We start from the raw sequence: 56,476 nt of genomic DNA on the forward strand, positions 1-56,476 counted from the left end.
AGCAGTGCGTCCCGGCCGCACAGCACCTCCGGGGCCGGGGGCAGCTGCCGCGGAACCGGCTCCGCCCGTCGCGGCTCCGCCCGCGGACCCTCCGACGGGGCTCCTCCCCCCCGGCGCCCGGGCCGGGGGAACCGCGGTCCGGGGCCGCCGGGCCGACGGGAGCGGCCCCCGCGGCCCCGGCTCCCGCGGCGGCCGGGGCCGGGGGTGCGGGGTGCGGTGCAGCCCGCACCACGGTGTCCCCGCCCGGTCCGCCCGGCACCGGGCCCTGCAGCGCACCCCGCATCGAGCCCGGCACCGGGACCGGCGCCCCCTCGAGGATCCTCCGGTGCAGTTCCCGCAGGTGCGCGCCGGGCCCGACTCCGAGGTCCTCCTTCAGCCTGCGGTAGGCCTGCCGGTAGCCGGCGAGCGCCTCGGCGCGCCGGTCCAGCGCGGCGAGGGCGGTCATCTGCCGGCGGTAGAGGTCCTCGCGGTGCGGCTGCCGCTCCAGCCACGGACCCACCTCCTCGAGCACCTGCTCGTAGCGGCCCAGGGCCAGCCGCGCGTCGAGCAGCGCCTCGACCGTTCGCAGCCGCTCCTCCTCCAGCGCCTGTCGGGCCGCCGCGGCGAACGGCTCCGGGCAGCCGCTGAGCGCCGCACCGCGCCAGTGCCCGACGGCGGCGGAGAACAGTTCGGCCGCGCGGCCGAACTCGGCCCTCTCCGCGGCGCCGCGGCCCCGGGCGGTCGCCTCCCGGAAGTCGCCGAGGTCGGTCGCGTGCTCCCCGGGGTCGAACAGGTAACCGCCGTCGGCGGTCACCAGCAGCCCGTCCGGCCGCTCCTCCCGCAGCCGCCGCCGCAACCGGCTCACCAGGTTGTACACCTGCGCGCGGGCACTGTCCGGCGGGTCCTGCCACAACAGGTCGACGATGCGGTCGTGGGGGAGCAGTCGGCGGGGGTTGAGGACGAACAGGGCCAGCAGCGACCGCTCGCGCCCGGCCCGCAGATCCAGCCGTTCGCCGTCGCGCCGGATCTCCACCGGGCCCAGAATCCCGAACCGCATCCCATCCGCCCCTTCCCGGCCCGCGGGCCGGGCACCGCCCGCGGGCGGCGTCCGGCGCCGGCCCGGCCGCACTCCGCCGGGCCCCCGGCATCGCGGGAACACGGTCCCGGGCCCCGCGGACCGACCGGTGCCGGCGGCAGCGTCGAGCACCCTACTGGCCGTGGGGCCGGCACACGGTGAATCCGCAACATTTCACCGACCGTTGCTCCGGGGCGCCGCGCCGTCAATGCCCCGTGGCGCCGTCGATCCGCTCGCGCAGCAGGTCGGCATGGCCGTTGTGCCGGGCGTACTCGGCGGTCATGTGCACCAGGATGCGTCGCAGCGACACCGGCTTCCCGCTCGCGGCGTGCACACCGGTCAGGTCCAGTGAGGGCGCGTCCGCGACGATCCGGCGGGAGCGGTCGCACTCCGCGCGCCACACCGCGAAGGCCTGCTCGACGTCGCCGTCCAGGGACTCGAAGTCCTGGTCCGGGTCGTCGTCGGAGTAGTACAGCAGGGGCACGTCCTCGCCGGCGAACTGGATGCGGAACCACCACCGCTCCGCGCCGGCCAGGTGGCGCAGGAGGCCGTGCAGGCTCAGTCCGGACGGCGGGACCCCCTTGTCGGAGAGCCGTTCCGCCGGGACGCCCGAGCACTTGAGTTCGAACGTGCGGCGCTGCCATTCGAGGAAGGACGTCAGGACCTCGCGCTCGTCACCGACGAGGGGGAGCGGGTCCCTGTCGCCGGAGTCCCAGGACGGCGCGTAGTTCTCGGCCGGGATCTCTGTTTTCTCCGTCACGGCCCGAGTGTGTCAGAGGCCGCTGACACGCCGTCACGGCCCGGTCCCGCGCTGCCACCGTGACCCGCCCGGGCGAGCGGAGGCGTCCCCTGCGGCGGTCGCCTTTGCGGAGGCACTCGTTCCCGGCAACCCTGCCCGGGGGTCGGGAGTCCCAGTACGAGCAAAGGGGTTGTCCCACCCGGAACACCGGGTCCGGGCCCCGGGAGCGGCGGGAGGACGAGGTCGATGGGAACCACGGCGAGAACCACGGCGAGGAGCGCGACAAGGAGCACGGCGGGAAACGCCGCGGCCTGCCTGATCGGCGTCGGGATGCTCGCCGCGAACCTCGCGGCAGCCCCGGCCGCGTCGGCAGCCCAGGCAGCCCAGGCAGCCCAGGCAGCCCCGGCAGCCCCGGCAGCCCCGGCGGCCCCGGGCACCGGCGCGGCCGACCGGCTCCGGGCAGGGGACCGCACTCCGGTCAGGACGGCCGAGAAGGGCTACGCCCTGTTCTGCACGGGGCGCTCCGGGGACGTCTCGGTCGTCGTGGACCTCTACCAGAACTCGGCTTTCGGTACGCACGCGAGCCTGTCCGTCGAGACCCCGGACGGCGAGTACGGCGGTGGCTACGGCCCGGAGGAGACCGCGGTGTTCGACGGGGGCGCGGTCTCGGCCTCCGTCCCGGTCCGGCGCCTGGACGGCAGCGGCGAACCGGCCGGCAGCGCGACCGTCACCGGCACCTACGAGGAGGCGGGCAGGCCGGAACGGGTGCGCGAGGTGATCGAGGACCCGGCGGGCCGCTTCGTGATCACCCGGGGCACGAACACGCCGCTCGACGCGACGGCCTCCGTCGAGGTCCTCGGCAGGACCGTTCCCCTGACCTGCCCGACCGCCTTCGCCTTCGACCTCACGGTGCTGCGCGTCAGCACGACGGGAGGCTGACCGGACCCGCGTCCCGGCCCGGCCCCGCCCGGGGAACCGGGCGGGACCCGGCGGAGGGCCCGGTCGGGGGACGAGGGCTCGCTCGGGAGATGTCGGCCGGGGGTTCAGTCGGGGGGTTCCTTCGGGATGGGGGACTCCTCGGGCTCGGAGTCCCCGGCGGCCGCCTCCTGCTCCTCCTGTTCCTTGCGCGACGTGCGCGGCACCTCGATGTCGGGGGCCTCGGGGACGTGGGCGGGCAGGGGCGGGTCGGGGGTGACGGGCTGTTCGTCGTGGTCGCTCATACCGGCGCCCTACCCGGGCCCGGCCGATCGACGCCCCCGGCGTGCCGGGCCCGCAGGAGACGGGCGTCGGGTTCGGGGAGCCAGGTGCCGGCGGGCCTGGCCAGCCAGCGCCCGTCGGCGGTCAGCCGGTCCACGGCGGTGTGCAGCGCGTCGAGGCCGGGGTGGCGCAGGCCGCGCCGCCACACCATGGACACCGGGCTGAGGGGGACCGGGTCGGTGATCGGCAGCCGCACGGTGCCGGGCATGTCGGGGAAGTCGACGGAGGCCAGCACCGGGTTGCCGTACCGCCGCATGACGCGCACGAACTCCTCGACCCCGACGGCCAGGGGCGCGGGCGGGACGATGCCGATGCCGCGGCCCTCGAACAGAAGCCGTGCGTAGTCGGTCCACTCCGGCGTCTCCGGGTTGCCCGCCCCCGCGTAGACGGTCTCGCCGGCGAGCTCGTCCAGGGGGACGGCCGTGCGCCCGGCGAGCCGGTGGTCCTCGCGCAGGATCACGGCCAGCGGCTCGTGGCGGACCGGGCGGTGCTCCAGCTGGGCGAGGAGCGACGGGGCGAGGCCGGCGACCCGGCCGAAGGAGACGTCGAACCGCCCGGCCAGGATCTCCGCGGCGGCCCCGGTCAGTCCGCTGTGGAAGCGTGCCACCAGGTCGAGTTCGGGTGCGGCCCGGCGGGCCTCGTCCAGGACCCGGCCCGAGGTGAGACCGGGGCCGAGCACGTCGACGATCAGCGGGCGGTGCGCGGTCGGCCCGCCACGCACCTCCGCCAGGGCCGCGGCCAGTTCGTCGTGGGCCCGCAGCACCCGGCGCGCGTGGGGCAGCAGCCGCTCGCCCGCCGCGGTCAGCTCGACCCGGCGGGTGGTGCGCAGGAACAGCTCGGCGCCCACCCGCTCCTCCAGACGCCGGACGTCGCGGCTGAGGGCCTGCTGGGCGACGTACGTGCGGGCGGCGGCCCGGGTGAAGTGCAGCTCCTCGGCGACGGCGGCGAAGGCCCGCAGCAGGCGCGGCTCGATGTCGTGCGGCATCCGCCGATTCAACAACACAACTGCGTCAATCGCCGCCGAACAGGTGTTGGACCGGGGGCGGGGCGGCCGGTGAGGGTGGAGCGGTGATCTCCTACCGACGACTGTTCTCCGCACCGGGAAGCGCCGCGTTCACCGTCGGCAGCGTGACGGCACGCCTGCCGATGTCGATGGCGGGCGTCTCGGTGGTCCTCATGGTCTCCTCCTCGCACGGGTCCTACGCACTGGCGGGGGCGGTGTCCGCCACCGGGCTGGCCGCCGTCGTCGTGCTCGCCCCGCGGATCGCCCGCCTGGTCGACCGCCGCGGGCAGGCGCGGGTGGCTGTGCCCGCAGCCGTCGTCTGCGCGGCCTGGTGGGTCGTCCTGGCGCTGTGCACCCGGTACGGGGCGCCGCCGTGGGCGCTGTTCGCCGCGTACGCCGCGGCCGGGTGCGGGCCGAACGCCGGGGGCATGGCGCGGGCCCGGTGGGCGCACCTGTACCGCGACGACGCCGCGGCCCGGCACGCGGCGAACTCCTTCGAGCAGGTCGCCGACGAGGCGTGCTTCGTGCTCGGACCGGTCCTGGCCGTCTTCCTGGCCACGGCCGTGGCGCCGGAGGCGGCCCTGCTCGTCGCGGCCGCGCTCCTGGTGGCAGGGACGCTCGTCCTCGCCGGGCAGCGGCGCACCGAGCCCCCGCCCGCACCACGGACCGCCGGGCGCCCCGTCCCGCTGCTGCGCTCCGCGCGGCTGCGCGCCGTCATGGCCGTCTTCGCCTGCACCGGGCTGGTCTTCGGATCCATGGAGGTCGTCACCATCGCCTGGTCCGACGCCGCGGGCCACCGGTCCGCCGCCGGTGTCCTGCTCGCCCTGAACGCGGCGGGGTCCGCCGTCGCGGGCCTGGCCTTCGGACTGTTCCGGCCTGCGGGGCGTCCGGTGAACCGCTTCGTGGCCGGGGTGGCGGCCATGGCCGTGCTGATGACGCTGCCGCTGCTCGCCGGGGACCCGGTGACGCTGGCGGTGTGCCTGTTCGCGGCGGGGGCGGGGACGGCGCCGACGATGGTCTCCGGCATGACCCTGGTTCAGGAGCTGGCCCCCGCCGGGCGGTTGAACGAGGCCATGACCTGGGCCGTCACCGGCATCCTCGCCGGGATCTCCGGCGGCGCGGCCCTGGGCGGCTGGGCGGTCGGCCACCACGGTGCCGGCCGGGCTACCTGGTCCCGGCCGCGGCCGGGACGGCCGCCCTGCTGACGGCGCTGTGCACGCTGGTGCTGCCGCGGCGGGGCCCGCGGGCCCCGTCCCGCGCCCGGACCCCGGGCGGTGCCCGGACCCCGGGCGGTGCCGGCGGTCCCCGTCCGGGGGCTGCGGCGGGGGCGGGGTTCATGCCCCCGGTGGCCGTGCTGCCGTTCCCGCCCGCCCCGGGCGAGCGGGTGGGCACCGCCCAGTGGTCCCTCCCGGAGGGGAGGGGCCGCGCCCGGGCGCGCACTACTGCTCGTAGGACTCGACCTCCTCGACCGGCCGCGGGTGCACCTCCGCGGGTTCGCCGACGACCCCGGCGCGGGCGCGGCGCCTGCGCAGCAGGTCCCAGCACTGGTCGAGCTGTTCCTCCAGGTGCTGCAGCCGGGCCCGCTCCTCCTGGTCGAGTCCCTTGCCGGGGGCGCGGGCGCGCAGGGCCCGCTCCTGTTCGAGGAGGGCGTCGATGCGCCCGATGATGTCGTCCTCGGCCATGTCCACTCCGCGGCTTTTCCGACGGTTCCGCGCCGACAGGACTGTTCGTCCGGTGGTGGGTAGCGTGAATTCCATGGAACCACCCCTGTACACCGAACGCCTGGTGGTGCGTGACTGGACCGTCGGCGACGCGGAGGCGGCCCTGGAGATCTACGGCGTGGAGGAGGTCACGCACTGGCTGACCCCGACCGTGGCGCGGGTCGGGGACCTCGACACGATGCGGGCGGTGCTGCGGGCCTGGCAGGAGGCGCAGCCCAGCATGGTGCCCCCGGCCGGCAGGTGGGCCGTGGAGCGCAGGAAGGACGGGCAGGTGGTCGGCGGGCTGGTCATCCGGCTGCTGCCGCCCTACGAGGAGGACCTGGAGATCGGCTGGCAGCTCAGGCCGGACGCCTGGGGCGAGGGCTACGCCACCGAGGCCGCGTCCGCGCTGATCCGCTGGGCCTTCGCGCAGGGCGTCGACGAGCTGTTCGCGGTCTCGCGCACCAACAACACCCGGGGCGCGGCCACCGCCCGCAGGATCGGCATGGAGTGGGTCGGGGAGACCACGAAGTACTACGACACGCGGCTCGACGTCTACCGCATCCGCCCCTCCGACCTGCCCCGACCCGGCCTGGCCTGAACCCGCCCGGCCGGCCGCCCTGCCCGGTCCTGCCCCGCCCCGGCTCGCCCCGCCCCGCCCCGGGGATGCGCCCCGGGCCGGTCTGCGACACTGGGGGCCGGTCACCGGGGAGGGGCGCGGGTGGGGACGGGAACAGTTCCGGCGGACGCACGGCGGGCGGGCCGGGCACGGCAGGCGCGGTGGGCGCGGTGATCGTCGTCGACGCCTCCGCGCTGGTGCTCGCCCTCGCCGACAAGGGGCCGCGGGGCGAGGCCGCACGCGCCGAACTGGCCCGCGACGCGGACTGGGCGGCGCCCGAGCACCTCAAGATCGAGGTCATGCAGTCGCTGCGAGGGCTCTACCTCGCGGGCAGCCTCACCGCGGCCGAGGTGGCCGAGACGGCCGCCCGGCTGGAGAAGGTGCGTGTGCACAAGGTGGCGACGGAGGAACTGCTCACGCGCGTCTGGGAGTTGAAGGACAACCTCACGCCGGACGACGCCGCCTACGTCGCCACCGCCGAGCGGTTCGGCGCCGCGCTGGTCACCGCGGACCTGCGCCTGGCGCGGGCCACCGGGCCCCGCTGCCGGGTGATCCCCATCGCCGCCGCCTGAGACGGCCCTCCGGGGCACGCGGGGGCCGGGGATCCAAGGGGAGTCACCCCTTCCGGTCGGGGTATGCGCACCGAAGTTTGGTGGATTGCGACCTCGGGAGCAGCGGTGACGGATACCCGGACGCTTGTGGCCGGAAGGTACCGGCTCTGCGCCCCGCTGGGGCGCGGTGCGATGGGCGAGGTGTGGCAGGCCTTCGACGAGCACCTGGGGCGCGAGGTCGCGGTGAAGATGCTGCTGGAGAGCGCCCCCGGGGAGAACGCCGCGGCCCGCCTGGACGTGGAGGCGCGGGCCGCCGCCCGGCTGAACCACCCGCATGTGGGCGCGGTCTACGACGCCGGGGTGTTCGAGGGCCGCGGGTACCTGGTGATGGAACTGGTGCCGGGACGCACGCTGGCCGCAGAGCTCGCCGCCACCGGGCCGATGTCCCCCGAGGACGCCGCCCGCACCGCCGCGCAGGCGGCCGAGGGGCTGGCCGCGGCCCACGACCACGGCATCGTCCACCGCGACATCAAGCCCAGCAACCTGCTCGTCCACGACCGCACCCTCAAGATCGCCGACTTCGGCATCGCGCGCTTCACCGACGAGACGGCCGCCGGAACGGCGACCGGCACCGGCCGGATCCTGGGCACCGTCGGCTACCTGGCGCCGGAACGCGCCAAGGGCGGCCCGGCGGGCTTCGCCAGCGACGTGTACGCCCTCGGCTGCGTGCTCTACGAACTGCTGTCCGGCAGGCCGCCGTTCGAGGCCGACAACCCGGCGGCCGTCCTGTTCCAGCACGTCGACTCCGACCCCGAGCCCCTCGCCCGGACCCGGTCCGACGTGCCCCGGGCGATGGAGGCGTTCCTGCTGCGGATGCTGGCCAAGGACCCCGCCGCGCGGCCCACCGCCGCCGAGGCGGCCGAGTTCTTCGGCTCCGACGCGTGGCGGCGCGCGACCGCGGCGGCACTGCTGCCCGGGGGCGCCGTGCCGGCCGCCGCGGGCGCCACGGCGAACGGAACGGTCACGTGGCGGGGCATGCGCGCGGCCCGCCGGCGACGCTCGGCCGGTGCGCTGAGCGGGATCGCCGGGGCCGCGGCGCTGACCACCGCGGCGCTCGTGGCGCTGTCGCCCGGCACCGCGGGCAGCGGCACGGACCGCACCCCGGACCCCGCCCTCACCCGCCCCGCGTCGGCGCCCGACGCCACCGGGGCCCCCTCCGCGGAGCCGTCCTCCGTCCCCGAGAGCGGGGTCACGACCGCCACGGTCTCCGCCACCGTGTCCGCCACGGTGACCGTCACGGCCGAGGCGCGCGACGACGGCCCGCCCTGGTCGGGCGGCAGGGGCCGCGAGGGCCGGGACCGCTCCGGGGACGCCGCGGGCAGGGAGCAGGGCCCCGGGCCGGACAGGCACCGCGGCGAGGACACCGGCAAGAACCAGGAGAGCGGCTCCGGGGACTCGGGCCGGCAGGAGCAGGACGAGGAGCAGGGTCAGGACAAGGGGCAGGAGCAGGAGCAGGACGGCGGGCAGACCCCGGACCGGTCCCCGGAACCCGACGTCTCCCCGGAACCGACGCCGTGACCCGGGCGCTGCGGCGGGGTCAGGCTCCGGAGCAGTCCTCCTCCGCCTCCTCCCGGTCCGCCTCGACACCGGCCGGCTGCGCCCCGCCCGCCGGTCCGTTTGGGCGGCGCCCGGTCGGCAAGGCGTCCGGGCAGTCCTGCCGATCTCCGGAGAGGAGTACGAAGTGATCACCAGCGATCACGTCCGGGAGCTGCTGGCCGATCCCGACGAGGACCTGGTCCTGGTCGTGGTGGAGGGCCGGGCGCACGTGGTGCCCCGCCCGGAGCTGGGCACGGGCCGTTACGGCGGGGGCCTCGAGGTGGCCTCGGCCGCCGACCTCGCCGGCCTCGTCCCGGTGCCGGAGGGCGCCCGGGAGGGCGGCGACGAGGAACTGCGTCAGGTGGCCGCCGCCCTGGAGGCCGAGGTGAACCGCCTCGGCGGCTGACCGCCCCGCGGCCGGCCCCGCCGGACCCCTCGGCGCCGACGGCGCCCGACCGGGCGCGGCGCGCGATGCGCCCGGGCCGCCCGTTCCAGGCCACCGGCGCGGCCCGCGTGTGGTGTGCTGGGACGGTGCCGGGCCCGCGCCCGGGAACGGAGGTGCACCGGTTGGACGTCGACGAGCCCTGGTGGAAGTCCGCGGTCGTCTACCAGGTCTATCCGCGCAGCTTCGCCGATTCCGACGGCGACGGGATCGGGGACCTCAGGGGGATCACCGCGCACCTGGACCACCTCGCCGACCTCGGCGTCGACGTGCTGTGGCTGTCCCCGGTGTACCCCTCGCCCCAGGACGACAACGGCTACGACATCAGCGACTACCAGGACGTCGACCCGATCTTCGGCACCCTGGACGACTTCGACGAACTGCTGGCCGCCGTCCACGCCCGCGGCATGCGGATGATCATGGACCTGGTGGTCAACCACACCTCCGACGAGCACCCGTGGTTCGCCGCTTCGCGGAGCGGCAGGGACGACCCGCGGCGGGACTGGTACTGGTGGCGGCCCGCCCGCGAGGGCATGGAGCCCGGCGCGCCGGGCGCCGAGCCCAACAACTGGGGTTCGTTCTTCTCCGGCTCCGCCTGGGAGTTCGACGCGGCCACCGGCGAGTACTACCTGCACCTGTTCTCCCGCAAACAGCCCGACCTCAACTGGGAGAACCCGCAGGTGAGGCAGGCCGTGCACGCGATGATGCGCTGGTGGCTGGACCGGGGCGTGGACGGCTTCCGGATGGACGTGGTCAACCTGCTGTCCAAGGACCCGGCCCTGCCCGACGGCATCGTCCACGAGGACCGCCGGTACGGCGACGGCTCCCCCACTACACCTGCGGGCCCCGCATCCACGAGTACCTGCGGGAGATGCGCCGCGAGGTCTTCGCCGGGCGGGCGGGCACGTTCCTGACGGTCGGGGAGATGCCCGGCGTCACCGTCGACGAGGCGAGGCTGTTCACCGATCCGGCCCGGGGCGAGGTCGACATGGTCTTCCAGTTCGAGCACGTCGGCCTCGACCACGGCGACGGCAAGTTCGACCCCCGCCCGCTGCGGCTGACCGACCTCAAGGCGTCCCTGGGCCGCTGGCAGACCGGCCTGCGGAAGACCGGCTGGAACAGCCTGTACTGGAACAACCACGACCAGCCGCGCGTGGTCTCCCGCTTCGGCGACGACGGCGAGCGGTACCGCACGCGCTCCGCGACCATGCTGGCCACCGTGCTGCACCTGCACCGCGGCACCCCGTACGTGTACCAGGGGGAGGAGCTGGGCATGGCCAACGCCCCGTTCGCCTCCGTCGAGGACTTCCGGGACATCGAGTCGCTCAACCACTGGGCCGAGGCCGTCGGGGGCGGGGCCGATCCGCAGGAGGTGCTGCGTGGGCTGCGCGCGACGGGCCGGGACAACGCCCGCACGCCCATGCAGTGGGACGCCTCCGAGCACGCCGGGTTCACCACCGGCACGCCCTGGATCCCGGTCAACCCCGACCACCGGTGGGTCAACGCGGCAGCCGCCCGGGCCGATCCCGGATCGGTCCTCCACCACTACCGCCGGCTGATCGCGCTGCGGCACACCGAGCCCGCCGTCGTCCACGGCGACTTCCACATGCTCCTCGCAGACGACGAGCGGGTCTACGCCTTCCTGCGGCGGTACCGGGACACCGAACTGCTGGTGCTGGGCAACTTCACCGGGGAGGCCGTGCCGGTCGAGCTGCCGGAGGGCCGGCGGGGGGCGGAGCTGCTCCTGGGAAACCTGCCGCCGGGCGGCCTCCCGGACGACGGGCCGCGGACCGCCGACCCGCGGACCGGCCCGCCCGGCGACCGCCTGGTGCTCGAGCCGTGGGAGGCACGGGTCCACCGCCGCGCCGCGGTCCCGCCCGCGACACCGGACGCCTGAGCGCCCGCCGGAACGCCGGAACGCGGGAATCCCGGAACGCGGGGAGCGCCCGTTGCCGGGTGCTCCCCGCGTTCCGGGGTTGCGTGGTCCTGCCCTCCGGCCGCCTCAGCGGGTGAGCTGGGAGGCGCGGGTGTCCTCGGCGGCGGACCGGTCGCCCGCCCGGCGGCGCCGGAGCAGCGCGACGACGCCTGCGACGGCCGCCAGGGCCGCGACGGCCCAGGTGACGGGGCTGCCGAGCACCGTGTCCCGCACCTGCGCCGGGACCTGCTGGCCGAGGACGAAGACGCCCATGACGATCACGAACCAGCCGAAGCCCTTGCGCAGCACTTCCTGCGGGATGCGGCCCGCGACGCGCCCGCCGAGCAGGCTGCCCACGACGGCGGCACCGGTGACGATCAGCGCCAGTTCCCAGTCGATCTGCACGCTGGACAGGTAGCCGGCCAGGCCCGCGAACGACTTCATCGCGATGACGAGCAGCGAGGTGCCGACGGCCACGGTCATCGGCAGGCCGCCCAGCAGGGCGAGGGCCGGCACGACGAGGAAGCCGCCGCCGGCGCCCACCAGGCCGGTGACCAGGCCCACCACGACGCCGTCGAGGACCACGCGGCCCACCGGCAGTTCGGTGTGGACGTTCTTGGGCCCCTCCTTGCGGCCGCGGATCATCGCGACCGCGGTGGCCACCATCATCAGGCCGAAGGCGACGAGCAGCACGGTGCCGGGGACGAACTCGGCCAGGCGGCCGCCGATGTAGGCGCCGGCCATGCCGGCGGCGCCGAAGATCAGCCCGGTGCGCCAGCGGACGCGTCCGGCGCGGGCGTGCGAGACCACGCCGGCCAGGCTGGTGACGCCCACCACGAACAGGGAGGTCGCGATGGCCTGCTTGGCCTCGACGCCGGCCAGGTAGACCAGGATCGGGACGGTCAGGATGGAGCCGCCGCCGCCCAGGATGCCCAGGCTGATGCCGATGAGCAGTGAGGCGGCGACGATGACCGCGATCACGAGCGGCCCTTCAGGGACGCCACGACGTCCTGGATGCTGGTGCGCGGACCGCGGTTGTAGGGGAGCTTGGAGAGCATCATGCCCATGCCGCAGGTGTTGGTGATCGCGGCGAAGACCAGGCCGCCGCCGACGAAGGTGCCGACCAGGTGCAGGCCGGGCACGAAGATGCCGGCGATGCCGGTGGCCAGGACGATCGAGCCGGCGACCAGGCGGACCTGGCGCTCCAGGTCCCAGTGGGGCTCGCCGTACTCCAGGGACTGGCCGGCCGAGTCCCAGGCGGTGATGCCGCCCTCGAGGACCCGCAGGTTGGGCAGGCCCGCCCCGGCCAGGGCCTCCTCGGCGAGGGCCGCGCGGCCGCCGGAGCGGCAGATCAGCACGACCTCCTCGTCGAGGTGGTTGGCCAGCTCGGCGCGGTGCTCGCGCAGCAGGTTCAGGGGCACGTTGTAGGAGCCGGCGATGTGGGAGGTCTTGAACTCGGCCGGGGTGCGGACGTCGATCAGCCGCGGGCCCCTGCCGTCCGCGAGGAGGCGGCCCAGCTCGGACGGGGTCAGGCGGGTGGGGGAGGCGGAACGGGTGTCGGTGCTCACGGGGTGCTCCTCGGGCGGGTGCGGGGACCGCCTGCGGGCGGTACCGGGTTCGTCTGGGGTCTGGAGGGGGCGGGGCGGCCGGGTGCCCGGCCGCCCCGGGGGCGTCAGGCCTCGGCGGGCTCGAAGGCCAGGCTCCATGCGCCGTAGCCGCCGAGCAGGTCGGAGACGTCGGTGCGTCCGTCGCGCCGCAGCACCGAGGCCGCGACGGAGGAACGGTAGCCGCCGGCGCAGTGGACGACGACGGGACGGTCGGCGGGGACCTCGGCCAGGCGGCGGGGCAGCTCGGCCAGCGGGATGTGCAGCGATCCGGAGACGAAGCCCTCCTCGCGCTCGCCGGCGCCGCGCACGTCGATCACGGCCGGGGGCTGCTCGGAGTCCAGCGCCGCGCGCAGCTCGTCCGCGGTCAGGCGGGAGGCGCGCTGCATCTCGTCGGGGACGGAGACGAAGGTCTCCTCCGGGGCGCCCAGGTAGCCGCGGACCCGGTCGAAGCCGATCCGGGCGAGCCGGGTGACGGTCTCCTCCTCCTGGCCCTCGGGGGCCACGACCAGCAGCTCGTCCTGGGGGGTCAGGACGGTGCCGCAGGTCTCGGCGAAGCGGCCGTCGGCGGGGACGTTGACCGATCCGCGCAGGTGGCCGGCGGCGAACTCCTGCGGGTCGCGGGCGTCGACCACGACGGCGCCGGCGGCGCGCTGCTCGAGGAACTCGGCGGCGGACAGCGGGCGGGCGGCCGCGGCCGGGTCGAACAGGCCGTGCTCGCGGCGGTTGAGGTCCGCGTCGTAGCCGAAGTAGCCGGGGGCGGAGGGCTGGCCGGCGGTGACCAGGGCGATGAACTCCTCCTCGCTCATCGGGGCGCAGGCGTAGTTGGTGGCGCGCTGCTGCCCGATGGTGGACTGGCGCTCGGTGGACAGGTTCTTGCCGCAGGCCGAGCCGGCGCCGTGGGCGGGGAAGACGCGCACCTCGTCCGGCAGGGACATCAGCTTGTTCTGCACGCTGTCGTAGAGCATCTTCCCGAGCTCGTCGGCGGTCACGCCGACGGAGGCGAGCAGGTCGGGGCGGCCGACGTCGCCGATGAAGAGCGCGTCGCCGGTCAGCACGCCGTGGGGCACCGCGTCGTCGGCGTGCTCGCGGACGACGATGCTGATCGACTCGGGCGTGTGCCCGGGGGTCTCCATGATCTCCAGCGTGACGTCGCCGAGGCTGATGCGCTCGCCGTCGGTCAGGGCGCGGAACTCGTAGTCGGCGTCGGCGCGGCGGCCGTATCCGATCCAGGCTCCGGTGCGGGCGGCCAGCTCCAGGTGGCCGGCGGCGAAGTCGGCGTGGAAGTGGGTGTTGATGACGCCCTCGATCGTGAACCCGCGCTCCTCGGCGTCCGCGAGGTACTCGGAGACGTCGCGGCGGGGGTCCACGACGACGGCCTTGCCCGTGGTCTCGTCGGCGATCATGTACGAGGCCTGGGAGAGGCAGTCGAGGTAGTACTGGGCGAAGAACACGAAGACCTCCGTGGTCGTGACAGGTGCCCGGTCGCTGGCCGATACCCCGGGGGGTATCTCTTGCTTCGAAGGTAGAACTCTTTCGCCGAGATGGCAAATACCCGGGGGGGTATCCGTGGGAACGGTTCCGCGGACCGCCGGAGAACTCGGCCCGATGGGAGAAAAATACCCCAAGGGGTATGCCCGGCGGAGGTCGCCCCGGCTCCCCCCGCACGGTCCGCCCGGACACTCCCCCGCGCGTGCCGCGGCCCCGGGGAAGGCCCCCCGGGGGGCGACCCCCGGGGCCGCCCCCCGGGACCCGCCGCCGCCCGCACGGACGGCGCCCCGTGGCCGGACCGCCACCGCGGTGCCACGGTGGTTGGTGCACCGGTTTCCCGGGCAGGCGCGGGACGGAAGCGGGACGGAGAGGTGGTGGAAGCCGTGGGACTCCCCCTGGTGGTGGGCACCGACGGGTCCGAGTTCAGCCTCCAGGCGGTGGACTGGGCGGCGGACGAGGCGGCCCGCCGCCGGGTGCCGCTGCGCATCGTCTACGCCTCGCTGTGGGAGCGCTACGAGGGGCAGGTGCCGTCCGAGGAGGGGACCGAACCGCTGGAGGGATGGGAGGCCGACCGGATCCTGGACACCGCCCTGGAGCGGGCCCGCGCCCGCCGCCCGGGGCTGGAGGTCTCCGGCGAGGTCCTGCCCGACGACGCGGCCGACGTGCTCGCCGACGAGGGGCGCAACGCCTCGCTCCTGGTCGTCGGCAGCCGCGGACGCGGAGAGCTGGCCGAACTGCTCCTGGGGTCGGTCAGCCTCGCGGTGGCCGCCCGCGCCGACTGCCCCGTCGTCGTGGTCCGCGGCCCCGTGCCGCCCCCCGGCCCGGGGCGGCCCCGGCAGGACAGGCCCCTGGTGGTCCTCGGGGTGGACGACGCCGGGGAGAACGCCTCCGCGGTCGCCTTCGCCTTCGAGGAGGCGCAGCTGCGCGGCGCCGAGCTGCTGGCCCTGCACGCCTGGCGCGCCCCGAAGGTCACCCCGCAGTCCCACCCCCTGATCGCCGGGGACGCGCACGCCGCCCCGGTGCACCACGCCCAGGAGACACTGGCCGACGCGCTGGCCCGCCCCGGCCGCGAGCACCCGCGGGTGACGGTCCGCCGGGCCGCCGTGGAGGGCAGCGCCCACAAGGCGCTGCTGGACGCCTCCGAGGGGGCGGAGATGGTCGTGGTGGGCACCCGCAGGCGCCTGGGCCACTTCGGGCTCCAACTGGGCCGCACCAACCACGCCGTCCTGCACCACGCCCCCTGCCCGGTGGCCGTGGTGCCGCAGGTGCCCCGGTGACGGCCGCGGCGCCGCCCGGGGTCCTGCGGAGCCCGCCGGCCCCGGAGTGGACCTGGGAGTACCGCGGGTACGAGCCGGTCGAGGAACGGCTGCGGGAAGCACTGTGCACCCTGGGCAACGGCTACTTCGCCACCCGCGGCGCGGCCCCGGAGGCCGCCGCCGGCCCGGTCCACTACCCGGGCACCTACGTCGCGGGCTGCTACGACCGGCTGGTCTCCACCGTCGCGGGACGGCAGGTGGAGAACGAGGACATGGTCAACCTGCCGAACTGGCTGCCCCTGCGCTTCCGCCCCCTGGAAGGCCCCGGCCCCGCCGGTGCTGCCCCCGCCGACCGCGGCGGTGCGGCCCCCGGCGCCGCGGAACCCGTGGACGCCGGCCGGTGGATCTCGCCCGACGAGCACCCCCCGGCCGAGTACCACCAGTGCCTGGACCTGCGCGGGGGGACGCTCACCCGCCGCGCGGTCTTCCCCCTCCCCGGCGGCGGGCGCCTGCTGGTCGAGCAGTGCCGCCTGGTGCACATGGGCGACCCGCACCTGGCCGCTCTGCGGACCGTCTTCACCGCCCTGGACGGGCCGTGCCGACTGGAGTTCGAGTCCGCCCTGGACGGGGCCGTCACCAACGCGGGCGTGGAGCGCTACCGCGACCTCGCCGGCGACCACCTCACCGAGGTCCGCACCGGCGCGGCGGACGGGGACGTCCTGTGGCTGTCCTGCCGCACCCGCTCCTCGCAGACGGTGATCGCTACGGCGGCCCGCACCCGGGTGACCGGCGCCGTCCCCGAGGACCCCCGCGACCTGCTGGAGGAGCTGAGGGCCGGCCGGCGGGCCGTGCTCCCCCTGGAACCGGGCCGGCCGGTGACCGTGGACAAGACCGTCGCCCTGCACACCTCCCGCGACCCGGCGATCGGCAGCCCCCTGCGGGCCGCCGTCGACCGGGTGCGGGAGGCGCCCGGGCTCCCCGCCCTCATGGACACCCACCGCGCGTCCTGGGACCGGCTGTGGCGGCGCGCCGAACTGGCGGTGCCCGGCGAGGCCGGCCGCATCCTGCGGCTGCACCTGTTCCACGTCCTGCAGACCCTCTCGCCGCACACCGCCGAACTCGACGTGGGCGTGCCGGCCCGGGGACTGCACGGGGAGGCGTACCGCGGCCACGTCTTCTGGGACGAGCTGTTCGTCCTGCCCTACCTGAACCTGCACCTGCCCGAGGTCTCCCGGGCCCTGCTGGCGTACCGCCACCGCCGGCTGCCCCAGGCGTGCCGGGCCGCGGCCGGGGAGGGCCTGCGCGGCGCCATGTACCCGTGGCAGAGCGGCAGCGACGGACGGGAGGAGACCCAGGTGCTGCACCTGAACCCCCGCTCGGGCCGCTGGCTGCCCGACCACTCGCGGCTGCAGCACCACGTCGGCTCCGCCGTGGCGTACAACGTGTGGCAGTACGGCCAGGCCACCGGCGACGCCGAGTTCATGCACACCAAGGGCGCGGAGATCATGGTCCAGGTCGCCCGGTTCTGGGCCGACCGCGCCACCCACGACCGCGCCGGCGGCACGTACCGCATCCTCGGAGTGGTCGGCCCCGACGAGTACCACGACGCCTACCCGGACGCGGCCCGCCCGGGACTGGACGACAACGCCTACACCAACGTCACCGCCGCCTGGGTACTGGCCCGCGCAGTGGAACTGGTGCGCCTGCTGCCCGCCCCGCGCCGCGACGACCTGTTCGACCGCCTCGGCCTGGACCGCTCCGAGCCGCAGCGGTGGGAGGAGGTCTCGCGCGGGCTGCGGGTGCCCTTCCACGACGGGGTGGTCAGCCAGTTCGAGGGCTACGAGGACCTGGCCGAACTGGACTGGGCCGGCTACCGGGCCCGGTACGGCAGCATCCGCCGCCTGGACCGCATCCTGGAGGCCGAGGGCGACACGGTCAACCGCTACCGGGCCTCCAAGCAGGCGGACGTGCTCATGCTGGGCTACCTCTTCCCGCCCCGCGAGCTGTCCGCCCTCTTCGCCCGGCTCGGCCACCGCATGGACGACGACATCTGGCGCCGCACGGTCGAGTACTACCTGCGCCGCACCAGCCACGGCTCGACGCTCAGCAGCCTGGTGCACGGCTGGGTGCTGGCCCGGGCCCGGCGCGCCGAGGCGTGGGCGTACATGCAGGAGGCCCTGGTCTCCGACGTCGTCGACATCCAGGGCGGCACCACCCCGGAGGGCATCCACCTGGGCGCCATGGGCGGCACCCTGGACTTCGTCCAGCGGTGCCTGACCGGACTGGAGACCCGCGGGGACGCCCTGTGGATCGACCCCGTGCCGGCGCCCCCGCCGTCCCCGGAGCTGCCCCACCCCTCCTACGAGCTGTCCGTGCGCCACCGCGGCCACTGGAACATACGGCTGCACATGGAGGGCGGCCGGCTCACCGTCACCGTGCCCGCCTCGGAGGAGCCGCCGCTGCGCATCGTGCTCGCCGGACGGCCCGTGACCGTCCGCCCCGGCGAGTCCTGCCGCCTCGACCTGCCCGCCTGACCCCCGATCCCGAACCCGAACCCGTCCGGGTCCCGGCCCCGCCGGGGCCCGGGACCCACAGCACGCAGCACGTCCCCCCGCGTCCCGCGCGGACCCCGGAAGGAGACCGGCCATGGCCGGATACGTGTACGACTTCGCCGAGGGCGGCATGGCGATGAAGGACCTCCTCGGAGGCAAGGGCGCCAACCTGGCCGAGATGGCCGGGCTGGGACTGCCGGTGCCGCCGGGGTTCACCGTCACCACCGAGGCGTGCCGGGTGTTCCTGGCCACCGGCAGGCCCCCGGAGGACCTGCGCGCGCGGATCGACGAGCACCTGGCCGCCCTGGAGCGCGCCGCCGGCCGGAGGCTGGGGGCCGAGGAGGACCCGCTGCTGGTGTCGGTGCGCTCCGGGGCCCGGTTCTCGATGCCGGGGATGATGGAGACCGTCCTGGACATCGGCCTCAACGACCGCTCCGTCCTCGGGCTGGCCCGGGCCTCGGGCAAGGAGAGGTTCGCCTGGGACTCCTACCGGCGGCTGCTGCAAATGTTCGGCCGGACCGTGATGGGCGTCGACGGCGAACTGTTCGACCAGGAGATGACCGCCCTCAAGCAGGAGCGGGGCCTGCGCGCCGACACCGAACTGGACACCGACGACCTGCGCCGCCTGGTCGACGACTACAAGGACGTCGTCCGCGCCGCCACCGGCGAGGAGTTCCCGCAGGACCCCGCCGAGCAGCTGCACCGGGCCGTCCTGGCCGTCTTCGGGTCCTGGAACGGCGAACGCGCCCGCCTGTACCGGCGGCGCGAGCACATCCCCGACGACCTGGGCACCGCCGTCACCGTCCAGACCATGGTCTTCGGCAACCTCGGCCCCGACTCCGGCACCGGGGTCGCCTTCACCCGCGACCCGGCCACCGGCCGCCGCGGCGTCTACGGCGACTACCTGCCCGACGCGCAGGGCGAGGACGTGGTCGCCGGCATCCGCGACGCCGTCCCCCTGCAGGAGCTCGAACGCATCTCCCCGGACTGCTACCGGGAGCTGCGCGCCTGCATGCAGACCCTGGAGGCCCACTACCGCGACCTGTGCGACGTCGAGTTCACCGTCGAGCGCGGGAAGCTGTGGATGCTGCAGACCCGGGTCGGCAAGCGCACCGCCCAGGCGGCCTTCCGGATCGCCGCCGAGCTGGAGGACGAGGAGCTGATCACCGCCGACGAGGTGCTGCGCCGGGTGGGCGGCGAGGAGCTGACCCGGCTGATGTTCCCCCGCTTCGACGAGAGCGCGGTCGGCGAACCGCTCGCCCGCGGCGTCCCGGCCTCCCCGGGCGCCGCGGTCGGCGAGGTCGTCTTCGACTCCGCCGAGGCGGTGCGGCGCGCCGCCGAGGGCAGGGACGTGGTCCTGGTCCGCCGCGAGACCGCGCCCGACGACCTGCCCGGCATGGTCGCCGCGAAGGCCGTGCTGACCAGCCGCGGCGGCAAGACCAGCCACGCCGCCGTGGTGGCGCGCGGCATGGGCAAGGTCTGCGTGTGCGGGGCGGACGGGCTGGACGTCGACACCTCCGCCCGCCGCTTCACCGCACCCGACGGGACCGTGGTGGCCGAGGGGGACGTGGTCTCCGTGGACGGCACCGCCGGCGCCGTCCACCTGGGGGCGGTGCCCACGGCCGAGTCGGAGGTCATGCACTGGTTCGAGACGGGCGAGCGCTCCGAGGGCGTGGTCGACGCCGTGCGCCGCGTCATGGACCGCGCCGACAAGGTCCGCAGGCTCGGCGTGCGGGCCAACGCCGACACCCCCGAGGACGCCGCCCGCGCCCGCCGGTTCGGCGCGGAGGGCATCGGCCTGTGCCGCACCGAGCACATGTTCCTCGGCGAACGCCGCCACCTGGTCGAGGAGATGATCCTCGCCCGCACCGAGGACGCCCGCCGGGCCGCCCTCGACGCCCTGCTGCCCCTGCAGCGCGACGACTTCACCGCCATCCTGGAGGCCATGGACGGCCTGCCGGTCACCGTCCGCCTGCTCGACCCGCCCCTGCACGAGTTCCTCCCCGACCGCCTGGAACTGGCCGTGCGGGCCGCGGAGGAGCGGGGCGCCGGCCGCACCCCGGACCCCCGCGACGCCGCGCTCCTGGAGGCGCTGGGCCGCATGCACGAGCAGAACCCGATGCTGGGGCTGCGCGGCGTGCGCCTGGGCCTGGTGGTTCCCGGCCTGGTCGCCATGCAGGTGCGCGCCGTCGGTGAGGCCGTGGCGCGGCGGCGGCGCGACGGCGGCGACCCCCGCGCGGAGATCATGGTCCCCCTGGTGAGCACCGTGAAGGAGCTGCGCGCCGTGCGGCGCGAGGTCCTCGAGGTCCTCGCCGCGGTCTCGGCCGAGACCGGCACCGACGTGACCTGCCCGGTCGGCACCATGATCGAACTGCCCCGGGCCGCCCTGACCGCCGGGCAGGTCGCCCGGGAGGCCGACTTCTTCTCCTTCGGCACCAACGACCTCACCCAGACCGTGTGGGGGTTCTCCCGCGACGACGCCGAGGCGGAGTTCTTCCCCGCCTACCTGGAGCAGGGCATCCTCGCCGACTCGCCGTTCGAGACGATCGACACCGAGGGCGTCGGGCGGCTGGTGCGCATCGCCGTCGAGGAGGGGCGGGCCGCGCACCCGGACCTGAAGACGGGGGTGTGCGGGGAGCACGGGGGCGACCCGGCCTCCGTGCACTTCTTCCACCGCGCGGGCCTGGACTACGTCTCCTGCTCGCCGTTCCGGGTGCCGTCCGCCCGGCTGGAGGCCGGGCGGGCCGCGCTGCCGCCGGCGGAGGGGAGCGACAGCAGGTGAACCGGCCCCGTCCCTCCGCCGACCGCCCCGCCCCCGCAGGCACCCCGGACGCCCCGGGCCCCGCCCCGCAGGTCCCCCGGGCCCCCCGGGCCCCCCGGGCCCCCCGGGCCCCGCCGGTCACGCTCCGGCGGGACCGGCGGGGACCGCGGCACGCCCGCGGGGCCTGACGCAGGAGGAGGCCGCCCGGCTGCTCGCCGAGCACGGCCCCAACGAGGTGGGCCGGGCCCGCCGCATCCCCCTGTGGTCCCGGGTGGTCTCGCAGCTGCGCGACCCCCTGATCGTCGTCCTGCTGGCCGCCGTGGTGCTCACCCTGGTCACCCGCGACCACACCGACGCGACGATCATCGCCCTGGTGATCGTGTTCAACACCGCCGTCGGGGTGGCCCAGGAGGTCCGCGCCGACAACGCGGTCGCGGCCCTGTCCGCACTGTCCGCCCCCACCGCCCGGGTGGTGCGCGACGGCGCCGAGCACGAGGTGCCCGCCGCCGGCGTGGTCCCCGGCGACGTCCTGCTGCTCGGCGAGGGGGACGTCGTCCCCGCGGACGCGGACCTGGTCGAGGCGTCCGCGCTGCTGGTGGACGAGTCCGCGCTGACCGGCGAGTCGGTGCCGGTGGACAAGGACGCCGCGGCGGCGGAGCCCGAGGCCGCCCGGCTGCAGGCCGGCACGGTCGTCCTGCGGGGCCGCGCCGTCGCCGCCGTCACCGCCACCGGGGCCGCCAGCGCACTCGGCCGCATCGCAGCCCTCCTGCACCCCCGCGTCGAGCAGACGCCGCTGCAGCGCCGCCTGGCCGGGCTGGGCCGGGTCCTGGCCGTGGTCGCCACCGTGCTGTGCGTCCTGGTCTTCGCTCTCGGACTGGCGCGCGGCCAGTCCGCAGAGGTGATGGCGGTCACCGCGATCAGCCTCGCGGTGGCGGCCGTGCCCGAGTCGCTGCCGGCCGTCGTCACCCTCTCCCTGGCCCTGGGCGCCCGCCGGATGGCCGCCCGCCGGGCCGTGGTGCGCAGGCTCCCCGCGGTGGAGACCCTCGGCTCGGTCACCGTCCTGGCCACCGACAAGACCGGCACCCTCACCGAGGGCCGCATGGTCGTGGAGCGGCTGTGGACGCCCCGCGGGACCGAGGCGGAGGTGACCGGCACCGGGTACGGGCCCTCCGGCGAGCTCCTGGTCGGCGGCCGCCCGCCCGGCCCGGAGCAACTGGACCGGCTCCGCGAACTGCTCACCGCGGCGGTCCTGTGCAACGACGCGACGCTGCGGCCCCCGGGGCCCGGCCGCGACGACTGGACGGCCCTGGGCGACCCCACCGAGGCCGCCCTGCTGGCGGCCGGGGTCAAGGCCGGCTGCGACCGGGAGGCACTGCTGCGCGAGTACCCCCGCGCGGCCGAGGTGCCCTTCGAGAGCAGCCGCAAGCGCATGACCACCCTCCACCGCGCCCCCTCGGACCGGGTCCTGGTGTGCCTCAAGGGCGCGCCCGAGGCCGTCCTGGACCCGGACGTGCTCCGGGAGGACGCCGGGCTGCTGGAGAGCGCCGCCCGGGAGGCGGCGCGACTGGCGTCCGCCGGCCACCGGGTGCTGGCCGTGGCCTCCGGCCTGCGCGACGACCTCCCCCGCCGCCCGGAGGACGCCGAGACCGGGCTGCGGCTGCTGGGCCTCGCCGCGATCGACGACCCGCCCAAGGAGGCGGCCGCCGCCACCGTGGCCGCCTGCCACCGGGCCGGAATCACCCCCGTGCTGATCACGGGGGACCACCCGGCCACCGCCCGCGCCGTCGCCGCCCGCGTCGGCATCCTGCCCCCTCGACCGCCGAACCCGGGCCCCCCGCGGCCGGGAGCGGTGCGGTCGGTGCGGCCGACGACACGGTGGTGACCGGGCGGCAGCTGGCCGCGGGCGAGGTGGCGGACCCGACCCGGGTGAGGATCCTCGCCCGCACCAGCCCCGAGCAGAAGCTGGACATCGTCCGCGCCTGGCAGGCCCGCGGCGAGGTCACCGCGATGACCGGCGACGGCGTCAACGACGGCCCCGCCCTGCGGCAGGCCGACATCGGCGTGGCCATGGGCCACCGCGGCACCGAGGTGGCCCGGCAGGCCGCCGACCTGGTGCTGGCCGACGACGAGCTGGGCACCGTCGTGTCGGCCGTCGAGGAGGGCCGCCGGGTCTACGACAACATCCGCCGGTTCCTCGTCTACGGGATGGCCGGGGGCGCCGCGGAGATCCTGGTGATGCTGGCCGGCCCCTTCTTCGGCCTGGTGGTGCCGCTGCGCGCCGGGCAGATCCTGTGGGTCAACCTGCTCACCCACGGGCTCACCGGGTCGCCATGGGTGCGGAGCCGGTTTCGCGCGCGGCCATGAACCGGCCGCCGAGGCCCCCGCAGGAGCACGTCCTCGGCGCCGGGCTGTGGCAGCGGGTGGTGCGGCTGGGCGTGCTGGTCACCGTGGCGAGCCTGGCCGCCGGTCTGTGGGCCCGCGAGGCCGGACGCCCCTGGCAGAGCGTGCTGTTCCTGTCCCTGCTGGCCGCGCAGCTGGGCGTGGTCACCGGGCTGCGCGACCGGCTGCGCACCCGGGAGAACCCGTTCCTGCCGGTCGCGGTGGCGGCCTCGGCCGCACTCGGCCTCGCCGCGGTCCACGTGCCCCTCCTGCGCACCTACCTGGCCACGGTGCCGCTGGACGGCACGGAGACGGCCGTGGCCGCGGCGGTCGGGCTGGTCGGCTTCGCGGGCGCGCGGGCGGAGTCCGCGTCCAGGCGCCGCAGCGCCCGCGCCGCCGCGCGGACCCCGACGTGACCGGGGTACGGCCGGGACACGGCCGGGCGCGACCGGACACGGCCGGGCACGACGGTGCGTGACCGGACGGAGCGGGACGGCCACGGACAGGGACCAACGGCCCTGCCCGTGCGTACCGGGGGGCCCTGGGCGCGGCCGCGCGGCACAGGCCATCCTGGGCCCGGACCCTCCGCCCGGGCGGTGCGCGGCAGGGAACACGGAAGCGGGAGCAGGAAGGGGACGCGGGGCATGCGGCACCGGACCGTCGGGGACGTCATGAGTTCCGCAGTGGTGGGGGTGCAGCGGGGGACCCTCTTCAAGGAGATCGTCCAGGTGCTGCACGAGCACGACGTCACCGCCGTGCCCGTCCTCGACGGCCGGGGCCGCCCGGTGGGCGTGGTCTCCGAGGCCGACCTGCTGCGCAAGCCCTCCGGCCGGGCGGCCGGGACGGGCCTGCCGCCCTCCCCCCGCGAGGACCCGTCGGAGCTGGCCAAGGTCGAGGCGACCACGGCGGAGGGCCTGATGACCAGCCCGGCGGTGTGCGCCCGGCCCGGGTGGAGCGTCGTCGAGGCGGCCGGGGTGATGGAGAGGCACCGCGTCAAACGGCTGCCCGTGGTGGACGACGCCGGCCGGCTGGTCGGGATCGTCAGCCGCAGGGACCTGCTGACGGTGTTCCTGCGCCGGGACCGGGCGATCACCGAGGAGATCGTGGAGGAGGTGCTGGTGCGCACCATGGGGCAGCGGCCCTCCGCGGTGAGTGTGCACACCCAGCACGGGCAGGTGGTCCTCAGCGGCTCCGTCGACCGCAGGAGCGCCGTGGACGACCTGGTGCGCCTGTGCCTGGGCGTGGACGGGGTGGTCAGTGTCGACCACCGGCTCGCGTACGACAGCGACGACACCGTCGTGCGGTAGCCGCGGGGAAGGGCGGGTGCCGTCCCGGCCCCGCCCGAGGGACGAAAGGGGCACGGCATGCCCGCACGCAATCCGGGGGACGTCGGCCGCCGGGCGGCGGCCCGCCGCCGGCAGCTGGGCCTGACCCGGGAGGAGGTGGCCCGGCGGGCCGGCATGGCCCCCGGCTACCTCCAGTACCTGGAGGAGCAGCCGGCCGACCCGGGCACGAGCGGGCTTACCCGGCTCGCCGGGGCGCTGGGCACCACTGTGGCCGCGCTCCACGGCGGCGGCAGGGACCTACCGCCGGGGACGGCCCGCGCCGCCCGGGGCCCGCGGCTGGTGGAGCTGACGCCGCAGGAGTGCCGGGAGCGGCTGTCCACCCACGGCGTGGGCCGGGTCGTCGTGACGACCCCGGCCGGGACGGCGGTCGTGCCGGTCAACTACTCGATGGTCGAGGGCGCCGTGGTCTACCGCACCGCCCCGCACGCGGTGCCCGCCGCGGCCGCCGGCACCGAGGCGGTCTTCGAGGTCGACCACATCGACGAGGCCCTCGGCCGGGGGTGGAGCGTGCTGGTCACCGGCCCGGCCCGCGAGGTGACGGACGCGGCCGAGGCCCGGCGGCTGGAGGAACGGGCCCGCAGCGAGCCGTGGGCGGGAGGGGACCGCCCGATGTGGGTGCTCATCGACCCCGAGCGCGTCACCGGCCGCCTCGTCGAGGCCGGCTGACCGCGACGGAGCACGGGCCCGGACGTGCGCCGACCCGGCCCCCCGGGACTGCTCGTGCCCGGACGGCCCGGGCCCGGAGGGCCGGGGCACGGCGTCCGCCCGGGCCCGGCGGGCCGGGGGCACGGCGTCCGCCCGGGCCCGGCGGGCCCGCACTCCTTCCCCGGACCGCGGCCGGGCACTCCGGGCGCCACCGGGCATCACCGGAAGGGACGGCAGCCGCTGCGCTTCCGCCGCTGCGGGCGCAGGCTGGACCTGCGGGGGACGCCGCGGCCCGCGGGCCGTCCGGCACCCGGAGAACCGCCGCCCCCGCCTCCACCAGCGGAAGGAACCCGAGATGAAAGCCTTCGTCTACCACGGGCCGGGCGAGGCCGCCTGGGAGGACGTACCGGACCCGGACCTCGAGGAGCCGGGCGACGTGGTCGTCCGTGTCGACACCACCACCATCTGCGGCACCGACCTGCACATCCTCAAGGGCGACGTGCCGGACGTGCGCCCCGGCACCGTCCTGGGCCACGAGGCCGTCGGCGAGGTCGTCGAGGCCGGGGGCGACGTCCGCTCGGTGCGCCCCGGCGACCGGGTGCTGGTCTCGTGCGTCACCGCCTGCGGGCGTTGCCGCTACTGCCGCGAGGCCGCCTACGGGCAGTGCCTGGGCGGCGGGGGGTGGATCCTCGGCCACAACATCAACGGCACCCAGGCGGAGTTCGTGCGCCTGCCGTACGCGGACATGTCCGTCCACCCGCTGCCGGGCGCGATCACCGGGGAGGAGGCGGTCCTGCTGTCGGACATCCTCCCCACCGCCTACGAGGTCGGTGTGCTCAACGGCCGGATCGGGCCCGGCGACACCGTGGTGGTGGTCGGCGTCGGCCCCATCGGGCTGGCGGCGATCGTCACCGCCCGGCTGTTCTCGCCCGGCCGGATCATCGCCGTCGACAAGGCCCCCGCCCGCCTGGAGACGGCCAAACGGCTCGGCGCGGACGTGGTGGCCGACGCCGCGGAGGACCCGGAGCAACTGGTGTCGGAACTGACCGACGGACTGGGCGCGGACGTGGTGATCGAGGCGGTCGGCGTCCCCGAGACCTTCGAGGCGTGCACCCGCATGGTGCGCCCCGGCGGCCACGTGGCGAACATCGGCGTGCACGGCAGGCCGGTGACCCTGCACCTGGAGCAGTTGTGGGACAGGAACCTGACCCTCACCACGGGCCTGGTCGACACCTTCTCCACGCCGACCCTGCTGGGCATGCTGACCGCGGGCCGCCTGCCGGCCTCGGAGCTGGTCACGCACAGCTTCGGGCTCCACGACATGGAGGAGGCCTACGACATCTTCTCCCGCCCGGCCGACACCGGTGCGATGAAGGTGGTGCTCAACCGCCACCAGGAACCGCGGGCCGTGGAGCCGGTGGCGGGGCGGCCGGCAGCGGGCTGAGTTCGCACTCGAACCCCACCGCGCCCTCGACGGAGCGCACCATCCGGGCGGCCACCGGGATCAGTGAGGTGTCCGGTATCCGCCCGGAGAGCGTCACCACGCCCGCCTCCACCGTCACGTCCACGCGGCAGGGGGCGGGGAAGAGGCGGGCGACGACCTCGTCGGCGACCTCCCGCGCGATCTCCTCGTCGGGGCGCAGGAACACCTTCAGCAGGTCGCAGCGGCTGATCACCCCCTTCAGCCGGCCCTGCGCGTCGACCACGGGGAGCCGCTTGACCCGGTGGTGCGCCATGATCCGCGCGGCCTGCGGCAGCGTGGCGTCCGGGCGCACGGTGACGGCCGGCGTCGTCATCAGCTCCTCCGCGGTGACGGCGCCGCTCTTGAGCATCTCGTCCCGGTAGCGCATCTGCTCCAGCCGGGACGGCTCGGTGTCCCGGTACTCCTCCTTGGGCAGCATGTCCGCCTCGGAGACCACGCCGACCACGCGGCCGTCGTCCTCCACCACCGGCATCGCGCTGACCTTCCAGCGGACGGACGCCTGCACGATCTCCTTGAACGGCGCCGTCCTGCGGACCGCGACGACCGTGCGGGTCATCACGTCGCCCACCGTGCGCATCCTGCTCACGAGGCCCTCCTGCCGTGGTCCGCCGGCCGCGCCGGGCCGGCCGTGCGGGTGCCGGTCGTGCGGGTGCCGGCCGGCAGGCTCCGGGCGATGTCCTGCGCCCAGTCGTCGATCTCCGGCCAGTTGCGGAAGTCGCCGTAGCGGCCGTGCATCATCCGGTAGGCCAGCCGGCCGGCCCCGGGGAGGTGCTCCTTGAGCAGGGCCCCGGCGAACGTGCGGTGCTCCCGGGGACGCAGCTCCTCCCGCCACCGGGAGACCTCCCTCGGCTCGGGGGAGTGCGCCTCGAACCAGCCGCCGACGACCCTGGCCAGCCCCACGCTGAACAGCCACACGGGGCGTTCGGTCAGCAGGGCCCGGTTGCGCCCGACGAAGCGCGAGGCGTCCGGCAGCCACGCGTTCGCGTGGACGGCGCTGCCGAGCACGAAGGCGTCGTAGACGCCGGCGTCCCCGACGTCGGCCACGGGTCGGGCCTCCGCCGCGATCCCCGTCTCGGCGAGCACGAGCGCGACGCGCTCGGCGATGCCCCGGGTGGAGCCGTGCTCGCTCGCATAACCGACCAGTACCAGCATCTCGCCACCTCCGGCGCTGAGCTCCGGCTCCCCGTCCCTGTCTCCAGGGTCCGCCCGCGGCGCGGTTCCGGCCAGGGGCGTTGGTCCCCGGGCCGGCGGCCGAAGGGCACGGCGGGGGAGAGGCGCGGACGCGGAGGGGCCCGGCGCGCGGGAGGCGGGCGGGCGGGGCCGGGGGGAGCGGCCTGGGGCCGGGGTCGTCTCCCCCCACGGAAACGACCCCGGCCCGGCCGGCCACCGACCGCCCGTCGGTGCCCGGCCCGTGCCGCTCCGGCCTGCGCCCGCGGGCGGAGGACCCGGCGGGCGCGGAGCGGCTCTTGACCAGTACAGCGGCGGCCCCTCCGAAAGTGTCACACCCCGCGGCGGTGACACTTTCGGGACGCCCTTCGCTGAGACGAATGAACGGGCCGCCACCCGTTCGGGGCGGCTGGGGAAGGCCGCCCGCACCGCAGCCGTCCGGGTCCGCCCCTCCGGCAGGACCGGGGCGGCCGCGGTTCCCCCGCCGGGCCGGGCGCGCGGACGGCGGAGCGGGGACGGGGGGCCGGACGGGGCGGGGAAGCAGCGCTGACGAAGAGCGCCGGCCCCGGCCGGCCCCGCACCCGGCAGGGCCCGCACCCGGCAGGTCCCCCGGGGGCGGCCCCGGGACCGCCCGGCACACCCCGGCGGACCAGCGCGCGCCGACGGACCTGCGCGCGCCGGTGGACCTGCGCGCGTCGGTGGACCCGTGCCCCGGGTCAGACGCCCTGGAGGCGGGCGCGGGCCGCCTTCAGCCGGTGCCCGATCACCTCGGCGACGGCGAGCACCAGGGAGTGGCCCAGTACCGGGTCCTCCCTGCACATCCGCTGCACGGCGTCGGCGTCGAACTCCAGGGCCCGCACCGGGCTGAGCGCCTCGGCCCCCTGGTGCCAGGTGCGGGGCGGGAACAGCCAGGACCAGCCGAGCAGCTCGCCGGGCCCGATGGTCTCCATCGTCGCGGCCCGGCGCCCGGGCACGTGCATGTCAAGGGTCACCGAGCCGGTGCGGATCACCCAGAAGCGGTCGGCCGTGCCGCCCTCCTCGAAGATCCGGGTCCCGGCGGGGAAGGACACCTCCTTGGCGAGCTCCATGAGTCTGGCACGGTGCTCGGCCGACAGCCTCGCCATCAGTTTCGCTTGGGAGTTCACCGGTCTGCCTCCTTCGGCGCCGCGGTCACGACGCGGAACGCCGCGCGGCACCGCCGCGGTACCGCGCGGCGGCACCTGCACGTCCCCGGCGCGCGGCCCGGTGCACGGGGGTGCCGCGGTTCCACTGTGCGCCGCGCCGGAGGCGCCGGTCGAGAGTCCGAAAGTCCCTGTTCCCGGGAACACCGGACCCGCCGGAGGACGGGCCGGAGGAGCGGCCGCCCGGACGGGCCCGGGCGGCCGGCCCTCGTGCACCCGGAGGAGTCAATCCGTTACGGGCAGGCACTCGGCGAGCAGGCCGACGACGTCGCGCCAGGCCCGCTGCGCGTGCAGTGGGTGGTGGCCGACGCCGGGGACCACGGCGTGGTCGACCGGCGGGTGGTGGAAGGCGTGCAGGGCCCCGCCGTAGACCACGAGGCGCCAGTCGACGCCCGCGGCCTGCATCTCGGCGGTGAACGCGTCCCGTTGCGCGGGCGGCATGATCGGGTCCTCCGACCCGACCCCGGCCCACACGGGGCAGCGGATGCGCGCCGCCTCGCCCGGCCGGCCCGTGGTCAGGGCGTTGACCGTCCCGATTGCGCGCAGGTCGACGCCGTGGCGTCCGAGCTCCAGCGCGATCGCGCCCCCGGTGCCGTAGCCGACGGCGGCGATCCGGTCGGGGTCGGCCCGCGGCTCGGCACGCAGCACGCCGAGCGCCGCGCAGCCGATGTCCCGCATCCGGTCGGGGTCGGCGAGCAGCGGCATGCAACGGGCCAGCATCTCCTCGGGGTCGTCCAGGCAGCGCCCGCCGTGGAGGTCGAAGGCCAGCGCCACGTATCCCAGTTCGGCCAGGGCGTCGGCCCGGCGGCGCTCGACGTCGCCGAGCCCCGGCCCCTCGGGCCCGATCAGGACCGCGGGCCGGCGGCCGGCACCGGCGGGGAGCGCGAGGTGCCCGATCATCGTGAGGCCGTCGGCCGGATATTCGACCGTACGCGTCGTGAACGTCGTCATGGGACCGGACCGTAGTGATCGCCGGGACCGGCCGGGCCGGTCTTCGCCGTCGGCGGAACAGCGCGGGCGCGGGCCGGGGCGCGGGCGCCGTGGAAGGTTCCGGTTCCGGCGGGGCACGTCGGCGCCGGTGCGGCCGGGCCGCTCCGGCGGCACGGCCGGCCGCCCGGACGGACCCGGACGACCGGCCCTCGTGTCCCCGGGGGCGGTCAGTGGTTCCGCTCGTCGACCACGCGGCGGATCTTGCCGACCGAGCGCTCCAGCGTCTCCGGCTCGACGATCTCCACCTCCACGCTCACCCCGACGCCGTCCTTGACCTCCGAGGCGATCGCGGCGGCCGCGGCCGCGCGCTGCTCGGGGGAGGTGCCGGGACGGGCCTCGGCGCGCACCGTCATGTGGTCCATGCGGCCGCGGCGGGACAGGCGCAGCTGGAAGTGCGGGGCGACGCCCCCGGTGCGCAGCACGACCTCCTCGATCTGGGTGGGGAAGACGTTCACGCCGCGCAGGATGATCATGTCGTCGCACCGGCCGGTGACCTTGGCCATCCGGCGGAACGCCGGGCGGGCGGTGCCGGGCAGCAGCCGGGTCAGGTCGCGGGTGCGGTAGCGGATCACCGGCACGGCCTCCTTGGTGAGGGAGGTGAACACCAGTTCGCCCTCCTCGCCCCCGGCCAGGACCCGGTCGGTGAACGGGTCCACGACCTCGGGGAGGAAGTGGTCCTCCCAGATGTGCAGGCCGTCCTTGGTCTCGACGCACTCCTGCGCCACGCCGGGGCCGATCACCTCGGACAGGCCGTAGATGTCCACGGCGTGGATGCCCGCCCGCTCCTCGATCTCCCGGCGCATCTCCTCGGTCCACGGCTCCGCCCCGAAGACGCCGATCCGCAGGGAGGTGCTGCGCGGATCGACGCCCCGGCGCTCGAACTCGTCGAGGAGGGTCAGCATGTAGGAGGGGGTGATCATGATGATCTCGGGGCGGAAGTCCTGGATGACCTGCACCTGGCGGGCCGTCATGCCGCCGGACGCGGGGATCACGGTGCACCCGAGCCGCTCGGCCCCGTAGTGGGCCCCCAGGCCGCCGGTGAACAGCCCGTACCCGTAGGAGACGTGGACCTTGTGACCGGGACGGGCGCCGGCCGCCCGGAGGGAGCGGGCGACCACGTCGGCCCACGTCGACAGGTCGTTGTCGGTGTAGCCGACCACAGTGGGGCGTCCGGTGGTCCCGCTGGACGCGTGCAGCCGGCGCACCTGCTCCGGGGGCACGGCGAACATCCCGAAGGGGTAGTTGTCCCGCAGGTCCGCCTTGGTGGTGAAGGGGAAGCGGGCCAGGTCCTCCAGGGTGCGGCAGTCCTCGGGGCGCACACCGGCGGCGTCGAAGCCGCGCCGGTAGAACTCCACGTTCGCGTAGGCGTGCGCCAGCGTCGCCCGCAGGCGGCGCAGTTGGAGCGCCCGCAGCTCCTCGACGCTCATCCGCTCCGCCGGGTCCTGCTCGGAGTGCGGGGGCGGGGCCGCGGCGGGGAGCGGGGCGGGGAGGGCGTCCGGCGCCGCTCCGGCCGCTCCGGCCGGGCCGGCCCCGGTGTCCGCTCCGGCTCCGACCCCGGTTCCGATCCCGGCGGGATGCGTCATGCCCTTCAGCCTCCTTGTGAACCGACCGATCATTCGGTTAGCTGTGTCCGGCAAGTAATCCAGTCCGCACAGCACCTGTCAAGGGAACGGGCGCGACGGGAAGCACCAGGTCCGGTGCCCCCGCACGCCGTTCCCGCCCCGGCGCGGAGCCGACCGGGGCAGGGCGATACCGGCTGGGCCCGCAGCACCGGACACCGTCGCCGGCAGACCGAGGAGAGCAGATCGTGGCAACCGCACCGGGAACCGTAGGCGTCGTGGGCGGCGGCCGGATGGGGGCGGGCATCGCCCAGTCCTTCGCCGCCGTCGGGTCGGCCGTCGTCGTCGTGGAGAGCGGCGAGGAGGCGGCGGCCGCGGCCCTGGAACGGATCGTCTCCGGCCTGCGGCGGGCCGCCGAACGGGGCAGGCTCGACGGGTCGGCCGAGGACGTGGCCGCCCGGATCACCGCCGTCGCCTCGGTGGAGGAGCTGCCCGCCGACGCCGACCTGGTGGTCGAGGCCGTACCCGAGGACGCCGCGCTCAAGGCCGGGGTGCTCGCCGCGGCCGAGAAGGCGGTGGGGGAGCGGACCGTCCTGGCCACCAACACCAGTTCGCTGTCCGTCACCGAACTGGCCGCCGCCCTGAGCCGCCCGGGGCGGTTCCTCGGCATGCACTTCTTCAACCCCGTGCCCGCCTCGGAACTGGTGGAACTGGTCGTTGCCCCGGACACCGAGCGCGCCACCGTCGACTCCGCCCTGGAGTGGACCCGCGCCCTGGGCAAGACCGACGTGGTCGTCAAGGACTCGCCCGGCTTCGCCAGCAGCCGCCTGGGACTGGCCCTCGGCCTGGAGGCCGTCCGCATGGTCGAGGAGGGCGTCGCCGCCCCCGAGGCCATCGACGACGCGATGCGCCTGGGCTACAAGCACCCCATGGGGCCGCTGCGCCTGACCGACCTGGTCGGCCTGGACGTCCGGCTGGCCATCGCCGAGTACCTGCACGAACGGCTCGGCGAGCGCTTCGCGCCCCCGCAGCTGCTGCGCGAGAAGGTCGCCCGCGGCGAGCTGGGCCGCAAGACCGGCCGGGGCTTCTACACCTGGGAATGACCGGGGGCGCGCCGGCCCTCCCGTTCCGGGAACCGCCCCGGCCCGCGGGGCGTCCCACACTGCGTGCACCCGCGGTCCGCGGGCAGGGCACGCACGTGGAGCACGGAGAGGCGGGGGCGCGCGGTGAGCATCGTCGGCTGGATCGTCCTGGGGCTCGTGGCCGGGATCGTCGCCAAGGTCCTGCTGCCGGGCAAGGACCCCGGAGGGCTCGTGGGCACCACCCTGACCGGGGTGGTCGGGGCGTTCGTCGGGGGGTGGACGTCCGACCGGTTCCTCGACCGGCCGGTCGAGGCCGGGTTCTTCGACCCGGCCACCTGGGTGGCCGCCGTCGCGGGCTCCCTGGTCCTGCTGATCGCCTACCGCCTCCTGTTCGGCCACTCGCGGCGCTGAACCGCGCGCAGGCCGGGGCGGACCCGGTTTCGCGGTGCGCGGCGCGTCGGGACGGGGAACGGACCCCGTGCGGTCGGATCATGTGAGGAAGCGCAACCGACATGCAGGAGGTAACCACCGTGGCCACCACGCGTACCGCCCACACGGTCTGGGACGGCAGCCTTTTCGAGGGAAGCGGCGTCGTCACCTTCGACTCGTCGGGGATCGGCGAGCACCCGGTCTCCTGGCCCGCCCGCGCGGAGGAGCCCAACGGGAAGACCAGCCCCGAGGAGCTCATCGCAGCCGCGCACTCCAGCTGCTTCTCCATGGCGCTGTCCAACGGCCTCGCCAAGGCGGGCACGCCGCCGACCCGGCTCAACACCCGGGCCGACGTCACCTTCCAGCCGGGGACCGGCATCACCGGCATCCACATCACGGTGGAGGGCCAGGTCCCGGGCATGGACGAGGCCGACTTCGTCAAGGCCGCCGAGGACGCCAAGGCCAACTGCCCGGTCAGCCAGGCCCTCTCCGGAACGACGATCACCCTGACGGCCTCCCTGGCCTGACCGGGGCGTCCGCGCCGGACAGCACCGCCCGCCCGCCCGTCCGCGGGCGGGCGGTCCCCGTTCCGGGCATCGCCCGCCCCGCCCGCCCCGCCCGCGTCCGTCCACCCTCCGGACCCCGGATGTCGGCCCGCTCTCCACCTGCGCCACCCCTGCCGTTTCCCGCGCGGGTGACGGAACGCGGGAGCGTGGCGCTGTAGAGAACGGGCGGGCAGGCCCCCGCCCCGGGACCCACGCCCGGGACCCCGCCGCGCGGCGCCCGGGCCGGCGTGCCCGGCGGACCGTGCGACGGTTTGGAGGAAGGCCATGCACTTAGGGAGCACGCCCACCGCGAGCACCGCGCCCCGTTGGGCCGAGGACATCGTGGACGTGGCGCGCGAGGGGGCGCGGTCGGAACTGGACTACTCGGTGGCGAGCCTGCGGTACGTGGACCGCGTCCTGGGCGAGATCCGCGACCAGAACCCGCCCGAGGGCCTGATGGACTCGATGCTGGTCGAGTTCGGCTGCTACCTGGGGGAGGTGCTCGTCCGGTGCGCGGGCGCGACCTGGGTCGACCTGGACGAGGGGCAGCGGGCCGGATTCGGCCGGGGGCTGGGGCTGCGCACCCCGGACGGGCGGCTGTGGGACCCGATCGGCGCGGTCGTCTCGTGGTTCGCCCGCAGGTCGGGGCAGTCGGCCCAGGCGTTCGTCCGTACGGCCTCGGTGGTCGCGCACCGCTGAACCGGCCGGGCGGGGAGCAGGGCCCCCTCGCGCCTCCTCCGCCGTGGCCGCGGAATGATCGTCGGCTCGGCGGAACGCCTGATGCACGCTCCGTGATGGTGCAGTATGTGGGCGTGCATGGGGCAAACAGACACTCGGGCGCACAACTACCACCGGAAGAGGAGGGACTGGCCGCAGCGGTGGAGGAGGCGCGGGCAGGGGACGAACTCGCCTTCCGCAGGGTCTACCGGATCGTCCACCCCCGGCTGCTCGCCTACGTGAGAACGCTGGTGGGCGGGCCGGACGCGGAGGACGTCACCTCCGAGGCGTGGCTGCAGATCGCCCGGGACCTGCACCGGTTCCGCGGGGACGCCGACGGGTTCCGCGGCTGGACCGCGCGCATAGCCCGCAACCGGGCCCTGGACCACCTCAGGCAGGTGGGCCGCTCGCCGCTGCCGGGCGGCGACGAGTCCGACCTGCTGGAGATGGCCGACGGCACGGACACCGCGGACGAGGCACTGGACGCCCTGGCGACCACCGACGTGGTGGCACTGATCGCCGAACTCCCCCGGGACCAGGCCGAGGCCGTGCTGCTGCGGGTGGTGGTCGGCCTGGACGCCACCAGCACGGCCCGGGTGCTCGGCAAGAGGTCGGGGGCGGTGCGGATGGCCGCGCACCGGGGCCTGAAACGGCTCGCCGGGCGGTTGGAGGCGCGGTGGCCGCGGACCGCGGGGACACGAACCGTGAAGGACGACTCATGAACGGTGTGCACGGAGCGGGCCCGGACGCCGGGCAGGAACCCTCCCGGGAGGGCCGGCTGAGCGAGGAGACCGCCGAGCGGCTCCTGCGCGGCGACCCGGTGGACACCTCCGATCCGGTGGTGCGGGAACTGGCCGCCCTGCTGGGAGCGGCCCGGCAGGCCGCGTCCGGACCGGACCGGGCGCCGGGCTGCGGGGAGCCGCTGCCGGGCGAGGAGGCCGCCGTCGCCGCCTTCCGCGCGGCACGCACCGGCGCGGACGGCGCAGGCGCCCTGCGGGGGCTCCGCACGGTCCGGGGAGCCGTCGTCGCCGCCGTCGCGGCCCTGGCCTTCGGCGGAGTGGCGATCGCGGCGGGCACCGGACTCATCCCCACGCCCTTCGGCGACGGCGGGCCCGACCGGCCCGCCTCCACCCCCACCGCGAGCGCCGGCCCCACCGGCGGGCCGGCCTCCTCCACGCCCGACGGCGCCCACTCCACCGAGGTCACGGGAGGGGGAGAGGACGGCGGCAGCGGGAAGGGAGCGGAGCCGGACGACGGGACGGACGACGGGGCGGACGACGGGAAGGACGGGGCGCCGGGGGCCGGTGAGGACGGCACCGACGCCGAAACCGCCGTCCTCGTCGGCATGTGCCGCGCGCTGGAGGCTTCCGCCGGCGGCTCCGGCGAGGGGGCGCCCTCCGGGGAGAAGGCCGAGAGGGCGCTGACCGAGGCCGCCGGAGGAAAGGACGTCGCGTCGTTCTGCGACGGCCTGCTGGAGGCGGAGGAGCGCGGCGGACCCGGCGCCCCGGCGGGCAACGGCGGAGCCGCGGCCGGAGCATCCGGCGGGCGGGGCTCCGCCGGGCAGGGCCCCGGCGGGGCTTCGGAGGGCTCGGGCGCGGCCGGCGCCGCCGCCGGTTCGGGGTCCTCCGGGACGTCCGGGGCTTCGGGCGCCGCGGGGTCCTCGGGAACCTCCGGTGCTTCGGGCTCCTCGGGCAACAGCAGCGGCGGGAGCGGCAGCAGCGGGAGCGGCGGGGCGGAGCGGGGCGGCGGCAGTGGCGCCGGAGGCAGGGACGGCGGGAGTGCCGCCGGAGCCTCCGGCGGCGGAAGTGCCGCGGGCGGCCCCGGAGCTTCCGCGGGTTGACGGGGACGCGGCCCGCGATGCGCGGCGCGGGGCGGGGCCGGGGTGCGCGGGGCGGGGCCGGGGTGCGGGACTGCGGTTCGGGGGCCGCAGGCCGCGCTGCCCGGTGCGCGTCAATGTGAGTACGGCCGATTCACCCTCTCCTGGAGCGAGTTGATTCGTTGTCAGGAACTGCGGGGGAGTTGAGGGCGCAGGCTTCGATTGATCATTAGGTTAGGCTACCCTTACCAACTGCGTTCTCCGTTCGTGACGCTGCGCATCCGTGTCCGTACGTAACGTTCCGTGCGCGAACCCTCCGTATCACTACCGAAGGGCCTGCCATGCCGACGCCGCCCGCCGAACTCCGCGAGACCGGCGCCCCCGCACCCGTACCGGGCGAACCCGTACCGGGCGAACCAGCGCCCCGCGGCGAGGCACTGCGCGACCGCCTCCTGGCGCGCCAGGCGCGGCGCGAGTCCTCCGCCCGCACCTACGCCCGCACCCTCCCCGTCGTCCCCGTGCGGGCCGAGGGGGCCGTGGTCACCGGGGCCGACGGGCGCAGCTACCTCGACTGCCTCTCCGGCGCGGGCACCCTCGCGCTGGGGCACAACCACCCGCGGGTCGTCGCCGCGCTCCGCGAGGTCATCGACTCCGGAGCCCCCCTCCACACCCTCGACATGATCACCCCGGAGAAGGACGCCTTCACCGGGGAACTGCTGGGCCGCCTTCCCGGGACCCTGCGCGACGACGCCCGGCTGCACTTCTGCGGACCCGCCGGCACGGACGCCGTCGAGGCCGCCCTCAAACTCGCCCAGGACGCCACCGGGCGGCGCGGGGTCGTCGCCTTCACCGGCGCCTACCACGGCATGACGCTGGGAGCCTCCGCGGTCTCCGGCCCGCGCAGGATGCGCGACACGCCCGGAGCGGACGCGGTACCGGTCACCCGGCTGCCCTACCCCTACGACTACCGCTGCCCGTTCGGCGTCGGCTCCCGGCAGTCCGCCCGGCTGTCGGCCGCACTGCTGGAGAGCCTGATCACCGACCCCGGCAGCGGCGTCGCCCCGCCGGCCGCGGTGATCCTGGAGGTAGTCCAGGGCGAGGGCGGAGTGGTCGAGGGCCCCGACGCCTGGCTGCGCGAGGTCCGCAGGATCACCGCCGAGCACGGCATTGTGCTGATCGTCGACGAGGTGCAGACGGGCGTCGGCCGCACCGGCCGCTTCTGGGCGTGCGAGCGGGCCGGTGTCACCCCCGACGTCCTCGTCGCCTCCAAGGCCGTCGGCGGCGGACTTCCGCTCGCCCTGATCGCCTACCGGCCCGCGCTCGACACCTGGCGGCCGGGCCGGCACACCGGGACCTTCCGCGGCAACACCCTCGCCATGGCGGCCGGCCGGGTCACCCTGCGCACGGTCGCCGAGGAACAGCTCGCCCTGCGGGCCGAGGCACTGGGGGAACGCATCCGCGCCGGCCTGCGTCGGATCGGGGCCGGGCGGCCGTCGTTCGGCGACGTCCGCGGCAGGGGGCTGATGATCGGCGTCGAACTGGTCGACCCGGACGGCCCTCCCGACCGCCTCGGCACCCCGCCCGGCGACCCCGCCCTGGCGGCCGCGCTGCGCGCCGCCTGCCTGGAGGAGGGACTCATGCTCGAACTGGGCGGCCGGGACGACACCGTGCTGCGCCTGCTGCCTCCCCTGGTGCTCACCGACGACCAGGCGGACTCGGTCCTGGAACGGATCGAGGCCGCACTGCGCCGCACCGACACCGCCGGAGGGACCACCGCATGACCGCCGACCCGGGCAGCACCGCGCCCGCCGCCGGCATCGGTACCGGCACCGATGCCGCCCCCGCCGCTACCGGCACCGCCCCCACCGCGACCGCCGCCGCCACCGCCCTAGCCGGGGGCGTGCGGGGCCCCGAGGCGCTGCGGCCCCTGACCGGCACCGTGCTCGACGCGCTGGCCCGGGGCGCGGCGGACCGGGAGGGGCCGCTGCCCGCGGGCGGGCCCGCCGCGGTGACGGAACGCGTCCGGGCGGCGTGCGCCCCGTTCCTCCCCGAGCACGGCACCGGGGCCGACGAGGCTCTGCGCACCCTGGTGCACACCGTCGCCGAGGGCGCCGCGGACCCGGCCGACCCCGCCTGCGTCGCCCACCTGCACTGCCCGCCGCTGGCCGTGGCCGCCGCGGCCGACCTGGCGGCCTCCGCGCTCAACCCCTCGATGGACTCGTGGGACCAGGCGCCGGCCGCGGCGGTGGTGGAGGAGGAGACCGCCGCCGCCCTGGCCGCCCTGGTCCACCCCGGCCGCCCCGACCCCGACGCGCTGATCACCAGCGGCGGGACCGAGTCCAACCTCGTCGCCCTGCTGCTCGCCAGGGAACGGGCCCGGGCGGCGGGCGCCCGCACCGTCCAGGTGCTGTGCGGGACCAACGCCCACCACAGTGTGCGCCGCGCCGCCTGGCTGCTGGGCCTGCCCGACCCGGTCACCGTCGGCTGCCGGTCCGGGCGGATGCTGCCCGACGCACTGGACCGGGCGCTGGCCGGGGTCCGCGGCCCCGCACTGGTGGTCGCCACCGCCGGCACCACCGACGAGGGCCTGATCGATCCCCTGCCCGAGATCGCGCGGACCGCCGCCGCCCGCGGCGCCGAACTGCACGTCGACGCCGCCTACGGGGGCCCGCTGCTGTTCAGCGACCGGCTCGCCCCGCTGCTCGACGGGCTGGGATCGGCGGTGTCGGTCACCTTCGACCTGCACAAGCTCGGCTGGCAGCCGGTCGCCGCCGGGGCCCTCGTGCTGGCCGACCGCCGGGCGGCCGCCCCACTGGGCTTCGAAGCCGCCTACCTCAACGCCGACGACGACACCGGGTCGGGCCTGCCGGACCTGCTCGGCCGTTCCGTTCGCACCTCGCGCCGCCCCGACGCGCTCAAGATCGCCGTCACCCTGAGAGCGCTGGGGCGCCGCGGGATCGGCGACCTCGTCGAGAGCTGCGTCGAGGCCGCCGGGACGTTCGCCCGCCTCGTCGACGACCACCCCGCCGTGCGGCGGCGGCCCGGCCCCGTCGGGATCAGCACCGTGCTGTTCCGGCCCACCGCCGCGGACGAACTGCCCGACGCCGAGGGGGACGAGACGGTCGCCGCGGTGCGCCGCCGCCTGCTCGCCGAGGGGCGGGCGGTCCTCGGACGCGCGGTGGCCGAGGACGCCGACGGGCGCCCCCGGCTGTGGCTCAAGGCCACCCTGCTGAACCCCCGCGCCCGGGAAGCCGACCTGGCGGGGCTGCTCGAACTCGTCGCCGGCAGCGTGCCCGCCGGCCGAGCGCCGTTCGGCAGTGCCCTCGCCGGCAGCGTGCCCGCCGGCAGTCTCCCCGCCAGCAGTGTCCCCGCGCCCGCCCCGGCCGACGGACGCGTCCCCGCCCCGGCCCCGGGCCCCCCACCCGCGACCGCACCCCCGGGAACCCCCGCGCACACCCGCCCCCACGACGGAGGAACGCGATGACCACAGGCACCGACGAAGAACCCCTCGACCTGCTCGGAGTGGGCACGGGGCCGTTCAACCTCTCCCTGGCCGCCCTCGCCGACGGCGTCCCCGGCCTGACCACCGCCTTCCTCGAACAGCGGCCCGCCTTCCACTGGCACCCCGGCCTGCTCATCGACGGGGCCACCCTCCAGGTCCCCTTCCTGGCCGACCTGGTCAGCCTGGTCGACCCCACCAGCCCCTGGTCCTTCCTCAACCACCTGAAGGCCCTGGGCAGGCTCTTCCCCTTCTACTTCGCCGAGCGCCTCCACATCCACCGCGCCGAGTACGACGCCTACTGCCGGCGGGTCAGCGAGCAACTGCCGTCGTGCCGCTTCGGCCACCGCGTGGACACCGTCGCCTGGGACGGGCAGCGGCAGGCGTTCACGGTGGACTTCACCCGGCTCGGCCCCGACGGGCACCCCGTGGACACCGGCCGCCTCCTCGCCCGCAACCTCGTCCTCGGCGTCGGCACCGCCCCGCACGTGCCCGAGCCCCTCCGCCCGCTCGTCGACGACCCCGCGGCCCCGGTCCTGCACTCGGCCGACTACCTCGAACACCGCGAGGAACTGCTGGCCGCCGGGCACGTCACGGTCGTCGGCTCGGGCCAGTCCGGCGCGGAGGTCTTCCTCGACCTGCTGCGCGCCCGGCCCGCCGGGGCGGAACGCCTGTCCTGGCTGGCCCGCACCCCCGCCTTCGCCCCCATGGAGTACAGCAAACTCGGCCTGGAGCAGTTCACCCCCGACTACACCCGGCACTTCCACGGACTGGACGAGACCGTCCGCGACCGCCTGCTGCCCGCCCAGTGGCAGCTCTACAAGGGCGTCAGCGCCGACACCCTCGGCGAGATCCACGACGAGCTCTACCGCCGCAGCCTCGACGGCGGCTGGCCCGACACCGTCCTGACCCCCGGCGTCACCGTCCTGACGGCCGAGCGGACCGGCGGCCGCGTCGAACTGCTCACCGAACACGCCGACCAGGGCACCCGGGCACGGCTCGCCACCGACGCGGTCGTCCTGGCCACCGGCTACGCGGAACGGCCCGTGGACCGCCTGATCGCACCCCTCCTGCCCCACCTGCTGCGCGACACGGCAGGCCGGCCGCTGGTCGACCGGGCCCACCGCCTCGTCCTCGACCCGGACGGCAAGGGGCCGGCCGCGGCGGAACCGGGCGCGGGAGCGGTCTTCGTGCAGAACGCCGAACGCCACACCCACGGCGTGGGCGCCCCCGACCTGGGCCTGGCGGCCTGGCGCTCCGCCGTGATCCTCAACGCGCTCACCGGCCGGGAGACGTACCCGCTGCCGGACCGCACCGCCTTCACCACCTTCGGCCTCGACGGAGCGGCCCGACGGTCCGGCACCCCCGCCGCCCCCGGGACCCCGGGAGTTCCCGGAACCCGGAAAGCGGCCGGTGTGCCCGACCCGCGGACCGCCCCCCGCACGCCGCCGACCGGGCCCGCCGTCCGGGCACGGCGCGCCTGAGACCCGGCTGCCGGACAGGAGAGAGAACCCATGAGCTCCCCCACAGAGCGGCGGCACGCGCACGAACCGCCGCACCCCCCGCACCCCGCCACCGCCCCGGGGCGCGCCGCCGCACCGGGGCCCGTGGACGCCGTGACGCGCCCGGACCCCACCGTCGTCGCGGATCCCGCCGTCGCCGCGGACGCCGCCGTCGTCGCGGACCCCACCGTCGTCGCGGACGCCGCGACCACGGAGAACCTGCTCAGGTGCTGGGTCCGTGAGACCGGGGTGCCCCGGCCGGCCGACGGCGTGCTGCGGCTCGACCTGCCCGCGGCGGGCACCGGGATCGAGGCGCCCGTGCACCACTGGTCCGCCACCGGCCTGCACCGTTTCGGCCCCGCCCGGCTGCGCACCGGCACCCCCGCCGCCGCCCCGCTGGTCGCGGCCCTGCTCGCCGTCCAGGCCTCGGCCGGCGACCACGACGCGGTGGCGGACCTGACCGGCCGCGTCACCGACTCCGCCCGCCGGACCGCCCGGTTCCTGCACGCCCGCACCCGTGCGCCCGAGGACCCCTCCGGCACCACCCCGTTCCTCGCCGCCGAACAGGCCCTCCTCCTCGGCCACCCCTTCCACCCCACCCCGAAGAGCCGCGAGGGGCTCACCGAGGCCGAGACCGGGCAGTACTCGCCGGAGACCCGCGGCTCCTTCCCCCTGCACTGGTTCGCCGCCGCCCCCTCGGTGGTGCGCGGCGACTCCGCCCTCGACCGCGGCCCCGGGGAACTGCTGGCCGGCCTCGCCGGGGAGAAGCTGCAGCCCCCGCCCGGCACGGTCCTGGTGCCGGCCCACCCGTGGCAGGCCCGCGACGTGACGGCCCGGCCCGCGGTGTGCGGCCTGCTGGACGCCGGACTGCTGCACGACCTCGGCCCGGCCGGACCCGACTGGTCCCCCACCTCCTCGGTGCGCACCCTCTACCGCGCCGACGCCCCCGTGATGCTCAAGTTCTCCCTGGGACTGCGCATCACCAACTCCCGCCGGGAGAACCTGCGGGTGGAGCTGCGCCGCGGCATCGAGGTGCACCGGCTCCTGGAGGCCGGACTGGGCCGGGCGCTGCACGCCGCCCACCCCGGCTTCTCGGTCGTCCGCGACCCCGCCTGGCTGGCAGTGGACGCCCCCGGGGACGCCGCCGGCGCCGGCGACGCCGCACCGGGCCCCACCGGGCTGGACGTGGTGGTGCGCGAGAACCCCTTCGGCGACGACCGGCGCGTGGCGTGCGTGGCCGGGCTCTGCTCGCCGAGGCCCGACCTCCCCGCCCGCGGCGGCCGGTCGCAGCTCGCCGTCCTCGTGCACGGCCTCGCGGCCCGCACCGGGCGGAGCGTCCCCGACGTCACCCGCGAGTGGTTCGCCCGCTACCTGCGGGCCGTGATCACCCCGGTGCTGTGGCTCCACGCCGTCTACGGCCTGGGCCTGGAGGCGCACCAGCAGAACACCCTGGTCGAACTCGACGCGGACGGCTGGCCGGCCGGCGGCCGCTACCGCGACAACCAGGGCTACTACTTCTCCCCGTCCCGCAGCACCGCGCTCCACACCTGGGTCCCCGGCGCGGGCCGGGACCTGGGCACCTACGTCGACGACGAGGTCGTCGACGAGCGCCTGGCCTACTACGTAGGGCTGAACAACATGCTCGGCGTCGTCGGCGCCTGCGGCTCCCAGGGACTGGCGGACGAGACGGACCTGCTGAGGCAGGCGGGCGACGTCCTGGCCGGGCTCGCCGCCGAGCACGGCGACCGGCTGCGCCTGGCCGCCCTGCTGCGCGAGGCGCCCGTACTGCGCTGCAAGGCCAACCTGCTCACCCGCGTCCACGGCATGGACGAACTGACCGGCCCCCTGGAGTCCCAGTCGGTGTACGTCGACATCGCCAACCCGATCGCGCAGGCCCTGCGGTGAGGGAGGACCGCGGCACGCCCCGGGCCCCCGGCACCCCGGACGCCCCGGAAGCTCCGGACGGTTCCGCCGCCCCCGCTGTCCCGGACGGTCCCGCGTCCCCTGCGTCCCTCGCGGGCGCGTTCACGCTGCGCCCGGTCGACCCCGCAGCCGACCTGGGGACGGTCCACGCCTGGATGAACGACCCGGAGGTCGCCCGCTTCTGGGAGATGGCGCACCCGCCCGACCGGATCGGCGACTACCTGCGCGAGCAGATCGCGAGCGCCCACTCCACGCCGTGGATCGGCTGCATCGACGGCGAGCCGATGAGCTACTGGGAGCTGTACCGGGCCGACCTGGACCCGCTCGCCCGTCACTACACCGCCCGTCCCCGGGATGCGGGGGTGCACCTGCTCCTCGGCCCCTCCCGCTTCCGCGGCCGGGGTCTGGGCGCCCGGCTGCTGCGGATCATCTCCGACCGGCAACTGGCCGCGGATCCGTACGCGCAGCGGGTGGTCGCCGAACCCGACGTGCGCAACGTCCGCTCCGTGCGCGCCTTCGAACGGGCCGGGTTCCGCATGGCCGGGCAGCTCGAACTCCCGGACAAGCGGGCCGCGTTCATGGTGCGGGAGCGCGCCGGGTGACGACACATCCGGCGGGCCGCGCCTGCCGGATGCCGTCACGGGCCGCGCCGGGGCGGCGGGTTCCGGAGTCGGACCGCCCCCGGCCCCCGGCTCCCGGCTCCCGGTGAGCGGTGAGCGGTGAGCGGCGAGGGGGCGGGGGCGCCGTCACGGGAGCGCTGCGAGCGCGTCCTCGAGCCGGTGGCGGAAAGGCCGCAGGTGCTCCGTCGCGGAAGCGATCGCCTGTGCCAGGGCGTCGAGGTCGGCGAGTACCTCTCCGACCTGTCCGCGGTGCGGGGCTGCGGCCAGGAAGCGCGTCAGGTGCCGGTCGGCCTCCTCCCACGACGACAGCGCGCAGTGGGCGACGAAGAGGCCACCCTCCCCGGTGGCCGCTTCCCCGGGAACTGCTTCCCCGGTGGCCGGTCCGGGGCCCGCACCGGCCGCGTCGCGGGCGAAGCGCTCGACGGCCCGGGCCAGGCACTGCTCCCAGCCGGGGCGCGCCATGGCGCGCAGCGTGAGCCCTTCCTCGTAGTGGGACCACCCGTCGTCGGGGTCGGCGGCGACGACACGGCGGGCGTCGGCCAGGGCGGCGTCGTACCGGCCCGTGGCGCGGTGGGTCCGGCCGCGGCCGGCCAGGGCCCAGGCGTCGTCGGGGTCGAGTTCGAGGGCGTTGTCGAAATCGGCCAGGGCGGCGTCGTAACGGCCCGCCAGCCGGTGGGTCTCGGCGCGTCCGGCGGCGGCCCAGGCGTCGTACGGGTCGGTTTCGACGGCCAGGTCGTAGTCGGCGAGGGCGGCGTCGTAACGGCCCGCAATCCGGTGGGTCTCGGCGCGGTTGACGAGGGCCCAGAGGTCGTACGGGTCGAGTTCGACGGCCAGGTCGAAGTCGGCGAGGGCGGCGTCGTAGCGGCCCATGGCCTGGTGGACCTGGCCGCGGTTGGCGAGGGCCCATGCGTCGTGGGGGTCGAGTTCGACGGCGCGGTCGAAATCGGCCAGGGCGGCGTCGTAACGACCCGCCAGCCGGTGGGTCTCACCGCGTCCGGCGGCGGCCCGGGCGTTGCGGGGGTCGAGTTCGACGGCGCGGTCGTAGTCGGCGAGGGCGTCGTCGTGGCGGCCGGCCAGCCGGTAGGTCTCGGCGCGGTCGGCCAGGGACCATAGGTCACCGGGGTCGAGTTCGAGGGCGCGGTCGAAGTCGGCCAGGGCGTCGTCGTGGCGGCCCGCGGCCTGGCGGGCCTGGCCGCGGCCGGCGAGGATCCAGGCGTCGTCGGGGGCGAGGTCGACGGCGCGGTCGTAGTCGGCCGACGCCTCGTCGTACCGGTGCGCCTGCCGGTGGATCTCGGCGCGGTCGGCGAGGGCCCGGGCGTCGTCGGGGGCGAGGTCGAGGACGCGCTCGAAGTCGGCGAGCGCGTCGTCGTACCGGCCCACGAGGACGTGTGCGACGCCACGGCCGTGGTGGGCGCGTCGCGCTTCCGGGGCCAGGGCGACGGCAGCCCGGTAGTCGGCCAGGGCCTGCTCGTAGTGGCCGGCGTTGCGGCGGTCCCGGGCCCGGAGGAGGTGGGCGAGGGCCCGGCCGGGGGTGTCGAGTGCGTCGCCGTCCAGGAGCAGGGTCAGGGCCGCGACGCCGGGGAGCGGGTCCTCCAGGGCGGCGAGGACCTGCCGTCCCCGGTCGCTCACGGCGGGGGCGTCGGCGTCCCGGCCGGCCTGGAGCAGCGCCTCGGCCCAGCGGCGCAGGGTGGGGGTGCCGTGGTCGTAGGCGTCGGGCAGTTCGCGCAGCGCACGGGGGAGCGCGGCGCGGGGGTCGGCGCACAGCCGGTGGTAGGTCTCCTCCAGTCGGTGGCCGAGCAGGCGCTCGTCCTGCCACCGGCCGCCGTCCGGGGCGGTGCTGTCCTCGAGCCGCTCCCGCCACTGCCGGAAGGCGTCGGCCAGGCGGGTGTGCTGCTCGCGCCAGAGGTCCGGGGACTGCTCGCGGTGCAGGCGCAGCACGGCGGTGCGCACCACCTCGTGGTAGCGGTGGCGGCCGGCGCGGCCGGTCACGAAAGGCAGCCGGCGCAGCCGGTCGAACAGCGGGGCGGCCTCCTCGGCCACCGCGGCGCGGTAGACGTCCTCGTCCCATTCCCGGGGGAGGGCGCAGGCCAGGACGGCGGCGTGGCGGACCGGGTCGGCCTCCCGCGCGAGGAACTGTTCGACGGTGGCGCGGCCGGGGTCCGCGACGCGCGCCGGACCGGAGGGGCGGCCGTCGGCGGCCGGGTCGGCGGGGCGGTCGGTGGTCGCCGGCGCGGCAGGGCAGCCGGCGACCAGGGTGGAGACCAGCACCGGCAGTCGTCCGGACAGTTCCAGGACCGCCTCCACGGCTCGCTCCCCGGTGATCCCCGCGGCGGCCGACAGTTCGCGGACCTCGGTCTCGGTGAGCACCTCCAGCGGCAGGTCGACGACGGGGCCGGTCCGGTCGTCCCGGCGTTGCGCGTCCGGCCGCGACCGTCCGGCCGTGACCGCCAGCACGTTCGCCGGGGGCCTCCCGTACCGGCCGGTGACCAGCACGTCGTGCAGCCAGGTGCCCGGCACCGGCCCGGCGTGCCGGTCGCCGGCGTCGAAGAACCACACGGTCCACGGCCGCCCCCGCACCGCCTCCGCCAGTTCATCCAGGAACACCGGGGTGAGGACCTGCAAGGGGGACAGCACCAGCCGGACGTCCTCGTAGCTGCGCAGCCGGGAACCGAACCGCGCCTTGACCCGGTCCACCCAGGCCACCACCTGCTCCGCGTCGGCCGCGCGGACGAACGCCCCGGTCCCGGGGGTCAGACGGGGGCCGGGAAGCCCCACCCCCGAAGCTCCCGGAACCGTCACGGCGGCCCGGTCCGCCCCGGTGCCGAAGACACCGGCCACGGGCTCCTGCCGCAACCGCCGGTAGACCGCCAGCCGCTCCTCGAACCCCTTCAACGGCAGCCCCTGCTGCGCCAATTGCGTGCCGACGGCCGCCATGGCCCCGACCGCGTCCGCCACCGGACCGTCCACGTACACGGTGGCCGCCCGCGCCTGCCGGGCGGCGCTCTCCATCCGCCGCAGCAAGGCGGTTTTGCCCGCCCCGGCCGGGCCGTGGACGCGGAACAGCACCGGCCCCGCCCCCTCCGGCGACCGCCTCAGCGCCTCCTCGAAGGCGGCGATCTCCTCCCGCCGCCCGACGAACCCGCCGCCACGCCACCGGAGCGGCTCCTGCCACGAAGGATCCCGACCCGTCACCTGCGACTCCCCCTGAACGAACACCCCGGCACACCGTCAACGCCATGCTGCCCGCCGCCCGCAGCCGTCCCCGAAGTCTGCGGCACTCCGGCGTCAACGGGGTGTCGGAGGCGCCGCGGCCGGTCCGCCGCCGGTCCTCTCCGCCCTGCGGCCGGCTCTCGCGGGGGAGGGCGACGGCCCGGGCGTCGTCCGGGGGAAGGCCCGCCGGTAGTCGCCCGGCGACACCCCGAGCTGTTTGAGGAAGTGGTGGCGGAGGTTGTTCGCCGTGCCGAGGCCGCTCAGCTCCCCGATCTTCTCGATCGGCAGGTCCGTCGACTCCAGCAGGCTCCGGGCCCGTGCCAGACGCTGGTCGAGAAGCCACCGGAGCGGAGTTGTCCCGGTGGCCGCCCGGAGCCGTCGGTGGAGGGTCCGCGGGCTCATCGCCGCGCGCCGCGCCAGGTCCTCGACCGTCAGGGGCCGGTCCAGGTTCGCACGGGCCCAGTCCAGTACGGGCCCCAGGCTTCCGGTGTCGGTGGTGGGCACTGCCAGGTCGACGAACTGCGCCTGGCCGCCGGGCCGGTGGGCGGGCACCACCATCCGCCGGGCCAGTTGGTTGGCGACGTGCGCGCCCAGGTCGCGCCGTACCAGGTGGAGGCAGAGGTCGAGCCCGGCGGTCAGCCCGGCGCTGGTGAGCACATCGCCGTCGTCCACGTACAGCACCGAGTCGTCGACCTGCACCTTCGGGTAGCGCTCGGCCAGCCGGGCGGTGTGCATCCAGTGGGCGGTGGCGCGCCGTCCGTCGAGCAGCCCCGCCTCGGCGAGTGCGAAGGCGCCGGTGCACAGGGAAACCATGCGGGCGCCCGCCTCGTGGGCGCGGCGCAGGGCCGCGACCAGTGGCCGCGGCAGCGGTCTGCCCTCGTCGACGCAGGCGTCGGGCACCGAGGGCACGACGACCGTGTCGGCGCCGGCGAGGTCGTCGAGCCCGCGGCTCGTGCGCAGCGACAGTCCGGTCCCGGCGGGGGAGCCGTCCCGGGGACGCTCCCCCGTACCGCACAACCACAGGTCGTACCAGGGGTCGGCCAGGTCGGGCTGCGGCTTCCCGAAGACGGTGCAGGGGATGCTCAGCTCGTACAGGTCCCACGAGGGGACCTCGATGTCCTCGGTCACGACCACGGCGACGGAACCAGGATTCATGCCCGGAAGGGTATGGCAGGAATTTGGTGGTCGCCGTCACCGGTGTCACTGTTCCCGGCCGCCGCCCGCTGCGATCTTGGTCCTCACGTGACCGACCGCCGCAGGCGGACGTACCAAGGAGTTGTGGCATGCATTCCGATCGCCCGGCAGTGACCGTCCTCGGAGCGGGCTCGATGGGCTCCGCACTGGCCGCCGCGTTACTGGAGCGGGGCCACCCGACCACCGTGTGGAACCGCTCGGCGCACAGGGTCCGGCCGCTGGTCGACCGGGGCGCCCGTGCGGCCGCGACGCCCGAGGAGGCGGTCGCGGCCGGCTCGCTGGTCATCGCCTGCGTCCTGGACCACGAGGTGCTGCACACCGTCCTCGATCCCGTCGCCGGCTCCCTCACGGGCAAGGTCCTGGTCAACCTCACCTCCGGTTCCCCCGAACAGGCCCGCGAAGTCGACGCGTGGGCCCGGTCGCACGCCGCCGAGCACCTCGACGGCGCGATCATGACCACTCCGCCGGGTGTCGGAAACCCGGAGGTGATGTTCCTCTACAGCGGATCCCGCGCCGCCTTCGAGGCCCACCGTCCGACCCTGGCGTCCCTGGGCGACCCCGTGCACCTGGGCGCCGACCCGGGCCTGGCCTCCCTCTACGACACCGCCCTGCTCGGCCTGATGTGGTCCACCATGACCGGCTGGCTGCACGGCACCGCGCTGGTCGGCGCGGAGAAGACACCGGCCACGGACTTCACCCCCGTCGCGATCCGCTGGCTGTCCACCGTGGCCGGCTTCCTGACCACCTACGCGCCCCAGGTGGACGCCGGCCGCTACCCGGGCGACGACGCCACCGTCGACGTGCAGATCGCGGCCGTCGACCACCTCGTCCACGCCGCGGCGGCCCGCGGCATCGACAACGCCCTGCCCGAACTCCTGAAGTCCGTCATGGAACGGGCCAGGGACGCCGGCCACGGCTCGGACAGCTACGCGAGCGTGATCGAGGTCCTGAAGAACCCGGCGGGCGAGGAGCGACCGTGACACCGACAACCACCACACACCCCGCGTCCGGCCCGGTGACCGCCTCCACCGCCGCGCCGTGGACGGACCTCCTGGCCGCCGCCACCGACGACTGCCTGGGCGTCCTCCTCGAAGGGGCCGACCGGGACTGGTCGCTCCCCGCCCACGCCCTCGACTGGTCCTGCCGCGAGGTCCTCGACCATCTCGCGCTCGGCCTGACCGGCTACGCGGGCCTGCTCGTCGCCCGTCCCGACGACCGCTACATCACCCTCTTCGCCTCCCTCGACCCCCGGGCCCCCGTCCCGGCCTGCCTGGAGGGCCTGCGGATCGCGGCGTCCCTCCTGGCCTCCACCGTCCGCGACACGCCTGCCGAAGCGCGCGCATGGCACCCCTGGGGCCACTCCGACGCAACCGGCTTCGCCGCCATGGGGATCACCGAACTGGCCGTCCACACCCACGACATCGCCCGCGCCCTCGGCCTGTCCTGGGCCCCGCCCGACGACCTCGCCTCCGGCGTCCTCGCCCGCCTCTTCCCCGACGCCCCGTCCGGGCACGGGCCGTCCGACACCCTGCTGTGGTGCACGGGCCGCGTCCCGCTCCCCGGCCTGCCCCGGCGCACGGACTGGCAGTGGGACGGAACCGTGCACAGCCCCGCCCCCTGACGGCCGGCGGGCGCCGAGGACGGCCGGAAGCGGGCCCCCGGGGCGTCAGTGGGCGTTGCGTTCCGCGGCGGCGTGCCACCACCCGGGCGGCGAAGGGCCGGTCACCCGGGCGGTCGGCTGGTCGGGGTGCAGGCCGAGCCGCCGCAGGGCGTCCGGGTGCACACGGACGTCGAACCAGCCGTGCCAACGGCCGTCGGGACCGACTCCGCAGGCAAGCCCCCAGCGGATCTCGTCGGGGCCGAAGGGCATCCAGTCGATGCCGCGGTCGCGCAGTCAAGCGCGCGCGGCCGCCATCGGCCGGAGGCGTCCCGGCAGGTTCTCGTAGGCCGCGACGGTGATCCAGTCGGCGTTCGGTGTCTCCACGGTGCTCATGATGCCCGGCCGCCGCACGGTTGGCACAGCCGTTCGGCGAACACGGCGACGACCGCGGTGGCGGGCGCCGGAGGCGGGGCGGATCCGGACAACGGCGGCCCCGAGCACGGTTGTTCCGGCAGCGTCCGCAGCGCCCGCAGCGCCCGCGCGTCTCACGCCCCGGCGACTCCGTCGATGCGCTCCCGGATCAGGTCGGCGTGGCCGTTGTGGCGCGCGTACTCCTCGATCATGTGGACCAGGATCCAGCGTAGGGAGACCGTGGGATTACCCAGGTGGCCGGCTTCCTGTTCGGACAGGCGGCCGGAGTCGTCCAGCGAGGCGTCGGCGACGAGTTCACGGCTCCGGGCGACTTCCGCCCGCCACGCGGCCGTCGCGCCGTCGAGGCCCCGGGCCGGATCGAGGGCGAAGCCGTCGGGGTTGTCCTCCCCGAACACCGGCGGCACGTCCTGGCCGGCGAACACCCGCCGGAACCAGTTGCGTTCGATCTCGGCCATGTGCTGGACGAGGCCCAGCAGCGTCATCGAGGACGGTGCCGCCGAGGCCGTCCGTGCCTGGTCGTCGCCGAGGCCCGCGCACTTGAGGGCGAGAGTCGCCCGGTGGAAGTCGAGCCATGTTTCCAGCATGGCGCGTTCGCCGGCGTGTGCGGGCGGGATCGGACGTCCGTCCGGTGTCGTGGTCATGGCCGCACCCTGCCGGAAACGGCCGCGCCCCGCGGGCGTATTCGCCGCCGGTGAACACGGATCCGTGCCCCGGAGGGGGCGAACGCACCGGCCCGTACGACCCGTTGATGATCGTCGCCCTGCTTCCCGTGGCACTCAGGTATGACTTCGCGACCGGTACGGAGGGGGATTCGGACTACTCCCTCGCCTCCATAGCGTCTTGACCGGCAAGGACCGGCAGGGGCCGGCAGGAGGACGAGCGTGACGGGGAGCCGGATGTCACAGGTGACGCAGCAGGAGACGGCGCAGGACGAGGCGGTGCACGGCGGTGACGCGGTGCACCGTGTCACCGCGGGGGACGACGGCGCCGCGCGGGGGAAGGCGTTCGCCCCCGAGTACCAGGGCGCTCTCGGCTCGCTGTCGGTGAACTCGTCCCTGACCGACGTGCTGGCCAGGGGGATCGAGGAGCTGCGGGCGGCGGAGGAGGCCGGGGAGCAGCGGGAGGCGGCGCGCTGCGGGCTCGCCGTCGCGGAGGCGTACCGGCGGCTGGGCAGGGTCGGGGAGGCCGACCGTGCGTGGAGGGCGAGTTACCGCGCGGCGCGCGCGGCCGGTGACGTCGGGGCGATGGCATGGGCGCTGTGGAGCGGCGGCACGCTCGCCCGCCAGCGGGGCGCACTGCGCCTGGCGTACCGCCTGCTCCGCCTCGCGGCGGAGGCGGGCCGGGCAGGGGGCGACGTGGTCGTGCGCGGCTACTCGCTCGCCGGACTGGCGGAGACCGGGCGGATCCAGGGCGACTACGAGGCCGTCGGTGAACTCCACGAGCAGCTGCTCGCCGAGGCACGCCGACGCGGCGAGGCCCGCCACACGGTGTGGGCGCTGGAGGGCATAGCGCAGATGCACCGGAACACCGGCTCCTACGACAAGGCGCTCGCCCTTTTCGAGGAGGCGGCCGAGACCGCGGGACGGGCCGACGACCGGCGGGGACGCGCCTGGGCGCTGCGGGGGATCGCCGACGTGGTGTCCGTGCGCGACGGTGACGCGGAGCGTGCGCTGGCGCTGCTGGCCGAGGCCGAGGTCGCCTGCCGCGAGATGCGGCTGTCGAGCGCCCTGGCGTACAACCACAAGATGCGCGGCAACGTTCTGTACCGGGCGGGTCGTTACGAGGAGGCCCGGGAGAACTACGCGCAGGCGCTGGGGGAGTTCCGCGCGATGGACGAGCCGCGCGGGACGGCCCTGTCCCGTCTCGGGCTCGTCAAGTCGCTCGCCCGGCTCGGGCAGGACGCGACGCGGACCGCCGCGGAGCTGGCCGAACTCCGCGACACCCTGGACCGGATCGGCCTGCGGCACGCCCGGGACATGGTCGACAGGGCGGCGGCCGAGCTGGGCGTGGGCCCGCTGCCCGCGGAGAGCGGATCCTCCGGATCCGGGGGCGGGGCCGGAGTCGAGGCCGGGGTCGGAACCCGGACTGGGACCGGGATGCCGGTCGTGCTCGCGGAGGGCGCGCTGCGATGACCTCTCCCACCACTGCGACCCCCGTGCCCGCCGTACCTTCCGTGTCCGCGGTGTCTGCGGTGTCCGCGGTGTCCGCGGTGTCCGTGCCGGACGTGCCCGACGTGCTCGGCCGCTGCCGCGCCCTGGTGCGTCCCGCGCTGGCCGACGCCGTCGCGCAGCTCCACCCGTGGACCGGTGAGATGGCCGCCTACGCGTTCGGCTGGTGCGACGTGGGCGGCGCCCCGGCCTCCGGCGCCTCCGAGGGCAAGGGCGTGCGGCAGGCCCTGGCCGTACTGGGCGCCGAGGCGGCCGGGGCGGACGGCGGGGCCGCGGTCGGCGGGGCGGTCGCCGTCGAACTGGTCCACGCCTTCTCGCTGCTGCACGACGACATCATGGACGGCGACGGGACGCGCAGGCAGCGGGAGACCGTGTGGAAGGCGTACGGCACCGGGCCCGCCGTCCTCGCCGGGGACGCGCTGTTCGCCCTCGCGGTGCAGACCCTCGCCGGGACGCCGGGGCCCCGCACGGCCGCCGCAGTGCGGCGCCTGTGCGCGACGCTGGCCGAACTGGTGCAAGGCCAGGCGGAGGACCTGCTGCTGGAGGACCGCCCCTGGACGGGGCCCGGAGCCGTCCGGCCGGACGAGTACCGGTCGGTGGCGGAGCGCAAGACCGGTTCCCTCCTCGGCTGCGCGGCCGCGCTCGGCGGCCTGCTCGGCGGGGCGCCCGGGGAGACCGTCACGGCGCTGGACCGGGCCGGGCGGCACCTCGGCGTGGCCTTCCAGGCCGTCGACGACCTGCTCGGCGTCCGGGGCGACCCGGCGGTGACCGGCAAACCCGTCCACGGCGACCTGCGGCGGCGCAAGAAGACCCGTCCCGTTCTCGCCGCCCTCGCCGGGGACGGCCCCGCCGCCCGCGAGCTCGCGGCGCTGCTGGACTCCTCGTTCCGGCTCGACGACGCCGCTGCGGCCCGTGCCGCCGTGCTCGTCGAGGAGGCCGGGGGGAACGCGGCCACCGTGGAGGAGGCCCGCAGCCACCTCGACGCCGCCCGCGCCTGCCTGCGGGGCGTCCCGCTCGCCCGGAGCGCGGCGCGGGACATCGACTCGCTGATCGCCTTCCTGCTGCACCGCGCGGTGTGAGCACCCCCGCCGGCGCGCGGTGCGGTCGCCTCCGCCCGTGCGGGCCCGCTGCCCGGGCCCTCCGGGCGGCGCTGCCCCCGCGGCGGCGCTGTCCCCGAGACGGCCCTCCGGGCGGCGGCGGGACCGGACTTGACCTCAACCTTGATCGAGGTTCGATGCTGGTGCCGCACCGGTGAGCACCGGTGCCGGGCGTGGGCCCGTGACGAGGGGTGGACGGCATGAGAGTGATGCGGGTGACGGCGTTCGGCGGGCCGGAGGTCCTGGTGGCGGGGGAGGCGCCGGAGCCTGTGGCCGGTCCCGGACAGGTGGTGGTCGAGGTCGGTTTCGTGCCGGTCGTCTTCGTCGAGACGCAGCTGCGGCAGGGCAGGTCGCCCGGCCCGCCGCTGCCGACGCCCCCGTACGTGCCCGGCGGCGGGGTGGCGGGCACGGTGGTCGCGGTCGGCGAGGGTGTGGATCCGGAGCGGATCGGCGCCCGGGTGGTGACCAGGGTCCTCGGGGGCGGTTGCGCGCAGCGCGCCCTGGCCCCGGCCGACGCGCTGGTCCCGGTGCCGGACGGTCTCGGGCTCGACGCGGCGGCGGCCCTGCTCAACGACGGCGCCACCGCGCTGGGGCTCTTCGCGGCGGCCCGGGTGCGGCCGGGGGAGTGGGTGCTGGTGGAGGCGGCCGCCGGCGGGGTGGGCAGCCTGCTGGTGCAGGCGGCGCGCGCGGCCGGGGCGCGGGTGGTGGGTGCCGCGCGCGGCGGACGGAAGCTGGAAGTGGTCCGCGGGCTGGGTGCCGACGCCGCCGTCGACTACTCCGACCCGGACTGGGCGGAGCAGGTGCGCGCGGTGACCGGCGGCGCGGGGGCGGACGTGGTCTTCGACGGCGTCGGCGGGGAGATCGGCCGGGCGGCCTTCGGGGTGACGGCGCGGGGCGGGCGTTTCTCCGTGCACGGCGCGGCCGGGGGACCGCCCACCGAGGCCGCCCCCGGGGAGGCGGAACGGCGCGGGGTGGAGTTCCTGGGACTGGAGCAGTTGCAGGGCTTCGACGAGGAGACGAGCAGACGGTGGGCCGGGCGGGCGCTGGCCGAGGCGGCGGCGGGCCGTCTGCGGCCGGTCGTCGGGCAGGTCTTCCCGCTGGAGCGGGCCGCCGACGCGCACGCGGCGATGGATGACCGCGACACTGTCGGCAGGACGCTGCTCTCCGTCAGCCACTGACAGCCGCCGCCGGCCCGCGCCGTCCGCCGACCCCGGCGCGTCCGGCGCCCCGGAACCGAGACCGGGCCGGCCCGCCGGGCCGGCCGGTCGCGGTCCCGGGGCGCGGCTCAGAGGCCGGGCCGGGTCTCGCAGGGGGCGCAGAAGCGGGTGTGGGGGCGGACCCGGAGCCGGTCCAGGGGGATCTTCTCCAGGCAGGACTCGCAGCGGCCGTAGACGCCCTCGGCCATGTGCCGCAGGGCGCGGGCGATCTCGGCGAGCTCGCGGCGCGAGGCGGCGACCTCGGCCTCGGCGGCGGCCGACAGGGCGGCCTGTCCGGCCACCGAGCCGGAGCGCTTGCCGTCGCCGTGCCTGCCGTCGTCGCGGGAGCGGGAGCGGGAGTGATGCGGGTCGGCGGTCCGTGCGGCCCGGGCCACCAGGTCCGCCAGTCTCACGCTGTGTTGCTCGTACTGCTCCTCGAGCACGTCCCGCAGTGCCTCGATGGGGTCCTGCCCGGTGAAGATCATCGGCTGCTCCTGGAGGGAGGGGGCAAGGACGAACACTCAGGGCTCGACGAGCCCGGCGCGGATGGCGTACCTGGTCAGCGCCAGCCGGTCGCGCAGGCCGAGCTTCTGCAGAATGTTCGCCCTATGACGTTCGACGGTCTTGACGCTGATGACAAGAGTCTGAGCAATTTCTTTCGACGAATGTCCTTCGGCGACCAGTTTCAGGACTTCTTCCTCACGCACCGTGAGCACCCGTTCCGGGACCTCCCCGCCCCGGTGCACGTGCTCCAGGTAGGTGCGGATCAGAGCGGTGACCGCCCCCGGGTACAGGAACGGCTCCCCGCGCATCGCGGCCCGGCACGCCTCGACGAGGTCCCGGTCGGCCACCGACTTCAGCACGTAGCCCGAGGCGCCCGCCTTGAGGGCCTCGAAGAAGTACTGCTCGTTGTCGTACATGGTCAGGATGAGGATGCGCAGTCCCGGGTGGGCGCGGGAGAGCTCCCGGGCGGCCTGCAGGCCGGTCATGCGGGGCATGGCGACGTCCAGGACGGCCAGGTCGACCGGATGCCTGCGCGCCTGCTCGACGGCCTCGGCCCCGTCGCCCGCCTCCGCGACGACCGTCAGGTCCGGCTCGCTGTCGAGGATCAGCCGGACGCCCCGGCGGACCAGGGCGTGGTCGTCCGCGAGGAGGATGCGGGTGGGGGCGGGCCGCCCGGCGTCGGCCGGGCCGGGGGGCCGGGCGGTGTCCGGACCGGTGGGTCGGGGGGCGTCCGGGGGCGCGGGGGTGCGTGCCGGGGGGTTCGGGGAAGGGCTGGACACGGGTCACTCGTTCCTGTCGCCTGTACCTGTGGGTGTGCGGTCGCCGGACGAGGGGGCGTCCGACGGGACGTCGACCGGCACCTGCAGCAGGACCTCGGTGCCGCCGCCGGGCCGCGGACCGATGCTCAGCCGGGCCCCGACCAGCAGGGCCCGCTCCCGCATCCCGCGGATCCCCGCCCCCTCCCGGACGATGCCCGGCCCTAGGCCGTCGTCGGTGATCCGCAGTTCCACGCAGTCCGCCGTCCGGCGCAGGGACACCTCGGCGGTGGACGCCTCCGCGTGCCGGGCCACGTTGGTCAGGCCCTCCTGCGCCACCCGGTACAGGACCAGTTCCACCTCGCGGTCCAGGGGCGGCAGCCCGGGCGGGAAGCGCCGCCGCACGGTCATCCCGGTGTGGGTGGAGAACTCCGTCGCCAGTGAGGTCAGGGCACTGACCAGGCCGAGGTCCTCCAGGACGCCCGGCCGCAGCCTGCGGGCGAGCCGGCGCACCTCGTCGAGGCTGCCGCGGGTGGTCTCCTGCGCGTGCCCGAGGTCCTCCAGGAGGTCCTCCGGGGCCCGGTCGGCCACCCGCTTGAGCTCCAGCAGGACCGCGGTGAGGCTCTGGCCGACCTCGTCGTGCAGCTCCTGCGCTATCCGCCGCCGCTCGGCCTCCTGCGCCGACAGGGCGCGCGCGTTGCTGGTGCTGCGCTCGGCCTCGAGCCGGTCCAGCATCTCGTTGAACGTGCGCAGCAGGTCGGGGATGCCGCCGTGGCCGGTCACCGGCAGGCGCTGGCCCGGACGGAGCAGGTCGATGGTGGTCATCATCCGGGTCAGCCGCTCCAGCGGGGCCAGGCCGATGCGCAGCAGCACCGCGTTGGCCAGCAGCATGACGGC

52 protein-coding genes and 1 pseudogene (1 of these 53 cut by a window edge) are annotated in these 56,476 nt (G+C 76.1%); 33 read left to right on the plus strand and 20 right to left on the minus strand.

All coding sequences use genetic code 11. From position 1 onward, the window contains the following. Positions 1–325 precede the first annotated feature (325 nt). Both GQS52_RS28005 and GQS52_RS24215 read right to left on the minus strand, forming a co-directional pair. A pseudogene (locus GQS52_RS28005) lies at positions 326–1,036 on the minus strand (BTAD domain-containing putative transcriptional regulator); the annotation flags it as partial. A gap of 223 nt (positions 1,037–1,259) precedes the next feature. Next, on the minus strand, positions 1,260–1,814 hold the full coding sequence (locus tag GQS52_RS24215) for a DinB family protein (protein WP_259370945.1): 555 nt from the start codon (positions 1,812–1,814) through the stop codon (positions 1,260–1,262). 225 nt (positions 1,815–2,039) lie between these two features. Between GQS52_RS24215 and GQS52_RS24220 the strand changes: the two genes are divergently transcribed. After that, positions 2,040–2,732 (plus strand): hypothetical protein, encoded by a 693-nt coding sequence (locus GQS52_RS24220; protein ID WP_182315525.1) that lies wholly within the window; start codon positions 2,040–2,042, stop codon positions 2,730–2,732. A 104-nt stretch (positions 2,733–2,836) separates the two neighbouring features. Here GQS52_RS24220 and GQS52_RS24225 read toward each other — a convergent pair whose 3' ends face one another. Both GQS52_RS24225 and GQS52_RS24230 read right to left on the minus strand, forming a co-directional pair. After that, positions 2,837–3,013 (minus strand): hypothetical protein, encoded by a 177-nt coding sequence (locus tag GQS52_RS24225; RefSeq protein ID WP_182315526.1) that lies wholly within the window; start codon positions 3,011–3,013, stop codon positions 2,837–2,839. Next, positions 3,010–4,035: a LysR family transcriptional regulator gene (locus tag GQS52_RS24230; protein ID WP_182315527.1), complete on the minus strand. Its 1,026-nt coding sequence runs from the start codon at positions 4,033–4,035 to the stop codon at positions 3,010–3,012. The genes GQS52_RS24225 and GQS52_RS24230 overlap by 4 nt, the downstream gene beginning before the upstream one ends. An 83-nt stretch (positions 4,036–4,118) precedes the next feature. Here GQS52_RS24230 and GQS52_RS24235 point away from each other — a divergent pair, with 83 nt between their 5' ends. Further along, positions 4,119–5,258, plus strand: coding sequence for an MFS transporter (locus tag GQS52_RS24235; protein WP_259370946.1), 1,140 nt, complete (start codon positions 4,119–4,121; stop codon positions 5,256–5,258). A gap of 234 nt (positions 5,259–5,492) precedes the next feature. Here the strand turns inward: GQS52_RS24235 and GQS52_RS24240 are convergent, their stop codons facing one another. Beyond that, a complete protein-coding gene (locus GQS52_RS24240) occupies positions 5,493–5,735 on the minus strand; it encodes a DUF2630 family protein (protein WP_182315529.1) in 243 nt (80 codons plus the stop codon). A gap of 73 nt (positions 5,736–5,808) precedes the next feature. Here GQS52_RS24240 and GQS52_RS24245 point away from each other — a divergent pair, with 73 nt between their 5' ends. From GQS52_RS24245 to GQS52_RS28025, 6 genes are all read left to right on the plus strand, one after another. Further along, the gene (locus GQS52_RS24245; protein WP_182315531.1) at positions 5,809–6,354 is read left to right on the plus strand and encodes a GNAT family N-acetyltransferase; all 546 of its coding nucleotides are present in this window, start codon (positions 5,809–5,811) and stop codon (positions 6,352–6,354) included. A gap of 179 nt (positions 6,355–6,533) precedes the next feature. Then, positions 6,534–6,944 carry a type II toxin-antitoxin system VapC family toxin gene (locus GQS52_RS24250; protein WP_182315533.1) on the plus strand — a complete coding sequence of 137 codons (411 nt, stop codon included), beginning with the start codon at positions 6,534–6,536 and terminating at the stop codon, positions 6,942–6,944. A 126-nt stretch (positions 6,945–7,070) separates the two neighbouring features. Further along, a complete protein-coding gene (locus GQS52_RS28265) occupies positions 7,071–8,501 on the plus strand; it encodes a serine/threonine-protein kinase (RefSeq protein ID WP_275946486.1) in 1,431 nt (476 codons plus the stop codon). A gap of 163 nt (positions 8,502–8,664) precedes the next feature. After that, complete coding sequence (locus GQS52_RS24260) at positions 8,665–8,925, plus strand: hypothetical protein (protein ID WP_182315537.1); 261 nt, start codon at positions 8,665–8,667, stop codon at positions 8,923–8,925. A gap of 161 nt (positions 8,926–9,086) precedes the next feature. Then, complete coding sequence (locus tag GQS52_RS28020; protein WP_259371187.1) at positions 9,087–9,875, plus strand: alpha-amylase family glycosyl hydrolase; 789 nt, start codon at positions 9,087–9,089, stop codon at positions 9,873–9,875. After that, positions 9,833–10,858 carry an alpha-amylase family glycosyl hydrolase gene (locus GQS52_RS28025; RefSeq protein ID WP_259370947.1) on the plus strand — a complete coding sequence of 342 codons (1,026 nt, stop codon included), beginning with the start codon at positions 9,833–9,835 and terminating at the stop codon, positions 10,856–10,858. Before GQS52_RS28020 ends, GQS52_RS28025 begins: the two co-directional genes overlap by 43 nt. Positions 10,859–10,963: 105 nt before the next feature. Here GQS52_RS28025 and GQS52_RS24270 read toward each other — a convergent pair whose 3' ends face one another. The 3 genes from GQS52_RS24270 to GQS52_RS24280 all read right to left on the minus strand — a co-directional run bounded on the left by GQS52_RS24270 (position 10,964) and on the right by GQS52_RS24280 (position 13,934). After that, positions 10,964–11,857 carry a sulfite exporter TauE/SafE family protein gene (locus GQS52_RS24270; RefSeq protein WP_182315539.1) on the minus strand — a complete coding sequence of 298 codons (894 nt, stop codon included), beginning with the start codon at positions 11,855–11,857 and terminating at the stop codon, positions 10,964–10,966. After that, on the minus strand, positions 11,854–12,444 hold the full coding sequence (locus tag GQS52_RS24275; RefSeq protein WP_259370948.1) for a rhodanese-like domain-containing protein: 591 nt from the start codon (positions 12,442–12,444) through the stop codon (positions 11,854–11,856). The genes GQS52_RS24270 and GQS52_RS24275 overlap by 4 nt, the downstream gene beginning before the upstream one ends. Before the next feature lie 104 nt (positions 12,445–12,548). After that, entirely contained in the window at positions 12,549–13,934 is a 1,386-nt protein-coding gene (locus GQS52_RS24280; RefSeq protein ID WP_182315543.1) for an MBL fold metallo-hydrolase, read from the minus strand. Positions 13,935–14,345: 411 nt separating this feature from the next. On the opposite strand from GQS52_RS24280, the gene GQS52_RS27105 reads away from it, so the two are divergent. The 9 genes from GQS52_RS27105 to GQS52_RS24320 all read left to right on the plus strand — a co-directional run bounded on the left by GQS52_RS27105 (position 14,346) and on the right by GQS52_RS24320 (position 26,354). Then, positions 14,346–15,248, plus strand: a complete 903-nt coding sequence (locus tag GQS52_RS27105; protein ID WP_346268260.1) for a universal stress protein — start codon at positions 14,346–14,348, stop codon at positions 15,246–15,248. After that, the gene (locus GQS52_RS24285) at positions 15,245–17,761 is read left to right on the plus strand and encodes a glycosyl hydrolase family 65 protein (RefSeq protein ID WP_259370949.1); all 2,517 of its coding nucleotides are present in this window, start codon (positions 15,245–15,247) and stop codon (positions 17,759–17,761) included. Before GQS52_RS27105 ends, GQS52_RS24285 begins: the two co-directional genes overlap by 4 nt. 112 nt (positions 17,762–17,873) lie before the next feature. Continuing rightward, positions 17,874–20,561: a pyruvate, phosphate dikinase gene (gene ppdK / locus GQS52_RS24290; protein ID WP_182315547.1), complete on the plus strand. Its 2,688-nt coding sequence runs from the start codon at positions 17,874–17,876 to the stop codon at positions 20,559–20,561. A 214-nt stretch (positions 20,562–20,775) separates the two neighbouring features. Continuing rightward, complete coding sequence (locus GQS52_RS24295) at positions 20,776–22,422, plus strand: HAD-IC family P-type ATPase (protein ID WP_220472793.1); 1,647 nt, start codon at positions 20,776–20,778, stop codon at positions 22,420–22,422. Next, positions 22,419–22,904 (plus strand): HAD-IC family P-type ATPase, encoded by a 486-nt coding sequence (locus tag GQS52_RS24300; RefSeq protein WP_275946487.1) that lies wholly within the window; start codon positions 22,419–22,421, stop codon positions 22,902–22,904. Before GQS52_RS24295 ends, GQS52_RS24300 begins: the two co-directional genes overlap by 4 nt. Then, positions 22,901–23,335 carry a cation-translocating P-type ATPase C-terminal domain-containing protein gene (locus GQS52_RS24305; protein WP_182315549.1) on the plus strand — a complete coding sequence of 145 codons (435 nt, stop codon included), beginning with the start codon at positions 22,901–22,903 and terminating at the stop codon, positions 23,333–23,335. The genes GQS52_RS24300 and GQS52_RS24305 overlap by 4 nt, the downstream gene beginning before the upstream one ends. A 228-nt stretch (positions 23,336–23,563) precedes the next feature. Beyond that, the gene (locus tag GQS52_RS24310; protein WP_182315551.1) at positions 23,564–24,226 is read left to right on the plus strand and encodes a CBS domain-containing protein; all 663 of its coding nucleotides are present in this window, start codon (positions 23,564–23,566) and stop codon (positions 24,224–24,226) included. A 57-nt stretch (positions 24,227–24,283) separates the two neighbouring features. Continuing rightward, a complete protein-coding gene (locus GQS52_RS24315) occupies positions 24,284–24,931 on the plus strand; it encodes a pyridoxamine 5'-phosphate oxidase family protein (protein ID WP_182315553.1) in 648 nt (215 codons plus the stop codon). Positions 24,932–25,265: 334 nt separating this feature from the next. Next, positions 25,266–26,354, plus strand: a complete 1,089-nt coding sequence (locus tag GQS52_RS24320; RefSeq protein ID WP_182315555.1) for an alcohol dehydrogenase catalytic domain-containing protein — start codon at positions 25,266–25,268, stop codon at positions 26,352–26,354. On the opposite strand, the gene GQS52_RS24325 is transcribed toward GQS52_RS24320, so the two are convergent. The 5 genes from GQS52_RS24325 to paaK form a co-directional block, all read right to left on the minus strand. Then, complete coding sequence (locus GQS52_RS24325; RefSeq protein WP_259371189.1) at positions 26,293–26,970, minus strand: CBS domain-containing protein; 678 nt, start codon at positions 26,968–26,970, stop codon at positions 26,293–26,295. The two genes, GQS52_RS24320 and GQS52_RS24325, sit on opposite strands and share 62 nt — an antisense overlap. A gap of 5 nt (positions 26,971–26,975) precedes the next feature. After that, positions 26,976–27,545 carry a flavodoxin domain-containing protein gene (locus GQS52_RS24330; protein ID WP_182315557.1) on the minus strand — a complete coding sequence of 190 codons (570 nt, stop codon included), beginning with the start codon at positions 27,543–27,545 and terminating at the stop codon, positions 26,976–26,978. A gap of 731 nt (positions 27,546–28,276) precedes the next feature. Further along, positions 28,277–28,684 carry a cyclic nucleotide-binding domain-containing protein gene (locus GQS52_RS24335; protein ID WP_182316696.1) on the minus strand — a complete coding sequence of 136 codons (408 nt, stop codon included), beginning with the start codon at positions 28,682–28,684 and terminating at the stop codon, positions 28,277–28,279. Between the two features lie 282 nt (positions 28,685–28,966). Next, on the minus strand, positions 28,967–29,692 hold the full coding sequence (locus GQS52_RS24340) for a dienelactone hydrolase family protein (RefSeq protein WP_182315559.1): 726 nt from the start codon (positions 29,690–29,692) through the stop codon (positions 28,967–28,969). 206 nt (positions 29,693–29,898) lie between these two features. Further along, the gene (paaK, locus tag GQS52_RS24345; protein ID WP_182316697.1) at positions 29,899–31,158 is read right to left on the minus strand and encodes a phenylacetate--CoA ligase PaaK; all 1,260 of its coding nucleotides are present in this window, start codon (positions 31,156–31,158) and stop codon (positions 29,899–29,901) included. A 380-nt stretch (positions 31,159–31,538) separates the two neighbouring features. Between paaK and GQS52_RS24350 the strand changes: the two genes are divergently transcribed. From GQS52_RS24350 to GQS52_RS24400, 11 genes are all read left to right on the plus strand, one after another. Beyond that, positions 31,539–32,393 carry a 3-hydroxyacyl-CoA dehydrogenase family protein gene (locus tag GQS52_RS24350; protein ID WP_182315561.1) on the plus strand — a complete coding sequence of 285 codons (855 nt, stop codon included), beginning with the start codon at positions 31,539–31,541 and terminating at the stop codon, positions 32,391–32,393. Between the two features lie 123 nt (positions 32,394–32,516). Beyond that, positions 32,517–32,783, plus strand: a complete 267-nt coding sequence (locus GQS52_RS24355) for a GlsB/YeaQ/YmgE family stress response membrane protein (RefSeq protein ID WP_182315563.1) — start codon at positions 32,517–32,519, stop codon at positions 32,781–32,783. 119 nt (positions 32,784–32,902) lie between these two features. Beyond that, positions 32,903–33,328, plus strand: coding sequence for an OsmC family protein (locus GQS52_RS24360; protein ID WP_182316698.1), 426 nt, complete (start codon positions 32,903–32,905; stop codon positions 33,326–33,328). A gap of 303 nt (positions 33,329–33,631) precedes the next feature. Further along, positions 33,632–34,045: a hypothetical protein gene (locus tag GQS52_RS24365; protein ID WP_182315564.1), complete on the plus strand. Its 414-nt coding sequence runs from the start codon at positions 33,632–33,634 to the stop codon at positions 34,043–34,045. Positions 34,046–34,158: 113 nt separating this feature from the next. Then, entirely contained in the window at positions 34,159–34,785 is a 627-nt protein-coding gene (locus GQS52_RS24370) for an RNA polymerase sigma factor (protein ID WP_259370950.1), read from the plus strand. Further along, a complete protein-coding gene (locus GQS52_RS24375; protein ID WP_182315568.1) occupies positions 34,782–35,903 on the plus strand; it encodes a hypothetical protein in 1,122 nt (373 codons plus the stop codon). The genes GQS52_RS24370 and GQS52_RS24375 overlap by 4 nt, the downstream gene beginning before the upstream one ends. A gap of 317 nt (positions 35,904–36,220) precedes the next feature. Further along, positions 36,221–37,660 (plus strand): diaminobutyrate--2-oxoglutarate transaminase family protein, encoded by a 1,440-nt coding sequence (locus tag GQS52_RS24380; protein WP_182315570.1) that lies wholly within the window; start codon positions 36,221–36,223, stop codon positions 37,658–37,660. Further along, positions 37,657–39,363 (plus strand): pyridoxal-dependent decarboxylase, encoded by a 1,707-nt coding sequence (locus GQS52_RS24385; protein ID WP_182315571.1) that lies wholly within the window; start codon positions 37,657–37,659, stop codon positions 39,361–39,363. Before GQS52_RS24380 ends, GQS52_RS24385 begins: the two co-directional genes overlap by 4 nt. After that, positions 39,360–40,862 (plus strand): SidA/IucD/PvdA family monooxygenase, encoded by a 1,503-nt coding sequence (locus GQS52_RS24390; protein WP_182315573.1) that lies wholly within the window; start codon positions 39,360–39,362, stop codon positions 40,860–40,862. The genes GQS52_RS24385 and GQS52_RS24390 overlap by 4 nt, the downstream gene beginning before the upstream one ends. A 30-nt stretch (positions 40,863–40,892) precedes the next feature. Then, positions 40,893–42,785 carry an IucA/IucC family protein gene (locus tag GQS52_RS24395; RefSeq protein ID WP_182315575.1) on the plus strand — a complete coding sequence of 631 codons (1,893 nt, stop codon included), beginning with the start codon at positions 40,893–40,895 and terminating at the stop codon, positions 42,783–42,785. After that, positions 42,782–43,405: a GNAT family N-acetyltransferase gene (locus tag GQS52_RS24400; protein WP_182315576.1), complete on the plus strand. Its 624-nt coding sequence runs from the start codon at positions 42,782–42,784 to the stop codon at positions 43,403–43,405. The genes GQS52_RS24395 and GQS52_RS24400 overlap by 4 nt, the downstream gene beginning before the upstream one ends. Positions 43,406–43,549: 144 nt before the next feature. Here GQS52_RS24400 and GQS52_RS24405 read toward each other — a convergent pair whose 3' ends face one another. Continuing rightward, positions 43,550–46,615, minus strand: coding sequence for a tetratricopeptide repeat protein (locus GQS52_RS24405; protein WP_182315577.1), 3,066 nt, complete (start codon positions 46,613–46,615; stop codon positions 43,550–43,552). Positions 46,616–46,708: 93 nt separating this feature from the next. Continuing rightward, positions 46,709–47,788 (minus strand): helix-turn-helix domain-containing protein, encoded by a 1,080-nt coding sequence (locus tag GQS52_RS24410; RefSeq protein WP_182315578.1) that lies wholly within the window; start codon positions 47,786–47,788, stop codon positions 46,709–46,711. Between the two features lie 128 nt (positions 47,789–47,916). Between GQS52_RS24410 and GQS52_RS24415 the strand changes: the two genes are divergently transcribed. After that, positions 47,917–48,807 (plus strand): NAD(P)-binding domain-containing protein, encoded by an 891-nt coding sequence (locus GQS52_RS24415; protein ID WP_182315579.1) that lies wholly within the window; start codon positions 47,917–47,919, stop codon positions 48,805–48,807. After that, positions 48,804–49,448: a maleylpyruvate isomerase N-terminal domain-containing protein gene (locus tag GQS52_RS24420; protein WP_220472794.1), complete on the plus strand. Its 645-nt coding sequence runs from the start codon at positions 48,804–48,806 to the stop codon at positions 49,446–49,448. Before GQS52_RS24415 ends, GQS52_RS24420 begins: the two co-directional genes overlap by 4 nt. Positions 49,449–49,493: 45 nt before the next feature. On the opposite strand, the gene GQS52_RS24425 is transcribed toward GQS52_RS24420, so the two are convergent. Both GQS52_RS24425 and GQS52_RS24430 read right to left on the minus strand, forming a co-directional pair. Then, positions 49,494–49,697 (minus strand): hypothetical protein, encoded by a 204-nt coding sequence (locus GQS52_RS24425; protein ID WP_182315580.1) that lies wholly within the window; start codon positions 49,695–49,697, stop codon positions 49,494–49,496. 275 nt (positions 49,698–49,972) lie between these two features. Continuing rightward, on the minus strand, positions 49,973–50,500 hold the full coding sequence (locus GQS52_RS24430; RefSeq protein WP_182315581.1) for a DinB family protein: 528 nt from the start codon (positions 50,498–50,500) through the stop codon (positions 49,973–49,975). Between the two features lie 255 nt (positions 50,501–50,755). Between GQS52_RS24430 and GQS52_RS24435 the strand changes: the two genes are divergently transcribed. The 3 genes from GQS52_RS24435 to GQS52_RS24445 all read left to right on the plus strand — a co-directional run bounded on the left by GQS52_RS24435 (position 50,756) and on the right by GQS52_RS24445 (position 54,302). Beyond that, positions 50,756–51,991, plus strand: coding sequence for a tetratricopeptide repeat protein (locus GQS52_RS24435; protein ID WP_182315582.1), 1,236 nt, complete (start codon positions 50,756–50,758; stop codon positions 51,989–51,991). Beyond that, positions 51,988–53,106, plus strand: a complete 1,119-nt coding sequence (locus GQS52_RS24440; RefSeq protein ID WP_182315584.1) for a polyprenyl synthetase family protein — start codon at positions 51,988–51,990, stop codon at positions 53,104–53,106. The genes GQS52_RS24435 and GQS52_RS24440 overlap by 4 nt, the downstream gene beginning before the upstream one ends. Before the next feature lie 218 nt (positions 53,107–53,324). Further along, the gene (locus GQS52_RS24445) at positions 53,325–54,302 is read left to right on the plus strand and encodes a zinc-binding dehydrogenase (protein WP_182315586.1); all 978 of its coding nucleotides are present in this window, start codon (positions 53,325–53,327) and stop codon (positions 54,300–54,302) included. Between the two features lie 107 nt (positions 54,303–54,409). Here the strand turns inward: GQS52_RS24445 and GQS52_RS24450 are convergent, their stop codons facing one another. The 3 genes from GQS52_RS24450 to GQS52_RS24460 form a co-directional block, all read right to left on the minus strand. Next, positions 54,410–54,841: a TraR/DksA C4-type zinc finger protein gene (locus GQS52_RS24450; RefSeq protein WP_182315588.1), complete on the minus strand. Its 432-nt coding sequence runs from the start codon at positions 54,839–54,841 to the stop codon at positions 54,410–54,412. Next, positions 54,842–55,477 (minus strand): response regulator transcription factor, encoded by a 636-nt coding sequence (locus GQS52_RS24455; RefSeq protein ID WP_259371190.1) that lies wholly within the window; start codon positions 55,475–55,477, stop codon positions 54,842–54,844. A gap of 129 nt (positions 55,478–55,606) precedes the next feature. Beyond that, positions 55,607–56,476, minus strand: partial view of a sensor histidine kinase gene (locus tag GQS52_RS24460; RefSeq protein ID WP_182315591.1) — the 3' portion only. It continues 135 nt past the right edge of the window; 870 of the gene's 1,005 nt are visible here — the last part of the coding sequence; its start codon lies off the right edge, out of view — the gene reads right to left on this strand; the stop codon is at positions 55,607–55,609.

This window comes from Streptomyces sp. SCUT-3 (assembly GCF_014083985.1).
Taxonomy (GTDB): Bacteria; Actinomycetota; Actinomycetes; order Streptomycetales; family Streptomycetaceae; genus Streptomyces_H; species Streptomyces_H thermolineatus.

Bases quoted from the DNA above. Each gene is read 5' to 3' on its own strand.
- GQS52_RS24440 (WP_182315584.1), top strand. From the start codon at position 51,988: ATGACCTCTCCCACCACTGCGACCCCCGTGCCCGCCGTACCTTCCGTG.
- GQS52_RS24240 (WP_182315529.1), bottom strand. From the start codon at position 5,735: ATGGCCGAGGACGACATCATCGGGCGCATCGACGCCCTCCTCGAACAG.
- GQS52_RS24380 (WP_182315570.1), top strand. From the start codon at position 36,221: ATGCCGACGCCGCCCGCCGAACTCCGCGAGACCGGCGCCCCCGCACCC.
- GQS52_RS24410 (WP_182315578.1), bottom strand. From the start codon at position 47,788: ATGAATCCTGGTTCCGTCGCCGTGGTCGTGACCGAGGACATCGAGGTC.
- GQS52_RS24225 (WP_182315526.1), bottom strand. From the start codon at position 3,013: ATGAGCGACCACGACGAACAGCCCGTCACCCCCGACCCGCCCCTGCCC.
- GQS52_RS24305 (WP_182315549.1), top strand. From the start codon at position 22,901: ATGAACCGGCCGCCGAGGCCCCCGCAGGAGCACGTCCTCGGCGCCGGG.
- GQS52_RS24425 (WP_182315580.1), bottom strand. From the start codon at position 49,697: ATGCCCTTCGGCCCCGACGAGATCCGCTGGGGGCTTGCCTGCGGAGTC.
- GQS52_RS24445 (WP_182315586.1), top strand. From the start codon at position 53,325: ATGAGAGTGATGCGGGTGACGGCGTTCGGCGGGCCGGAGGTCCTGGTG.
- GQS52_RS24315 (WP_182315553.1), top strand. From the start codon at position 24,284: ATGCCCGCACGCAATCCGGGGGACGTCGGCCGCCGGGCGGCGGCCCGC.
- GQS52_RS24385 (WP_182315571.1), top strand. From the start codon at position 37,657: ATGACCGCCGACCCGGGCAGCACCGCGCCCGCCGCCGGCATCGGTACC.
- GQS52_RS24325 (WP_259371189.1), bottom strand. From the start codon at position 26,970: ATGCGCACGGTGGGCGACGTGATGACCCGCACGGTCGTCGCGGTCCGC.
- GQS52_RS24335 (WP_182316696.1), bottom strand. From the start codon at position 28,684: ATGGCGAGGCTGTCGGCCGAGCACCGTGCCAGACTCATGGAGCTCGCC.
- GQS52_RS24435 (WP_182315582.1), top strand. From the start codon at position 50,756: ATGTCACAGGTGACGCAGCAGGAGACGGCGCAGGACGAGGCGGTGCAC.
- GQS52_RS24340 (WP_182315559.1), bottom strand. From the start codon at position 29,692: ATGACGACGTTCACGACGCGTACGGTCGAATATCCGGCCGACGGCCTC.
- ppdK (WP_182315547.1), top strand. From the start codon at position 17,874: ATGGCCGGATACGTGTACGACTTCGCCGAGGGCGGCATGGCGATGAAG.
- GQS52_RS24365 (WP_182315564.1), top strand. From the start codon at position 33,632: ATGCACTTAGGGAGCACGCCCACCGCGAGCACCGCGCCCCGTTGGGCC.
- GQS52_RS24415 (WP_182315579.1), top strand. From the start codon at position 47,917: ATGCATTCCGATCGCCCGGCAGTGACCGTCCTCGGAGCGGGCTCGATG.
- GQS52_RS24390 (WP_182315573.1), top strand. From the start codon at position 39,360: ATGACCACAGGCACCGACGAAGAACCCCTCGACCTGCTCGGAGTGGGC.
- GQS52_RS24320 (WP_182315555.1), top strand. From the start codon at position 25,266: ATGAAAGCCTTCGTCTACCACGGGCCGGGCGAGGCCGCCTGGGAGGAC.
- GQS52_RS24375 (WP_182315568.1), top strand. From the start codon at position 34,782: ATGAACGGTGTGCACGGAGCGGGCCCGGACGCCGGGCAGGAACCCTCC.
- GQS52_RS24430 (WP_182315581.1), bottom strand. From the start codon at position 50,500: ATGACCACGACACCGGACGGACGTCCGATCCCGCCCGCACACGCCGGC.
- paaK (WP_182316697.1), bottom strand. From the start codon at position 31,158: ATGAGCGTCGAGGAGCTGCGGGCGCTCCAACTGCGCCGCCTGCGGGCG.
- GQS52_RS24395 (WP_182315575.1), top strand. From the start codon at position 40,893: ATGAGCTCCCCCACAGAGCGGCGGCACGCGCACGAACCGCCGCACCCC.
- GQS52_RS24245 (WP_182315531.1), top strand. From the start codon at position 5,809: ATGGAACCACCCCTGTACACCGAACGCCTGGTGGTGCGTGACTGGACC.
- GQS52_RS24230 (WP_182315527.1), bottom strand. From the start codon at position 4,035: ATGCCGCACGACATCGAGCCGCGCCTGCTGCGGGCCTTCGCCGCCGTC.
- GQS52_RS24330 (WP_182315557.1), bottom strand. From the start codon at position 27,545: ATGCTGGTACTGGTCGGTTATGCGAGCGAGCACGGCTCCACCCGGGGC.
- GQS52_RS24220 (WP_182315525.1), top strand. From the start codon at position 2,040: ATGGGAACCACGGCGAGAACCACGGCGAGGAGCGCGACAAGGAGCACG.
- GQS52_RS24310 (WP_182315551.1), top strand. From the start codon at position 23,564: ATGCGGCACCGGACCGTCGGGGACGTCATGAGTTCCGCAGTGGTGGGG.
- GQS52_RS28025 (WP_259370947.1), top strand. From the start codon at position 9,833: ATGCGCCGCGAGGTCTTCGCCGGGCGGGCGGGCACGTTCCTGACGGTC.